Raw genomic sequence first — 48,848 nt, forward strand, 5'->3', positions numbered from 1 at the left:
CGCAGGGCTGCGGCGACCCGGGTCGAGGGCGTACGGTCGCTGCCGGAGGCCGCCCAGGAGGCGGCGCGGCACGCGGGGACCGAGGTCAGCGGCGCCCAGGTCCGGGGCCACGAGCGCGGTCCCGCCGGTCGGTGGGCGCACCTGCGCCGGCGGGCCTTCTTCGGTGTCGGCGCCGTGCCCCAGCCCGGTCCGGCCACGGAGTCACCCACAGTGGAGGGACTGGCATGAGCGAGCGAAGCGTCGACGGCGGGACGGTGTCGCCGTGAGCGGGCACTTCCTCCCCACCGGCCTCGCCGGCCGGCTGGGCCGGGCCGCGGTCCTGTCCGTGGCGGCCGGGGCGGTGGGTGGTGCGGCCCTGTTGGCCGGGCAGGCCTTCGCCGCGCGGAACCGGCGGTACGCGCAGCCGGAGCTCGGCCTGGCCCTGCGGGCCACGGTCGGGCGGGCCGGCGCCCCGCCGCTGCGGCTCGTGCTCCTCGGCGACTCGTCCGCGCTCGGCGTCGGCGTCGACCGGCTCGAGGACACGATCGGCGGTCAACTGGCCCACCTGCTCACCGAGGGGCCGGCCGGCCGACTGGTCCACCTGTCCAGCGTGGGTGTCGCAGGCTCCCGCTCGACCGACCTGGCCACCCAGGTCGCCCGTGCCCTGCTGGGCGAGCGGCCCGACGTGGCGGTGATCCTCATCGGCGCGAACGACGCCACCACCCTGCGCCGGCCGGCCGACGCCGCCGCGTACCTCGGTGCGGCCGTGCACCGCCTCCGGGAGGCCCGCGTGGAGGTCGTGGTCGGTACCTGCCCCGACCTCGGTGCGGTCCGCGCGATCGCGCCGCCGCTGCGGCACCTGGTCGGCTGGTCCGGGCGGCGTGTCGCCGGGGCCCAGACCATCGCGGTGCTCGACGCCGGCGGCACGGTGGTGGACCTGGCGACCGAGACCGGGCCGGTCTTCCGGGCCGACGCCGGCACCCTCTGCCACGACGGCTTCCACCCGTCCGCCGACGGGTACCGGGTGTGGGCCCACGCCCTGCTCCCCGCGGTCGCGGCCGCCGCCGCGGTGGCCACCCGCCACTGACCTCCGGCCACCGAGCCCCGCCCGGTCACGCAGCAGCTTCGGGGAAAGTGCTGGCTCCGGCCGGCTTGAGGCAGCACCTTCCCCGAAGGTGCTGCCCCTGGCGGGGCGCGCGGCGGAGGGTGACATTTCCCGCCGCCGGCGCGGCTTCCGCGCCTTGTTACCGGCGGGTTAACGTTGGTTCATGCCGACTGAGTCGTCCCGCGACGCCGTCATCGTCGCCACCGCCCGCTCCCCCATCGGCCGGGCGCACAAGGGGTCCCTGCGCGACGTCCGCCCGGACGACCTCGCCGCGACCATCGTGCGGGCCGCCCTCGACAAGATCCCCCAGCTCGACCCGACCGAGATCGACGACCTCTACCTGGGTTGCGGTCTGCCCGGCGGTGAGCAGGGCTTCAACATGGCCCGCGTGGTCGCCACCCTGATGGGGCTGGACGGCCTGCCCGGCGCCACCCTGACCCGGTACTGCGCGTCGTCGCTCCAGACGACCCGGATGGCGATGCACGCGATCCGGGCTGGCGAGGGCGACGTCTTCATCTCCGCCGGCGTCGAGACCGTCTCCCGGTACGCCCGCGGCAACTCCGACGGCCTCCCGCCGGAGGCCCAGGCGCTGGTCGGCGGCGGCTGGGAGAACCCGCGCTTCGCCGCCGCCCAGGAGCGCTCGAAGCGCCGGGCGCAGGGCGGCGCCGACGTGTGGACCGACCCGCGCGAGTCCGGCGAGCTGCCGGACATCTACCTGGCCATGGGGCAGACCGCCGAGAACCTGGCCCAGGTGCACGACGTGACCCGCGCCGACATGGACGAGTTCGGCGTACGCAGCCAGAACCGGGCCGAGAAGGCGATCGCCGACGGCTTCTGGGCGCGGGAGATCACCCCGGTCACCACCCCGGACGGCACCGTGGTCAGCACCGACGACGGTCCTCGCCCCGGCGTCACCCTGGAGGCCGTGTCCGGCCTGAAGCCGGTCTTCCGGCCGGACGGGCGGATCACCGCCGGCAACTGCTGCCCGCTGAACGACGGCGCCGCCGCGGTCGTGGTGATGAGCGCCCAGCGGGCGAGGGACCTCGGGATCACCCCGCTGGCCCGGATCGTCTCCACCGGCGTGACCGCCCTCTCGCCGGAGATCATGGGCCTCGGCCCCGTCGAGGCGTCCAAGCAGGCTTTGCAGCGCGCCGGCATGACGATCGACGACGTGGACCTGGTGGAGATCAACGAGGCGTTCGCCGCGCAGGTGATCCCGTCGTACCGGCAACTGGGCATCCCGGAGGAGAAGTTGAACGTGATGGGCGGTGCCATCGCCGTCGGTCACCCGTTCGGCATGACCGGTGCCCGGATCACCGGCACGCTGCTCAACGCGCTGGAGTGGCACGACAAGACCATCGGCCTGGAGACCATGTGCGTCGGGGGCGGCCAGGGCATGGCCATGGTCCTCGAGCGCCTGAGCTGACCGCCCCGCGCCCGGCCCGCCAGCCCGCTCAGGTTGGCGGGCCGACGCGGGCGGGCCGGCGCGGCGCCGGGACCCGGCCGGGAGTTCAGAGCGCGGCGCGGGTCGCCGTCACCTCGTCGACGGCCCGGGCGAGCGTCTCCGCCGGCGGTTGGGCGGCGACGAGGTCCGCGGTTACGACCCGGAGCTGGTCCGGCAGGACGAGGTCGGTGTCGAGGCGCGGCACGGTACGCCGGGGCTGCCCTTCAGCGTCCGCGGCGAGGTTTGCGAGTTCCTGCACCAGCCGGTGCACCAGATCCGCCCGGGACACGTTCCCACCGGCCGCCACGGCGGACCATCGCGGCCGCTGCCAGTGCCCGACCTGCCGCACGAGCAGGTCCACCACCCGCACCAGTTCCGCGCCATCTCCCACGCCGCGGGAGTCTACGCCGTCCCCCTCCCGCGATCGTGCAGTTAAGGCCCTCGATTCGCCCCATTCGTGGTGCTGTGCCGGGGCAGGAAGTGCAGGATCGCGGAGAAGCGGGGGTGTATGCGACGGCGCCCGGCCCCGAGGAGCGGGGCCGGGCGCCGTCGCACGGGCGGAACGACGGGTCAGTCGTCGCCCTGGAAGTAACTGAGCAGGCGCAGCAGCTCGATGTAGAGCCAGATCAGGCTCACCAGGATGCCGAACGCGGCGACCCAGGAGTAGCGCCGCGGCAGGCCCAACCGGACGCCGTCCTCGACCTCCTTGAAGCTCAGCACGAAGCTGAGCGCGGCCACCACCACGATCACCAGGCTGAAGCCGATGGCGAGCGGGCTGCCGTCACGCAGGCCGGTGTTGATGCCGAACAGCGCCAGGACGAAGTTGATGAGGATGACGGCGAACAGGCCCGCCATCACCGCGATCATGCCCTTGACGAACGCCGGCGTCGCCCGGATGACCCTGGCCTTGTAGAGCATGGCCATCAGGAAGAAGACGCCGAAGGTGCCCACCACGGCCTGGAGCACGATGCCGTCGTAGAGCGACTCGAAGAACTTGCTCACCGCGCCGACGAGGACACCCTCGACGACGGCGTACGTGACGACCAGCGCCGGGTTCGCCATCCGGGAGAACGAGATGACCAGGCCGAGCACCAGGCCGACCATCGCGGCGCCGATCCACGCGGCGCCGAGCAGCTGGTCCGGGATCAGAGCCCACGCGGCGGCGGCGGTCACGCCGAGGATGCCGAGCAGGGTGACGGTCTTCACCACCACGTCGTCGAGCGACATGGTGTCGACGGCCGGCGGTGCGACCGGGTAGCCAGCCTGCGTCGGGTACTGCTGGGGGTAGCCGGGCTGTCCGTACGGCCCGGTCGGGGCGTACCCGGCGGCGCGCTCACGCTCGGCCGCCTGGCCGAGCCGGGCGAGCACCGGGTTCGAGGTCTTCACTGTCAGGCCTCCCTCAGGGGGTCGTTGCACGTCAACGTGCAGCCTCAAGGATAGACGTCCCGACCACTCCGTGGAGATCGCAGAGCTGAGCGGTAGCTGGGAGTGTCAGCCGGGGCCGGCTCCGACAGCGATCAGATGAGGCCGGCCCGCGCCCACAGCGCCCGACCGGGGCCGGCAACCAGGCCCAGATCCGCCAGGTTCTCGTACGCCCGGCTGGCCGACCACCGCAGGGTGGCCCGCCAGTGCGGGTTCGCGCGGGCGGCGGCGCGGCCGACCGCCGGCCGGATGCCCACTGCCGCGTACGCGTCGGGGTGGACCAGCCGGGAGGCGATCGAGTAGGCGGCACGACCGATCAGCAGCCGGGCGTACGCGATGGCCACCGGCCCGGCGGCGGCGACCTGGCGGGGCAGTTCCTCGCGGGCGAACCGGACGTGCCGCGCCTCCTCGACGACGTGGATGCGGGACACCATCCGGATCAGCGGCTGCAACGACTCGTCGGCCATGATCTCGCGCTGGAACGTGTCGAGGATCTCCTCCGCGATGAGGATGGCGGCGTACATCTGCGGGCCCCTGGCGGTGCTCTTCAGGAAGCGCCCGAGGGCATGGTCGACGCGGCCCGCCCGGTAGACGGGGCAGCCGAGCGCCTCGATCAGCCGGCCGAACATGATCGAGTGCCGGCACTCGTCGGCGACCTCGGTCAGCGCGTACTGGGCGTGCCGGCTGGTCGGGTCGGCGTCGTAGTACTGCCGGATCAGCAGCTGCATGAGGATCGTCTCGAACCACACACCGGCACTGGCGGCGCTGGCCACCTCGTGCCGGGTCAGCTCGACGCGCTGCTCCTCGCTCAGCCCCGCCCACAGCGGCGTCCCGTAGAGGCTGCTGCGCTTCGGCGGGAGCCAGTAGGCACCGGGGACGTGCGGCGCGGTCCAGTCGATCTCGACGGTGGGGTCGTAGCTCGTGCGCAGCGAGGAGGTGAGCAGCCGCTCGGCCGTGGCCTCGCGTTCGCGTCCGAACGATGTCGCTGCCATGACCCCTCCATATTGACGTGACGACGGGTAACTGTTACGAGTAGTAGCATGCAATCGCCTGTCACGGATGTCAATGGATCCGGCGCCTCCGCAGACCCTCCCAGGCCGCCGGCCAACCGGCGCCGCGACCGCTGGGCCAGCCACCGTGAGCAGCGGCGGCGGGAGTTCGTCGGGGCGGCCGTGCAGGCGTTGCTGCGGTACGGGCCCGAGGTGGACATGGACCAGGTGGCCGCGACGGCCGGGGTCAGCAAGCCCGTCCTCTACCGCTACTTCGCCGACAAGTCCGAGCTGTGGCTCGCGGTCGGCGAACTGGTCGCCGCCCGCGTGGTCGACACCGTCGCGCCGGCCATCAACCGCGTCCGGGAGGAACGCGACCTGGTCCGGGCGACCATCGACGCGTACCTCGGGATCATCGAGGCGGAACCGACCCTCTACCGTTTCCTGACCAGCCAGGCCGGCCACCCCGGCCTCCAGCAGGTGCTCGCCAGCACCACCCGGCAGGTGGCCGCCGGGCTGGCCCGGGTCATCGGCGACCGGCTCCGGGCGCTGGGTCTGGACGCCGGCCCGGCCGAGCCCTGGGCGTACGGGCTGGTGGGTTTCGTGCAGGCGGTCGGCGACTGGTGGACCGAGCACGGCCAGCCCATCCGGCGGGAGGCCCTCACCGACTACCTCACCACGCTGCTGTGGAGCGGGATCGAAGGGGTACGCCGCAGCGCCGACCTGCCACGCGAACTCACCCGGGCACACGAGCGGATCGTCCCGTGAGCTACCACGGACCGGCCCACGTCGCCGGCACCGCCGTACGGGTGCACCTGACCGGCCGGTGGGAACCGGTCGACGGCCGCTACCACTGGGGCGGACGGATCGAGCCCGCCGAACCGGTGGCCGGCCTGCTCCGGTCCGGCCGGCGGGACGTGGAGGTGCACATCGCCGGCCGGATGAGCCCGGCCCGGCTGGCGGAGGTCGATCCGTGGGGCGGCGTCCGGGTCACCGGCGTCGGCCCACCGCCCTGGCCGCCCGAGGAAGCGCCGCACCCGGAAACCACCGCCGCCCCGCCAGCCGCCGACGGCCCGCCAGCGGCCGTCCCGCCGGCCGAACCCGCACCGCGGAGGACAGATGGAGATTGACATCGCCGTCATCGGCGCCGGCTTCGGTGGCCTCGGTGCGGCCATCCGACTGCAGCAGGCCGGTTTCACCGACTACCTCGTCTTCGACCGCGGCGACGACGTCGGCGGCACCTGGCGGGACAACAGCTACCCCGGATGCGCCTGTGACGTCCCGTCGCACCTCTACTCCTTCTCCTTCGCGCCCAACCCCGGCTGGTCGCACACCTTCTCCGGGCAGGCGGAGATCTGGGACTACCTGCGCGGCTGCGTCGACCGCTTCGGCATCCGGCCACGGCTGCGGCTACGGCACGAGGTGGCGACCGCCACCTGGGACGACAAGCGCCAGCGGTGGCGGCTACGCACCTCCGGCGGCGAGTACAGCGCCCGCGTGCTGATCTGCGCGGCCGGGCCACTGAGCGAACCCGCCGAGCCGGACATTCCCGGGTTCGACGCCTTCACCGGCACGGTCTTCCACTCCGCCCGATGGCGGCACGACCACGACCTGACCGGACGACGGGTCGCCGTGATCGGCACCGGCGCGTCCGCGGTGCAGTTCGTGCCCCGGATCCAGCCGGTCGTGCGCCGGCTGACGCTGTTCCAGCGCACCCCCGCCTGGGTCATGCCGCGGCGCTCGCGTCCCGTCAGCCGGCTGGAGCAGGCGGCGTACCGGGCCGTTCCCGGCACCCAGCGGGTCACCCGGGCCGGGCTGTACCTGCTCCGCGAGGCGATGGCGGTCGGTTTCCTGCATCCGGCGGTCAACCGCGCCGCCGCGCGGGTGTCGCTGCGTACGCTGCGCCGCCAGGTGACCGACCCGCGGCTGCGGGAGAAGCTCACCCCGCGCTACGCGATGGGCTGCAAGCGGGTGCTGATCTCCAACGACTACTGGCCGGCGCTGACCCGCCCCAACGTCGACGTGGTCACCGCGCCGGTCGAGCGGATCGCTCCGGACGGCGTGGTCACCGCCGGCGGGACGCACCACCCGGTGGACACGATCATTCTCGGCACCGGCTTCCACGTCACCGACCCGCCCGTCGTGTCGCGCATCCGGGGCCGGGACGGCCGCAACCTGCGCGCGGCGTGGACCCCGAGCATGCGCGCGTACCGGGGCACCATGGTGTCCGGCTTCCCGAACCTGTTCTTCCTGCTCGGCCCGAACACCGGCCTCGGACACACCTCGGTCGTGCTGATGATCGAGGCGCAGCTGCGCCTGGTGCTCGCCACGCTGCGGCACCTCCGCGACACGGGCGCCGGGACCGCCGAGCCGACCGCCGAGGCCCAGCGGAGCTGGACGGAACACGTCGACCGGAAGCTGACCGGCACGGTGTGGCAGACCGGCTGCGCCAGCTGGTACCTCGACGCGACCGGCCGCAACACCACCATCTGGCCGGGCTACGCCACCGGGTTCCGGCTGCGGCTCCGCCGCTTCCGCCCGGCCGACCTACGGCTGGCGCCGGCCGTGAGCCGGCCCGGCGAGCCGGAACGGGAGCGCGCCGATGCGGTATGACCTGACTCCGGGCCCGGTCGGGCGCTCGTTCGGCCGCAGTTCGATGGGAGGATGACCGTGCAGATCCACGTCCGTCGTGGTGGCAGCGGCGAGCCGCTCGTGCTCATCCACGGCATCGGCCACCGCCACCAGGCCTGGGACCCGGTGTTCGACCGGCTCACCGCCAAGCATGAGGTGATCGCGCTGGACCTGCCGGGCTTCGGCGAGTCCCCGGTGCCCGACACCGGCCTGCCCGCCGACATGACCGCGACCGTGGCGGCGCTGCTGCCGGTCCTCACCGGATGGGGCCTGGAGCGCCCGCACGTGGCCGGCTACAGCCTCGGCGGGGCGATCGCCCTGGAACTCGCCGCGGCCGGGGCGGTCGCCTCGGCCACCGCCTTCTCCCCGGCCGGGTTCTTCACCCCCGCCGAGCGCCGCCGGGCCCTGGCCATCCTCCGGATGCTGCGGGCCAACTCGTACCTGCCCACCCCGCTCATGCGGGTCGCGCTGCGCTCGGCGTACCTACGGGCGCTCTGCTTCGCCCCGCTGGTCGCCCGCCCCGCCCTGCTCGACTTCGAGCGGGCGTTCGGCGACGCGCTCGCCCTGCGGAAGGCGGTCGGCTTCACCGCCGTCGCCCGTGCCTCCCGCGCCTACCGCTTCGACTGCGCCCGACTGACCGACCCGAGCGTGCCGGTGACGGTCGGCTGGGGGGCGCGCGACCGGATCTTCGGGGTCCACCAGGCCGAACGCGTCCGGGCCGGGCTGCCCTCGGCCCGGGTGGTGACCCTTCCCGGCTGCGGACACGTACCGATGAGCGACGAACCCGACCTGGTCGCGGGACTCATCCTGGAGACGACCGGTGCCGCCCGGGAGACGCGGGAGACGAGCGAACGATGAGTGCCCGGGGCGGGGGTCGAACCCGCACGCCTTGCGGCAGCCGCTTTTAAGGCGGCCGTGTCTGCCGTTCCACCACCCGGGCGGGTGACACCACGCGCGCCGAGACGCCCGGATGCAATGTCACCGTAGCGGGTCGTGCGCGACCCGGCGTACCCCGATGCCCCGCCCCCACTAGGGTCGGAACCGTGAGCAGCGCAGCCCCCACGGCCTCCGACGCCGCCGCCCAGGTTGTCCGCGCCGCCCCCCGGCTCTCGCTCCGGCACTGGCCCGCCCTGCTGGCCCGGCGCCGCGTGGACCTGGCCGTCCTGCTCTCGTTCCTGCTGCTGGCCGGCTGGCTCACGAAGGGACTCTGGCCCGATCCGGCGGTCCGGGTGTTGTCGCTCAACCCCGAGGACCAGGCCCTGTACGAATGGTTCCTGGCCGTCGACGCGCGCGCCCTGCTCGGCGACTTCGGGCTGCTCACCGACCGGTTGAACGCGCCGGACGGCGTGAACCTGATGACCAACACCACGGTGATCGCCCTCGGCGTGCTGCTCTCCCCGGTCACCCTCCTGTTCGGCGCACCGGTCACGTTCGCCCTGCTGGCCGGCGTGAATCTGGCCGGTACGGCGTTCGCCTGGTACCTGCTCTACACGCGTACGCTCGGCGCCCGCCGCGCCGCCGCCGTAACGGGTGCCGGGCTCTGCGGGTTCGGCCCGGGCATGGTGTCGCAGACCAACAGCCACCTGCACATGACGGCCCAGTGGCTGGTCCCGGTGATCGTCTGGCTGGTCGTCCGGCTGCTGCGGGCCGCCGACCCGGTCGCGCACGCCGGCCGCGGGACGCCGCGGCGTACCGCCGGCCCGGACCGCCGGAGGATCGCGACGTCCGCGGTGGCCCTCGCGGCGGTGGTCAGCGTCCAGGTGTTCGTCGGCGAGGAGGTGCTGTTCCTCGCCGCGCTGACCCTGCTGGTGATGGCGGTCACGTACGCGGTGACGGACCGGGACCTGGCCCGGCGGGCACTGCCCAGCTTCGCCGGCGGCATGCTGATCGCCACCGGGCTCGCCGTGCTCGTCCTGGGCTGGCCGCTGTGGTTCCAGTTCGCCGGGCCGCAGGGCGTGGCGGACGGGATGTTCAGCCCCCACTACTTCTCCGCCGACCTGCGCAGTTGGTGGGCGGTGTCACCGCTGTCGCTGCTCGGCACCGACGGCGCGGCGCGGCTGACCACCGGGCCGGCCGAGTACAACACGTTCCTCGGCTGGCCGCTGCTGCTTGTCACCGCCGCGTGCGCGCTCTGGTTGGGCCGGCGGCCACTGGTCGTGGCGTGCGTCGTCGGCATCCTGGTGACCGGTGCGCTGTCGCTCGGCCCCCAGGTGGTCGTCGGCGGCGAGCGCACCGCCCTGCCCGGGCCGTACGCCCTGCTCGCCGGCCTGCCGGTGGTGGACGGCGCGTTGCCGATGCGTTTCGCGCTCGCCGCGCTCCCGCTCATCGCCACCGTGCTGGTGCTGGCGCTCGACCGCGCACTGCGCGGCGTCGGCCGGTCCCGGCGGTGGGTGCCGGCGGCGGTCGGGGTGGCGTTGCTGCCGCTGTTCCCCCTGCCGTTGCCGACCGCCGTGCGGCCGCCGGTGCCGGAGTTCATCACGGCCGGTCACTGGCGCCAGTGCGTCCCGCCCGGCGGGGTACTGGTCCCGGTGCCGCTCGCCACACCGCCGGAACCGTGGCCGATGCGCTGGGCCACCGCCGCGGACGCCGAGTTCGGCATGCCGGAGGGGTTCTTCATCGGGCCGTACGGCCGTAACGGGAAGGCGGCGATGGGCACCAGCCGGCGGCCCACCGCAAGGCTGCTGGACGGCGTGTGGAAGCGGGGGCTGCAGCCGGCCGTCGGGGAGGACCAGCGCCGGCAGGCCGCCGAGGACGCGGACTTCTGGGACGCCTCGTGCGTGGTGCTGACGGTCGACACCCGCCACGCGGACAGCCTGCGCGGCACGCTGGAGCAGCTGTACGGCCCGTCGACCCGGGTCGCCGACGCCTGGATCTGGCGGGTCTGAGTGACCCGGGGTGTTAAGAGGGGCCCCTTCCTCTACCGGAGGCGTTAAGAAGGGGCCCTTCCTTGCAGGCTCAGCGGGCGCCGGCGCCGACCGGCTGGGACGCCTCGGCGAACTCCTCGCGCGGGTCGTGCAGCTGACCCAGGGCGACCACCTCGCGCTTGAGGAAGAACGCCAGCGTCCAGTCGGCCACGACCCGGACCTTACGGTTGAACGACGGGATCCGGCTCATGTGGTACGTCCGGTGCATGAACCAGGCCGGCCAGCCCTTCATCTTGACGCCGTACACCTGGGCGACGCCCTTGTGCAGGCCCAGGCTGGCAACGCTGCCGGCGTGCTTGTGCTTGTAGTTCACCGGCTGCCGGCCACGGACGACGTTGACGATGTTGTCGGCCATCCGGGCCGCCTGGCGCACCGCGTGCTGGGCGCTCGGCGAGCAGTAGTTGCCCGGCTCCTTCGTCAGGTCCGGCACCGCCGCGCAGTCACCGGCGCTCCACGCGCCGTCCACGACGCGGTCGCCGTCGACGACCTGCAGGGTGGGCAGGCAGGTGATCCGCCGCCGCTCGTCGCGGGGGAAGTCGGTGGCGTCAAGCATCGGCGACGGCTTCACGCCGGCCGTCCAGACGATCGTGTCCGCGGGGAAGCTGTCCCCGTCGGAGAGCTTCACCATCCCGTCGACACAGGACTCCAGGCGGGTGTCCAGCCGGATGTCCATGTTCCGCTTGAGCAGCTGCTGCACCGTGTAGGCGCCCATGTCGCGGTCGACCTCGGGCAGCACCCGCTGGGTGGCCTCGACGAGCACCCAGCGCATGTCGTCGGCCTTCAGCTCCGGGTAGTACCGCAGCGCGTCGCGGGCCATGTCCTCCATCTCGGCGAGCGCCTCGATGCCGGCGTAACCACCACCGACGAAGACGAACGTCAGGGCCCTGCGGCGCACCTCCGGGTCCGGCGTGGCAGCCGCCACGTCGAGCCGGTCCAGCACGTGGTTGCGCAGGTAGATGGCCTCACCGATGGTCTTGAAGCCGATGCCGTGCTCGTGCAGGCCGGGGATCGGCAGCGTCCGGGAGACGGAACCCGGGGCCACCACCACGTGGTCGTACCGGATCTCCCGGGTGGGGCCGATGATCGGCTGCACCTCCGCCGTCTTCCGGGCGTGGTCGATCCGGGTGACCGCGCCGACCAGGACCTTGCACTTGCGCAACTCCCGCCGCAGCGGCACCACGGAGTGCCGGGGCGAGATGTTGCCGGCCGCCGCCTCCGGAAGGAACGGCTGGTAGGTCATGTGTGGCTGGGGGTCGACCACGATGATCTCGGCCTCACGCCTGCTGAGCTTCTTCGACAAGCGCAGCGCGGCGTACAGGCCGACGTGTCCGGCACCCACGACAAGGATCCGCTTCGGATTCACGCCATCTATCTTTCCCCGCGCGGCTGCGGTAATCCCGCGCGCGGCCCCCGGTTGTGACGGAGCACAACCGGTGTGACCTGCCTAACCCTTCGCCGCCGGGCCGTCGCCGAGCCCGTCGACCGGCCCCTTCCCAGCGATCACCGGCGGCGCAGCAGCCACCCCAGCAACGCGGTCACCGCGACGGCGACGGCCAGGCCGGCCAGCGTCGCGACCTGGAAGCCACGGCCCTCGCCGGCCCCGGCCAGCTCGACCAGGAGGACGCCCAGCACGGCGGTGGCGAGCAGCACCGTGACCGCCCGGAGCAGCCAGCGCACGACCAGGTCCGGGTCGACGACCGCGTCGTACGGCAGCACCGCCGCGAGCGCGCACAGGGTGTGGGTGAGGTAGACCGCCGACGCCACGGCGAGCAGCCGCCAGAGCGCGACCGGCCGGCCGTAGCCGTCGATGGCCAGCAGCCAGCCCCCCACGGTGACCAGGACGGCGAAGGTCGGCCAGACCCGCCGCGGACCCACCGCCGGCAGCAATGCGACAAGCGGCACCACAAGCGGTTGCTCCCGGAGGACCTCCGCGGGGTACGCGAGCAGCAGCCCGACCAGGGTGCTGAGGAAGATGGCGGCGCGCACCAGCAGCGGCGTCAGACTGACCCGGGCGGCCGCCCGGGTCGCCACGCGGACCCGCTCGACGACCTCGTTCATAGCCGGCCGCCCTCGGCCACCGCCGTCACCACCCGGCTCACCTGGACCCCGCTCTCGGCGCGGTGGCGAGCCGGGCCACGTCCCGCAGCACCTCGTCGAGGCTGCCCGCGCCGGCCCAACGCACCACCGGCACGCCGTGCTCCCGCAACTGACCCATCATCGTGTCCCGGTCCAGCCGCCACAGCCGGTACGCCAACCCCGCCCAGCCCCGGTCCTCCGGCGGCGCCAGATCGGCGGGCAGCGTGTCGACGGCGACCACGAAACGGCCCGACCGGGCCAGCCGGGCGAGCATCTGCGCCGACCGCTCGTCCAGCAGCGGCGTGAGCACCACCACCAGCGCGTCCGCGGAGAGCACCTGCGGACCGAAGACCTGGTCGTACGGCTCGTGCGGGGAGGGCTGGGCGCGCACGTCGAGCAGCCACTCCAGGACCGTCAGGTACTGGCGGCGGCCGGTGGCGGGGCGCAGCCGGCGGGCACCCGGGCCGTACTCCAGCATCGAGACCCGGTCGCCCCGGTGCAGGTAGTGCTCGGCGATCGCCGCGGCGGCCCGCACCGTGGTGTCCAGCACCGTGGCCGCACCGCCGACGCCGCCCGAGCGGCCCGCCTCGGCGAGCACGTCGAGCAGCACCACCACCTCGGCGTCACGGTCGGAGAGGGTGGCCGCGACGTGCAGTTGCCGGGCCCGCAGCGAGACCCGCCAGTCGATCCGGCGCAGCCGGTCACCGGGGGCGAAGACGCGTACGCCGGCCAGTTCGCCACCCTCACCCGGCCGTCGTGAGTGGTGCGCACCGACCAGGCCCGCCGCGCGCGGCATCGCCTCCACCGCGTCGAACGGCTCGGTCACCGGGTAGACCCGCACGCGGACCGGTTCGGTGACCACCGCGCGCGAGACCAGCAGCCCGTGCGCGGCGCACGCCCGGACGCCCGCCGGACCGAGCGGGTGCCGTCCCCACCGCGCCGCCCGGCCCGCCAGTTCCAGGTCGACCGCGGCGTCGGCCGGGACGGCGGTCACGAAGGGACGGTCGGCGACCGCCCGGGGGCTGCCCGGCTCACCGGAGGTCGACGCGCCGGCGATCGTCGCCCGCTCGATCCGCAGCCAGGGCGACACCCGGCTGCGCACCACGGCCACGTCGTAGCCGACCGGGCCCGGGTTGCCGACGGTCACCTGTCCGGTCAGTTCGCCGCCCTCCACCAGGTGCCCCTCGTCGGCGGCGATCCAGACCTGCGGTGGCGCGGCGGGCCGGCGGCGTAGGGCGTACGCGGTGCCGATCGCGAACGGGGCGGCCAGCACGATCAGGTCGACCCGGCCCAGCAGCACGCCGGCGATCAGCAGTAGGCCGGTGAGGAGCACCGCCCGGCCGAGCGCCCGGGTCGGTGCCCAGCCGCCGGTCTGCTCCGGCTCCGCCGGCGGCGGCACGGTGGGCGGGGACATCAGAGTGCGGGCCGGCCGGCGGCGTAGCTGGGCAGGGCGCCGCTCGCCGGCGCCGGGGTCGCCTCCAGCACCTCGCCGACGACGAACGACGGGTCGACCCGGCGTAGCCACATCTCCGGGCGGAGCGTGATCCGGTGCGCCAGGGCGGGCGCAGCCACCTCCTTGACGTCCTCCGGCACCACGTAGTCCCGGCCGGCCATCACCGCCCGTACCCGGGCCAGCAGCAGCAACGCCAGCGAACCGCGCGGCGAGGCCCCGACCAGCACCGACGGGTGCTCCCGGGTGGCCGCGGTCAACGCGACGATGTAGCGGCCGATCGAGTCCTCCACGACCACGTCCTCGAGCGCGGCCTGCATGGCGCGCAGGGTCGCGGCGTCGACTACCGGCTTGATCTCGGCCTCCTCGCGGCGGCGGGACATCCGCCGGCGCAGCACCTCCCACTCCTCGCCGTGGTCCGGGTAGCCGAAGGAGACCCGGAGCAGGAAGCGGTCCAGCTGGGCCTCGGGCAGCGGGTACGTCCCCTCGTACTCGACGGGGTTCGCGGTGGCGAGCACGTGGAACGGCTCGTCGAGCCGGTACGTCACGCCCTCGACCGAGACCTGCTTCTCCTGCATCGCCTCGAGCAGCGCCGACTGGGTCTTCGGCGGAGTGCGGTTGATCTCGTCGGCGAGGAGCAGGTTGGTGAAGACCGGCCCGGCGCGGAACGCGAAGTCCCCGCTGCGCTGGTCGTACAGGAACGAGCCGGTCACGTCGGCCGGCAGCAGGTCGGGGGTGAACTGGAGGCGGCGGAAGTCCAACCCGAGGGCCTGCGCGAAGGACCGGGCGGTCAGCGTCTTGCCCAGCCCGGGCAGATCCTCCAGGAGCACGTGGCCGCCGGCCAGGATGCCGGCGAGAACCAGCTCCAACGCCTCCCGCTTGCCGACGACGACCGTACCGACCGCGTCCAGCACCGACCGCGCGAGGTGGCCGACCTCCGTGGCGGGCAGGCTCCGGTCCACGTCCTTCATCACAGTTTCTCCAGTTCGGCGACGATCGCCGCGAGCTCGCGCGGCGACGGGGGGCGGCGGGGCGGGCTCTCCAGGAAGGTCGACAGCCGGTCACCGAGCAGCGTCCGGGCCCGGGCGGGGTCCGAGCCGCGGGTCACGCCGTGACGCAGGCGCAGCCGCTCGTCGGCCAGTTCACCGAGCCGGGGCAGGATCACCTGGTTGAAGCGCTCGGGCCGGGTGGCCGACCAGTCCAGCGGCGTCTCCCAGCTGTTGATGGCGGCGCGGAGGGCGTCCATGGCGGCCCAGTTCCAGGTGCCGTCGTCCGCGCTGAGGCGGACCGGAGTCGGCGTACCGGCCGGCGGCGGGTTGCGCGCCGGGAACGCCAGCGCGGTGACGATCCGGCGCACCGCGAACAGCGCGACCACCCCGGCCACCAGGACCAGGAGCGAGACCTGCAGACCGACCGCGCGAAGGCCGGCGACCAGCACGACCACCACGGCGGCGACGCCGGCCAGGGTCCGCAGCGCCGACCGGAACCGCCCGCCTCCGGCCGGTCCCTCGGGCCTTGGCCGCTCCTCCTCGAAGGTGAGCAGGTCGTCGATGCTGGTGCTGCTCACCTCGACCCCTCCTCGGGTCGGGTCGGCCACCCGGGGGCGGTCATGCCGGCACCTCGCCGGCGGTCAGGGCGGTGAGTTCGCCGCGCAGCCGGCCCAGCGCTGCCCGGGCCTGGTCGCGGGTGCGTTCGTCGACCGGGCGGGTGGCGTACCGTGCCTCCCGGTAGACGTGCGCGAAAACGGCAAGCACGTCGGCGCTGGCGATCGCGGGAACCCCGGCCGCCGGGTCGCCGCGCAGCAGGCGGGTCACCAGGTCGGTGGGGGTGTCGCCGGCCAAGCGGCGCACACCGGCGCCGTCGGCGGCCTCCTCCAGGCGGACCCAGCAGGCGATCACCGCCGTACGCGGGTCGGTGTCGGCGTCGTCGAGGTCGACCAGGCCGGCGTCGAGTGCGGCCACGACCTCCCGGGCCGTGCCCTCCGCCGTACGCCGGGCCGGTTGCTTCGGCAGCGCCCGGGTGGTCCGGCGCAGCACACCCCGTACGAGTGTCCACAGCAGCAGGCCGACGACGACGAGCGCGGCCAGCCCGAGCAGCACCCCGAGGCCGGTCACGAACCACTCGGGGATCTGCATGCTGTTCACCTCGCCGGCGTCGCGGGGCTCGACCGGGATCGACGGCACCGGCTCGACCGTCGGGTACTCCGGGACGAGCGGCACGCTCTCGGCGGCGGGCGGGACCCGGCTCGCGCCGATCGACGAACGCGTCGCGGCGACCGTGGCGGCGGCCAGCAGCAACACGACCGCACCGACGGGCCACCACCGGCGGAGCACACCGAGGTCCTCCGGGAGGTACGGCGTGGACCGGCGCGTCCCGTCCGTCATCGCCACCGCCCCGCAGTCTCTACTCCACCCCGGCCAGTTGCTTCGCCCGGCCGAACACCTCGTCAAGCATTCCTGGTGTCAGCCGTCCGGTGAAGGTGTTCTGCTGGCTGACGTGGTAGCAGCCGAGCACTTCCGGTACGGCCGTTCCGGACCAGTGTGCCCCATGCGTGAACACCGGTCGCGGGCTGGGCGGGCGCACCCCGTACACCTGGCGCAGCGCCGGCCACCACGCGGACCAGGCGAAGGCACCCAGCGTGACCACGACGCGCAGGGCCGGCCGGATCAGCGCCACCTCGCGGTGCAGCCACGGGGCGCAGGTGTCCCGCTCGGCCGGGGTGGGTTTGTTGTCCGGCGGCGCGCAGCGCACCGCCGCGAAGATCCGGGTGTCGCGGAGCGCGAGACCGTCGTCGGCGGCGACGCTTGTCGGCTGATTCGCCAGTCCGGCCCGGTGCAGGGCGGCGAACAGCACGTCGCCGGAGCGGTCACCGGTGAAGATGCGGCCGGTGCGGTTCCCGCCGTGTGCGGCGGGCGCGAGGCCCAGGATGGCGATCCGGGCCGCCGGGTCGCCGAAGCCGGGCACCGGGCGACCCCAGTACTCCTGGTCGCGGAAGGCCGCCCGGCGGGTCCGGGCCACCTCCTCGCGCCAGTCGACGAGCCGGGGACAGGCGAAACAGTCGCTCACCGCAGCGTCGAGGTCGGCCAGGCCGGTCGCCCGCGCGGCGCGCGCGGCGACCTCCCCTGCGGTACGCGACTCAGCCAAGCTTGGCCCGGAAGAGTTCGAGGGTGCGGGCCCAGGCGGTGGCGGCGGCGCGCTGGTCGAAGTTCTCCGGCCGGTCCTCGTTGAAGAAGGCGTGCGCGGTGCCCGGGTAGTCGTACGTCTGGCAGGTGCCGCCGGCCGCCTCGATGGCCCGGCGCACGGCCTGCACGCCCTCGTCGGCCGATGTGCCGTCGGCCTCGGAGCAGTGGATGACGGCGTCCTTGCCCGCGTAGTCCGTCCACTCGGGACGCATGCCGTCCCAGGGCAGCCGCGGGTAGAACGCGGAGGTGGCCACGATCCGCTCGGTGCGGGTGGCGGACCAGAGCGCGAGGCTGGCGCCGGCGCAGAAGCCCGCGCAGCCGATCTTGCCGGTGACCTCCAGCCGGCCCGCGAGGTAGTCGGCCGCGCCGGCGATGTCCGCCGCGGCCTCGTCCATCTGCGAGCTGTTCAGCATCTGCCGTGGCTCGTCCGGCTTGCTGGCCGGCCCGCCGTGCCGGAAGTCCGGGGCGAGGGCGACGAAGCCCGCCTCGGCGAACCGGTCGACGACCGCCCGTACGTGGGGCACGAGGCCCCACCAGTCCTGGATGACGATGACCGCCGGGCTGGCCGCACCGCCGGACGGTATCGCGAGATAACCCTCACCCGTACCACCGTTGCTCCGGTACGTAACCATCTCGCCCATCGGCCGTCCTCCTAGCGGTCAGTCATCGTTGGCTGGTCGCCCAGTGGTCCTACGTGCCGGTAGCCTGCCACGCCGCGACGGCCCCGGGAAGACGCCGGGGAAGTGGCATTCACCTCCTGTTCGCCCCTCGGCAACCCGGACACGGCGACGGCGGCGCGGGAGGCACCCGCACCGCCGTCGGCGTCGTCCGGTGGGCCGCTCAGCCCTTCTTGGTGAGGCAGAGCAGGTAGCCCGTCTTGCCCGGCTCGATGCTGGAGAACACCCAACCTTCCTGACCCTCCGTGAAGAACTGGTCGCACGCCGCGCCCTCGCGGGCCTGCGCCTCGGTCTGGCCGTCGACCCGTCCGACCACCTCGTACGCGGCGTCGGTGGACGTGCACTCGACGACCTTCGCGCCGTCCACCTTTTTCGCCTCGGTGCCGGTCACCTTGGGCAGCTCGGCGATGCAGTCACCGGCCTTGGCCTCCGCGGTCTCGTCCTGGTTGAGGAGGGACCCGACGCCGAACTTGAGGCCGACGATCACCAGGCCCACGACGATCGCGCCGACGATGCCGAGCACCTTCTTGCCGCCGGACTTCTTGGCCGGCTCCGGGGCCGGCGGCGGTGCCGGGACGCCGGGCTGAGCCTGCGGGGCGTCCGGGGCGGGGGGCGGTGCGACCTGCTCTGACACGGGGATTCCTTCCGAGGGTTGAACGTGCGGTCGACACCGTAAGCGACCCCGGGCCCCGCCCGCCGCCCCGCCAACCTCATCCGTTCAGCCATTTTCCAGCAAGGTGTAAGGAAGGGCCCCTTCTTAACGCCTCGTGTAGAGGAGGGGCCCCTTCTTAACACTCAGCCGGTGGGCTCGGCGCTCGGCGTCGCGGCGGGCGACGGAGAGGCCGCGCCGGACGGAGTGACCGCCGGGGACGCCGTCGGCGCCTCGGACGGGCGGGGGTCTCCGGACGGGACGGGAAGCGGCGGCAGCACCGGCCGGGAACCCGCTGACGTTGGCCGGGGCCCGAACGGCGCCGCCTCGGGGCAGTACGGGTACGCGCGCAGCAACGGGTTCCCCGTGCCGTGCGGGTCACGCAGGTCGGGGCAGTCCGGGTAGCCGAGCCGGATCGGGTCGCCGTTCTGGTCGAACAGGCGGGCGTTCTCGACGAGCCGCCCTTCACTGTCGTAGACGAAGACGTCGCGGATGTGCTCGTAGCGCCCGTCGACGGCGGTCTGGTCGTACCAGTAGTCGGTGTAGCCGAGCCGGTCCTCGGCGTTGGCGAGCGCCGACAGGGCGAACACCACGAGCACGACGTTGCCGGCCACCAACCCGCGCCGTGGCCAGGTGCGCAGGCGGTCGCCCCGCCGGCCGAGCGCGACCGAGGCGACGACCAGCGCCGCCAGGACCATCAGACCGGCCTGTACGTTGCCGTCGACCCGGGGCAGCAGCCCGAACGAGCCGCCGGTGCTGACCACCGTCAGCAGCATCGCCGCGAGGTAGGCGCGCAGCACCCACCAGCCCGGGGCGAACAGACGGAGGAACTCGCGCACCGTCGCGTACCCGAGGGGCGGGCCGAGCTGCTTGTCGAGGGCGCGCAGCTGCGCGCGGGCGCGGCCGGTGAAGTCGGTCAGCCGCCCGCCCAGCCGGCGCCGGCCCGCGCCGACACCGGCGGCGGCACGCAGCTCGACGGCGTACGCCTCGGGTGCGCCGAGCCGTTCGACAAGCGATCCCCCGGCCTCGGCGGCCACCACGGCCAGGTGTTCCGGCAGGTCCTCGGTCAGCTCGTCGCGGACCGCCGGCGGCAGGTCGGCCAGCGCGGACCGGACCCGGGCGACGTAGTCGTTGATCTCCTGCTCAGAGACGGTCATGCCGCCCTCCCCCGATCGTCGAGCAGTGCGTCCATGGTGGTGGCGAACGAACGCCAGAGCTTGCCGGACCGGGCGAGCTGGTCGCGGCCGGCGGCGTTGAGCGAGTAGTACTTGCGGTGCGGCCCGGATTCGCTGGGGACCACGTAGGTGGTGAGGAAGCCGGCGGCGAAGAGGCGGCGCAGCGTGCCGTAGACCGAGGCGTCGCCGACCTCCTCCAGCCCGGCGTCGCGCAGCCGGCGCAGGATGTCGTAGCCGTAGCCGTCCTCGTCCCGGAGCACCGCGAGGACGGCCAGATCCAGCACGCCCTTGAGCAGTTGCGTGGTGTCCACGCATTGCACACTAGTGCGTATTGCGAAGTAGCGTCAACGGGACCCGCCGCCGGGCGGCGCGGGACGTGCAGCGCGGCCGGGTCACCGCACGAAACGTGATGCAGGGCATCGCGGGGGCGTTCGCCAGGTCGGGGACAGGTGCACGTGCGGCGCCCCCGACCGGGCCTGGTGGGGCAGCGGCCCGCCGTCAGCCGCTACTGCAGGCTCCAGGCGATGCCGTCGAGGATGTCGTGCTCGGAGGCGACCACCGAGTCCATGCCGGCGCGCTCCATGATCACCCGGAGCACCAGGGCGCCCGCGCCGATCACGTCGGCCCGGCCCGGGTGCATGACCGGGATCGCGAGGCGCTCGTCGCGGCTCTTCGCCAGCAGGTCGGCGGTCACGTCGGCCACCGCGGTGTACGGCACCCGGGCGTGGTGGATGCGCTGCGGGTCGTACTCCTGAAGGCCCTGAGCGATGGCGACCACGGTGGTGACCGACCCGGCGAGCCCGACCAGCGTGGCGGCCTCCCGGCCGGGCACCGTGTCCAGCGCCCGGTCCACCGCGACCGCGATGTCGGCCTGCGCCGCCGCGATCTCGTCCAGGCCCGGCGGGTCGCCGTGCAGGTGCCGCTCGGTCATCCGGACGCAGCCGATGTCCATCGAGATGGCGGCGTCGACGCCGCCGGCGCGGGTGCCGACCACGAACTCGGTCGAGCCGCCGCCGATGTCGATCACCAGGTACGGCTCGCGCGCGTCGGTGGGTAGCCCGCGTACCGCGCCGGTGAAGGAGAGCCGGGCCTCCTCGTCGCCGGTCACCACCTCGGGGGCGACGCCGAGCGTCCGCTCCACCATGGCGCGGAAGTCGGCGGCGTTCTCCGCGTCCCGGGACGCCGAGGTGGCGCACATCCGGATCCGCTCGGCGCCCAGCTTCTCGATCTCGGCGGCGTAGTCGGCCAGCGCCACGCGCGTCCGCTCGATCGCCTCCGGGGCCAGCCGACCGGTGCGGTCGACGCCCTGGCCGAGCCGGACGATCTCCATCCGGCGGCTCAAATCACGCAGGGGAGCGGCGGGGCCGGCGGCCGGGTCGGGCAGGTCGGCGACCAGCAGGCGGATCGAGTTGGTCCCGCAGTCGATGGCGGCCACGCGCGTCGTCACGCCCGCAACCCTACGGCAGGGCGGCACCCCGTGATCAGATGATGGCGTGCCGGTCCCGGAAGGCCGGAAGGACCGGCACGCCATCAGACGATCAAGGCACGCCCCGCTCAGAGGCGCAGCAGCATCCGGGTGTTGCCGAGGGTGTTTGGCTTCACCCGCTCCAGGTCGAGGAACTCCGCGACACCCTCGTCGTACGAGCGCAGCAACTGCTCGTAGACCGGCTGCGGCACCGGCGCCCCGTCGATCTCGGCGAACCCGAACGAGCCGAAGAACCGGGTCTCGAAGGTGAGCACGAAGATCCGCGCCACGCCCAACTCCCGGGCCGCGTCGATCAGCTCGCCGACGATCCGGTGCCCGATCTTGCGGCCGCGGTACGCCGGGTCGACCGCCACCGTACGGATCTCGGCCAGGTCCTCCCACATCACGTGCAGGGCCCCGCACCCGACCACGCCGCCGTCCGGCGCCACCGCCACGCGGAACTCCTGCACGTCCTCGTACAGGGTCACCGTCGCCTTGCTGAGCAGCCGTCGGTCGTCGGTGTACGTGTCGACAAGCCGCCGGATCCCCCGAATGTCGGTGGTCCGGGCCCGCCGCACCACGATCTCGTCGGCCGCGGGCGGCCCCGCAGGAGCGGTCATCTCACTCGTCCGCCGGCACGTCCACGCACGGCCCGCCGGTCCACCACGGCTCAATCAGCCCCAGCGTCTCGTCGCCGAGCGGGTTCACGCCCGGGCCGGCGCCGAGCGCGTGCCCGAGGTGCACGTGCAGGCACTTCACCCGGCCGGGCATCCCGCCGGCCGAGATACCGGCGATCTCCGGCACGTGACCGATCGCCTCCCGCCGCTCCAGGTAGTCCTCGTGCGCGGCCCGGTAGTGCGCCGCCAGCTCCGGATCCGCCGCGAGCCGGTCGGCCATCTCCTTCATCAGCCCGGCCGACTCCAGCCGGCTGCACGCGGCCGTCGCGCGGGGGCAGGTCAGGTAGAACAGCGTCGGGAAGGGCGTGCCGTCGGCCAGCCGCGGCGTCGTCTCCACCACGTCCGGCAGGCCGCAGGGGCAGCGGTGGGCCACCGCCCGGGTGCCGCGGGGCGGGCGGCCGAGCTGCGCGGCCACCGCAGCCAGGTCGGCCGCCGTGGCCGGTTCCCGCTGCGGCAGGGGTACGGAGGCAGCGGCCGGCTCCGGCGGCGGTACGACTGTCACGGTGCCCTTTCCTCGGTCGGTGCGGTGGTGCTCACGCGTCGGGCCGGTCCCCGTTGGCCGCCTCGACGCTCGACCACAGCGTGTTGTACCAGGGGTCGGGCGGTACCGGCTGAGCCGGACCGGCGGACTGGCCCGCGTCCCGGGCGGCGCCCTCCGGGTCGCGCAGCACCACAAGGATCTTCTCGTCGGGGCGGACCATGAAGAACCGCTCCCGCGCCTTCGCCTCGATGTACTTGGGGTCCTGCCACTTGGCGGCCCGCTCGGACAGCTCCTCGATCTGCTCCCGCTGCGCCGCCTGGGCGGCCTCCATCCGGGCGATGTCGGCCTGCTGGTCCAGGTAGACCCGGACCGGATAGGTGTAGCCGAGGGCGAGCGCGATGAGCACCGCGAACAGCACGGTCGCCCGCCCCGTGAAGCGTCGGGGGTGGGGTGCGGAGAGCCGCTTCACCGCGCCACCGGCAGCCGTCCGCCGGGCGGCCGGCCGGTTCGTCGCGCGTACCCCCTCGGTGGCCCGGGCCGGCGCGCGACCGGCGGTCGCCCGCGGCTCGGCGCGGACACCGCTCTCGCGGACCGGTCGGGCACCGCGGGCCCCGCCCGGCCGGCCGGTCTGACCGGGCCGGCGGGCGGGACGCTGGCCACCCGGCGTGCGACGCTGCTGCATCCTCACACCCCTCCCCCGAGGCTTCGCGTCCCTCAGGCCGAACGGTAGCGCGGGAAGGCGCCCGCTCCGGCGTACCGCGCCGCGTCGGCCAGCTCCTCCTCGATCCGCAGCAGCTGGTTGTACTTGGCGACGCGGTCCGAGCGGGCCGGAGCGCCGGTCTTGATCTGGCCGCAGCCGGTGGCGACGGCCAGGTCGGCGATGGTGGTGTCCTCGGTCTCGCCGGAGCGGTGGCTCATCATGCACTTGAAGCCGGCCCGGTGGGCCAGGTCCACCGCGTCCAGGGTCTCGGTGAGCGACCCGATCTGGTTGACCTTGACGAGTACGGCGTTGGCGGCGTTCTCGGCGATGCCCCGGGCGATGCGCTGCGGGTTCGTGACGAACAGGTCGTCGCCCACGATCTGGATCCGGTCACCGATGGACGCGGTAAGCGTCTGCCAGCCGGACCAGTCGTCCTCCGCCAGCGGGTCCTCGATCGAGACGATCGGGTACGCGTCGGCGAGCTTGGTGTAGTAGGCGCTCATCTCCTCCGCGGTCTTGGTGGCGCCCTCGAACGTGTAGGTGCCGTTCTCGAAGAACTCCGTCGCCGCCACGTCGAGCGCGAAGACGATGTCCGTGCCGAGCCGGTAGCCGGCGTTCTCGACCGCCTCGGCGATCAGGTCCAGCGCGGCGGCGTTGGTCGGCAGGTTCGGCGCGAAGCCGCCCTCGTCGCCGAGACCGGTCGAGAGGTCCTTCTTCTTCAGCACCGACTTCAGCGCGTGGTAGACCTCGGCACCGGAGCGCAGCGCGTCCCGGAACGTCGGCGCGCCGATCGGCGCGATCATGAACTCCTGGATGTCGACGTTGGAGTCCGCGTGGGCCCCGCCGTTGAGGATGTTCATCATCGGGACCGGCAGCAGGTGCGCGTTCGGCCCGCCGAGGTAGCGGAACAGGCTCAGCTCGGCGCTGCCGGCGGCCGCCTTCGCCACCGCCAGCGAGACGCCCAGGATCGCGTTGGCGCCCAGCTCGCTCTTGTTGTCCGTACCGTCGATGTCGAGCATCCGCTGGTCGATCAGCCGCTGCTCGCTGGCCTCGTACCCGATCAGCTCGTCGACGATCTTGTCCTCGATGTTCGAGACCGCCTTCTCGACACCCTTGCCCAGGTAGCGGTCCTTGTCACCGTCGCGCAGCTCGATCGCCTCGAAGGCGCCGGTGGAGGCGCCGGAGGGCACCGCGGCACGGGCGATCGTGCCGTCGTCGAGCCCGACCTCGACCTCGACCGTCGGGTTGCCCCGCGAGTCCAGAATCTCCCGGGCGACGATTCCCTCGATGGTTGCCACTGAGTCGCTCCTCATGTGTGTGTGCCGGTCCGGTATGGGCCGCGACGGTGCGGCTGAGGCAGGTGTTGCAACGCAGCGTATCGGGCGACGCCGTGGCGCACCGCGTCGCCCGGTGTACCGGGCGGCCGGCCACGCCGTCACGCGGCGTGTCCGGGACCCGCCTCCGGGACGGACATTCCCGTATTCTCGTACGTCAACCGGCAACGGGTTTGCGCGCGGTTGACCCGATCGGCAAGGCTGGGCGCCATGCCCGCCGCCTCGACCCGTCTCCGCCTGCTCGCCGCACTGGTCATCGCGTCGCTCACCGTCACCGGCTGTCAGACCCTCGACGACGCCGGCCGGGCCATCGGCCACTCCGACCTGGTGAACGATCTCGCGAACCGGCTGGACCAGGCACTGACCCTGACGTACTCGGCCGACTACCAGCTCGCCGCCGGACAGACCGCCAGCATCGCGCAGGCGCAGGAGCCGGCCCGTTCGGCGTACACCTGGCCAGGGGGCAGACTGACCGTCACCGAGGAGGCGACGACCCGGTGCGGGACCTCCGGCGGGCGGACGGTCTGCACCCTGGAGCCGCCGCCGGCCACCACGGCCAAACCGTCGGTCGCCATGTTCGCCGAGGCCAAGCGGCAGGGCCTGGTCACCCCGCCGGTGGTCGTCGGATTGCTGACCGCGGCCGCCCTCGACCCGGACGCGCTGATCACCAGCAGTGACACCACCCTCGCCGGGCGGCACGCCAGCTGCGTCGAGGTACGCGGATCGGCCAACGACTTCAGCGCCTGCGTGACCACCGAGGGGGCACTGGGCAGCTTCACCGGCCAGGTGGACGGCGCGCCGGTCGACCTGGCCCTGACCCGGTACCGGGAGACCGTCGACAGCACCGCGTTCGACCTGCCGCCGGGTGCCGGGGTGGTCGACCGCCGGCCCGCGGGTTCGTGACCGGCCGGGCGGACGAGCAGCCGGCCGCCGGCTCGTCGGGTGACCGCCCGGGTGCCGGCGCGTTCGTACCCGGCGCGGCGGTCGCCACCCCGGACGCCGGTGACCTTGCACTTCCGGTTGCCGGGCGTCGGCTGCTCACCGGCCCGGACGGCACCTTCCCGCGGGTCGCCGACCTGCCCGCCGGCACCGGGTGGGTCCCGCTGGGCACCCTCGACGGCCGGCCGGTCTGGACGGCCGAGCTGCCGGGCGAGGACGGCGTGGCCGGCCGGTGGCGGGGCTGGCGGTCGATCGCCGCCGAACTGCCCGAGCCGTACGCCGCGCTCGCCGGTCGGGCGTTGGCCCTGATCACCTGGCGGCGCACCCACCGGTGGTGCGGGGCCTGCCGCGAGGAGCTGGCCGACGTACCCGGCGAGACGGCCCGGCGCTGCCCCGGGTGCGAGCTGTACGTGCCGATGCAGCTGTCCGCGGCGGTCCTGACCGCGGTGACCCGGCCCGGCCCGGACGGCCGCCCGGACGAGCTGCTGCTGGTGCGCCACGCGTACGGGCCGGCGGGGTTGTGGGCGCTGGTCGCCGGGTTCGTGGAGGCCGGCGAGACGCTGGAGGAGGCGGTCCGCCGGGAGGTCGGCGAGGAGGTCGGGCTGGCCGTGGACCGGGTGGCGTACTTCGGCAGCCAGCCGTGGGCGATGTCCGGGCCGGGGACGCTGCTGGCCGGTTTCACCGCCCGCGCCGCGGACCCGCTGGCCGAGCCGGTCGTCGACGGGCGGGAGCTGGCCGAGGCGCGCTGGTTCCCGCTCGACGGGCTGCCCGCGGAGCTGCCGCCGGCGTACTCCATCTCCCGGTGGCTCATCGACGCGGCAGCGAACGGCGGGCGGCGCTGACCGGCCCCGCGCGGGCCAGCGCGGTGTTAACAGGGGGCCCTTGCTCTACCGCAGGCGTTAAGAAGGGGCCCTTCCTTACACCCCGAGCAGGGTGCGCAGGTGGCGCGGGGGTGGGCAGTCGTGCGCGAGCATCGCGTCGTGCCAGTCGCGGACGGACACGCCGTCCGGCCGGGCCGCGGCGATACCGGCCACCTCGCTGTACCCGACGAAGTACGTGGACAGCTGGGTCGAGGTGAGCAGCGCCCGCCGCCACTTGCCGGCCGCCTCGCCCTCCTCCTGGAAACCGCGCCCGGTCATCAGCGCCATCGCGTCCGCCTCGGTCATCCCCTCGCAGTGCACGAGCTGGTCGAGCAGCGCGTTGATGGTCATCCGCAGCTGCATCTTGAGCTGCTGGAGGCGCACCGGCACGCCGCCGAAACCGTGGTCGGCCATCACCTCCTCGGCGTACACCGCCCAGCCCTCCACGAACGGGCCGGAGCGGGACAGCGCCCGGACCCGGGTGGCACCGGTGTGCCGGCGGGCGTGCGCGAGCTGGAGAAAGTGGCCGGGCATCGCCTCGTGCACGGTGAGGTTGCGAACCATGTGGTCGTTGTACTCGCGGTAGAACGATTCAATTCGCCGCGCCGGCCAGTCCGCCGGCGTCGGGGCGATGCAGTAGAAGGTGGGCACGTCGGCCGTCTCCAGCGGCCCGGGCGAGTCGCAGTACGCGACCGCGACACCGCGCGCGAACTCCGGCATCACCTGGATGACGCACGGGTCGTCGACCAGGCTCACCAGGTCGTGGGCGCGCACGAAGTCGCTCGCCTCGTCCAGGGTTACCGACGCGAGCTCGACGATTGTGTGGTCGTCCGGGTGCTCGGCGGCGAGCAGGTCCAGCGCCCGGCGTACCGTCTCGTCGTCGGCCGGGCCGCCGACCAGCTCCACGGCCGCCGCGCGGATCTGCTCGGTCACCCGGTCCAGGTTCGTCCAGGCCCGGCGCTGGATCTCGGCGGCGCTCAACTCGGTGTCGAGCGTGTGCCAGAGCCGCGCCTCCCACAGCCGGCGCCCCAGGCGCGGGTCCCGCCCGGGCCCGCCGTCGCCGGCCAGGCCGGCACGGAGCCACGCCACGAACTCCTCGATCGCGGCGATCGCGCCCGCGGCCGCCGGTGCGACCCGGTCGTGCAGGCCGGGCGCCTGGTCGAGCAGGGCCGGCACCTCGTCGCGGATCAACGCCGCGGTGCCGGTGAACTGGCCGACCGCCGTCTCGGCGTGGATCCGCGGCATGTCGCGCAGGGTGGCCCGGGCGGTGGCGAGCGCGTCGGGTACGGCCTCCAGCCGGCCGGCCAGGTGGGTGAGCCGAACGTCGGCGGGAGCGTACGGGCGGGCCACGAGCGCGTGCAGCAACGCGCCGGGGTTGTGCCGCAACGGGTCCCACTCGTGGGCGCGGATCTCGTCCGCCTCGAACAGCTCCCGGTCGACCAGGGCGGTCAGCAGCGCGTGGTCCACCCGGTCGTCGACGTCGAGCCCGTCGGCGTCCACCTCGGACAGTGCGTCCGCGGCGTCCCGCAGCATGGCCCGGTCGGCTGCCAGCGCGTCGGCGGAGTGGTCCGGCAGCCGGTCGTCGTACCGGTGGTCCCCCGCGTTGGTGGCGACTCCCGGCCGCGCCGCCAGCAGCGCCTCGACGATCCGCTCCGCAAGCCCCGTGAACTCCTGCATGGGAGAACCCTACCGGCCCCGCACACCCGACCAACTCCCGTTGATCATGAAGTTGTAGCCGAAGGCAGCAGCGTGTCGCCGCTACAACTTCATGATCAACCCTGGGTGGGTGGGGTGGTGCGTTCCGTGGTGCGGACGGCGTCGGCGTAGGCCAGGGTGGCGCGGCGAAGGGCGGACTCCGGGTCGAGGTTTGCCGCACGGGCGGCGGCGACCGTGGTCAGGAGGCTGGCGCCGAGGCGTGCCTCCGGGTCCACCTGGGACTCCGCCAGTGGGGGCGGGACGGCAAGGCCGACGCGGGCGGCACGGTCGAGGACCTTCGCGGCCAGGGCGAGGGCGGGCTGGCTCATCGCGATCCCGTCCAGCACCGACTCGCGGGCCTTCTCGGCCCGCTTGATTCGCTCCCAGTTCTCCTCGATCTCCTCGAGCGTGCCGGCCCGTCCCTCAGCGAAGACGTGCGGATTGCGCCGGACCATCTTGTCGACCAGGCCGCCCGCCACGTCGTCGACGGTCCACCGCTCACCCTCGGGCAGCTCCTCGGCGAGCCGGGCGTGCAGCACCACCTGGAGCAGCACGTCGCCGAGTTCCTCGCGGAGCGCGTCGGTGTCCCCGGCGCTTATCGCGTCGTACGCCTCGTAGCACTCCTCCAGCAGGAAGCCGGCGAGACTCTGATGGGTCTGCGCCCGCTTCCACGGATCACCGCCCGGCGATACCAGCCGATCCAGCACCGCCACCGCGTCGAGCAGCCGCGCCCCGGGCGGGTCCCAGGAGCCGTACATCAGCTCCAGCTCGGCGAGCCCCGGCTCGCGGGCCAGACGCAGGCCAAGCTCCCGGGCGAGGGACTCGTCACCGGACGGACCGGCGAGCCAGACCGCCGTTCCGTGCGTGGCGACCGTGTCCAGCAACGCCACGGTCGCCCCGCCGTCGACCACGGTGACCTCGGCGCCCGCGGCGCGGACCGCCGTCGCCAGCTCGCTCTCCGCCCCGGCCAGCACCGGGTGCCGGCGTACGACGTCCCAGGCGGCCGCCGTGAGCAGGCCCGCCGGCAGCCGCGGCGAGGTGACCAGCAGGACGATCCGCGCCGACATGCTCAGGAGGCGACCGGCTCGTCCGCCTCGGTCGGCTCGACCGTCGGGAGCGGCTCCGGGGTGGAGATGTCGGTGACCGCGTCCGAGCCCGGCTCACCCAAAGGCACACTCACCGCCGGGGCGTTGCCGGAGAAGCTGAGCACCGGGAACTCCAGCGGGCGGTACCGGGGATTGACCGTGACGTCATACGTCTCGACCGCCTCCGCCAGCGTCTTGCGGGTGGCCAGTGCGGTCCGCAGCTGCGGGCCGTCGAGCTGACCGGCCGCCGCGTCGTCGGGCACGTCGGGCGGGATCACGCCCGCCTCGCGGCCGGCGGCGATCACGTCCGCCAGCTCCTGCTCGGTGGGTGCGGCCGGCTCGCCGGCGGGCAGGCCGGACAGGCAGGTGTAGAGAGCGGCGAGCTTCGCCACGTACTCCGACTCCGCAGCGAGGCCGAGCTGGCGGGCAACCTGAGCCGGCTCCGCCTGACCCTGCGGCCGGTAGCCCTTCTCGGCGGACACCCGCTGGCACACCTCGCTCAGCACGAGCGCGCTCACCACCTGGTTCCGGCCGGGCACCTGCGGCGGCGGCGCGCCCAGGTCGGGGCTGGCCGTCGGAGCCGCGGTCGCCCGCAGCTCGTCGAGGACACCGGTCACGGCATCCTCGGTGATCCGCTGGTCGCCGACGTACGCGGCGACACCGGGCTCGGTACGGCAACCGGCGAGGGCGACGAGGCCGACCGCCACGGTGGCGACGGCGACAAGACGGCGAGCACGCATGACGGCAACTCTCTCACGCCCGCCACCGGCGGTGTGACTCCCCCCACGGCTCATCGCGGGGTCCCCGCCAGGGCCGCCGGCTCCCCCAGGACGTCGGAGAGGAGCTGGCCGCACCACTCCAGCAGCGCCAGGTCGCGCAGCGGCTCGCCGCCGACCCGCCGGGTGCTCGGCCGCGGCACGCTGACCTGGTCGAGCGCGGACTTGTAGACCGCGTCCGGGTGGTAGCGCTTGAGCCGCAACTGCTTCGAGTCGGGCAGCGGAAGCGGGCCGAAGCGGATGTGCCTGCCCTGCATGCTCACATCGGTGAGCCCGTAGCGGCGGGCGAGCAGCCGGAACCGCGCCACCGCCACCAGGTTCTGCACCGGGGCCGGCGGCTCCCCGTACCGGTCGGTCATCTCGGCAACCACCTCACGCAGCCGCTCCTCGTCGCGGGCCTCGGCCAGCTTGCGGTACATCTCCAGGCGCAGCCGCTCCACGCCGACGTAGTCGTGCGGCAGGTGCGCATCCACCGGAAGGTCGACCTTGACCTCGACCTCCTCCTCCGGACGTTCGCCCTTGAACGCCTGGACCGCCTCGCCGACCATCCGCACGTACAGGTCGAAGCCGACGCCCTCGATGTGCCCGGACTGCTCGCCGCCGAGCAGGTTGCCCGCCCCGCGGATCTCCAGGTCCTTCATCGCCACGTACATGCCGGCGCCCAGCTCGGTGTGCTGCGCGATGGTCGCCAGCCGCTCGTGGGCGTGCTCGGTGAGCGGCTTGTCCGGCGGGTAGAGGAAGTACGCGTACGCCCGTTCCCGACCCCGGCCCACCCGGCCGCGGATCTGGTGCAGCTGGGCCAGGCCGAGCAGGTCGGCCCGCTCGACGATCAGGGTGTTGGCGTTCGGGATGTCGATGCCGGACTCCACGATCGTCGTGCAGACCAGGACGTCGAACTCCTTCTCCCAGAAGCCGACCATGACCTTCTCCAGGGCCTCCTCGCCCATCTGCCCGTGCGCGACCGCGACCCGGGCCTCGGGCACCAGCTCGCGCAGCTTCCGGGCCGCCCGCTCAATCGACTCGACCCGGTTGTGCAGGTAGAAGACCTGGCCGTCGCGGAGCAGCTCGCGGTGGATGGCGGCGGCCACCTGCCGCTCGTCGTGCGCCCCGACGGCGGTGAGCACCGGATGCCGCTCCTCCGGCGGGGTGGCGATCGTGGACATCTCCCGGATGCCGGTGATCGCCATCTCCAGCGTCCGGGGGATCGGGGTGGCCGACATGCTCAGCACGTCGACCGAGGCCCGCATCGACTTGAGGTGCTCCTTGTGCTCGACGCCGAACCGCTGCTCCTCGTCGACGATGACCAGGCCGAGCGACTTGAACCGGGTGGCCGACTGGAGCAGCCGGTGGGTGCCGATGACGATGTCGGCGGTACCGTCCGCCGCCATGGCCAGGGTCTGCTCGGCCTCCTTCGGCGTCTGGAACCGGGACAACTGGCGGATCGTCACCGGGAACTGACCCATCCGCTCGGCGAACGTGTTGTAGTGCTGCTGCACCAGCAGGGTGGTGGGCACCAGCACCGCCACCTGCTTGCCGTCCTGCACCGCCTTGAACGCCGCGCGGACCGCGATCTCGGTCTTGCCGTAGCCGACGTCGCCACAGATCAGCCGGTCCATCGGGACGGTCTGCTCCATGTCCCGCTTGACCTCTTCGATCGCGGCGAGCTGGTCCGGCGTCTCCTGCCAGGGGAACGCGTCCTCCAGTTCCCGCTGCCACGGGGTGTCCGGCCCGAAGTTGTGCCCCTTGGACGCCTTGCGCGCCGCGTACAGCTGAATGAGCTGCGCGGCGATCTCCCGGACCGCCTTGCGGGCGCGGGCCTTCGACTTCTGCCAGTCCGAACCGCCCATCTTGTGCAGCGTCGGCTGCTCACCGCCGACGTACCGGGAGAGCTGGTCGAGCTGGTCGGTGGGGACGAAGAGCCGGTCGCCGGGCTGGCCGCGCTTGCTCGGGGCGTACTCGATGACCAGGTATTCCCGGCTCGCGCCGTTGACGGTGCGCTGCACCAGCTCCACGTACCGGCCGATGCCGTGCTGCTCGTGCACCACATGGTCGCCGGCCCGCAGCTCCAGCGGATCGATCGTGTTGCGCCGCCGGCTCGGCATCTTGCGCATGTCCCGGGTCGAGGCGCCCCGGCCGCCGGTGACGTCGGAGCCGGTGAGCAGCACGAACCGCGCCGCCTCGTCGACGAATCCGCTGGTCAGGGATCCGCAGGTGACCAGCACCCCGCCGGGGGCGGGCGCCGCCGGCAACTCCTCGACCAGGCTGGCGCCCAGCCCGGCGTCCCGCAGCACCTCGACCGCCCGCTGGGCGGGCCCGTGCCCCTCGAAGACCAACGCGATCGACCAGCCCTCGCCGGCCCAGCGCTTCAGGTCGTCGACCACCCGCGCGGTCTCGCCGTGGTAGAGCGGGGCGGGTTGGGCGGCCAGGGTCACCGCGATCGCGTCGTCCGGTGTGACGTCGATCTCGGCCGGCTCGTCCTCCCACGGCTGTCGTTCAGCGGCGGCAGGCTCGGCCAGGCCGAACGGCGAAACCGTCCACCAGGGCTGGCCCAGGGTGCGGGCGGCCGCCCGGACGTCCGCGAGGGTCCGGAAGGCGGCGGCGCCGAGGTCGACCGGGGCCGCGCCGCCGACCGCGGCCGCGGCCCAGCTGGCCTGGAGAAACTCCTCCGAGGTACGGACCAGGTCATGGGCCCGGGTCCGGATCCGCTCCGGGTCGCAGAGCAGGACGTGGGTGCCGGCCGGCATCGTGTCGATCAGCAGCTCCATCGAGCCCGTGCCGATCAGGGCCGGGGCGAGCGACTCCATGCCCTCGACCGGGATGCCCTCGGCCAACTTGTCGAGGATCTCGGCCAGCTCCGGGTGCTCCTCGGCGAGGACTGCGGCGCGCTTGCGGACCGACGGGGTGAGCAGCAGCTCCCGGCAGGGTGCGGCCCACAGCAGCGGCACCTGCTCGATGGTGCGCTGGTCGGCGACGGCGAAGGTGCGGATCTCCTCCACCTCGTCGCCCCAGAACTCGACCCGGGACGGATGCTCGTCGGTGGGCGGGAACACGTCGAGGATGCCGCCGCGCACGGCGAACTCGCCGCGCTTGGTGACCAGGTCGACCCGGGCGTACGCCATGTCGGTGAGCCGGCGCGCCACGTCCTCGAGGTCGGCCTCGTCGCCGGCGGCCAGCCGCACCGGCTCCAGGTCGCCGAGGCCCTTGAGCTGCGGCTGCAGCAGGGACCGGACCGGCGCGACGACCACCCGCAGCGGGCCGGTGCGGCCGTGCGCGTCGGCCGAGTCCGGGTGGGCCAGCCGGCGCAGCACGGCCAGCCGGCGGCCCACCGTGTCCGACCGGGGCGAGAGCCGCTCGTGCGGGAGGGTCTCCCAGGACGGGAAGACCGCGACCTGCTCGGCCGGCAGGAGGCAGCCCAGCGCGGCGGCGAGGTCGTCGGCCTCGCGGCTGGTGGCCGTGACCGCGAGCACCGGGCGGCCGGCGCCGCCCACGGGCTCGTCGGCGGCGACGGCGGCTACCGCGAACGGGCGCAGCGCCGGCGGCGCGGTCAGGTCGAGCCCGTCCACCTGGGCGGCTCCGGTTCGCGCCAGGTCACGGGCCCGGGCGAGGGCCGGGTCGGCGAGGGCGGCGGCGAAGAGTCCGGTGAGCATCTGATCCACTTCTGTGACGGCACGACGATCACCCCTCGTCCGGGCTGGACGGGGGGTTGTATCACTCGACACTATCTCTCCGGGGTGACGATCGACGTCCACGTGGCCGGGATCGCCCTCAGGCCCGGCGACGACGACCTGGGGAGGACGGATGCCGGAGGGAACCGGGAGCGATCCGCGCCGGCGCACCACACCGGCGCGGTGGCGGGTGCTGGGTCACCCGCCCGGGATCCTGATTTACCAGGTGCGGTGCATCGTCGAGCACCACGGCTGGACCGATCCCGCGCAGGAACGGACGCACAAGGTGATGCTCGGCCGGTCGGGCGTCTACCGGCGCCGGGTCAACGGCCGGACGGCGTTGTCCGACGCCACCTCGGTGCTGCTCACCCGGCCCGGCGACGAGATGGCGGTGGCGCATCCGCTCGGCTGCGGCGACTCGTACACCTGCCTGGAGGTCGACCCCGAGGTGCTGGCCGAGCGGCCTGGTGCCGCCCGCTGGCTGCACCAGGCCGGCTGGGAGGGCTCGTCCGACGCGTCGCTGGACCTGGCACACCGGCTGCTGGTCGCGGACCTCCGGCGCGGGCTGGACGCGTTCGAGATGTCCGAGCGGCTGCACCGCTTCCTCGACCGGCTGCTCGACCACACCGACCCCGACGGTGGCCGGCCGTGGGCGGACCTCGACCGGGCGGTCGGTCGGCGGGCGGCCACCCTGGCGGCGCACCGCCAGTTGGTCGACCGGGCGCGCGAGGTCCTCGCCACGGCGGACTTCGCACTCACCCTCGACGACGTGGCCCGGGCGGTCGGCGCGTCACCGCACCACCTGAGCCGGGTGTTCCAGCGCGTCACCGGGAGCAGCCTCACCGCGTACCGCAACCGGTTACGGGTCCGGGCGGTGCTCGACACCCTCGCCGAGCCGGACGGGCTGCCGCTGCGGCTGGTGGCGTCGGAGTACGGCTTCGCCGACCAGGCCCACCTCACCCGGGTGGTCCGCGACCACGTCGGCCACCCGCCCGCCCGCCTGCGCGCCCTCCTCGCTGTGTAAGGAAGGGCCCCTTATTAACGCCTCCGGTAGAGGAAGGGCCCCTTGTTAACACCCGCCCACGCCGGCGCGCCCGGTGGCGCGCTGCCCGGCGGACCGACCAACCGAGCAAGGATCTTCAAGACCCGGCCTGCCGGAACGCCGGAGGATGGATCCCGTCGACCCGGGGGTGGGCGGGCCTGTTCGGGGAGGCCCGCAGCCCCGCCGGGCAAGTCGCCGGCGGCGACCCGACGCCGGTCCCGGAGGTGTCGCACCCCCCTGCGGCATCTCCGGCCGTCGGCGTACGGATCTTGACCGGTCCCGAGGACCGTGATCGGCTTGCCGGTATGAGCGGACAATGGCGCGCCCAGTTCGACGCGGCTGTCGACTTCGCCAACGGCGGCGGCCTCCGCGCCGAGGGCTTCCGGCTCGACATCCCGGGCCGGGAGATCGACGACGCGGACCTGGCGGCACTCTTCGTGCGGCACCTGGGGCTGCTGATGGTCGCCGAGGTACGGATCACCAACAAGACCGTCCTCGAGGAACCGCACAAGGGCGGGCGTGGCGTGCCCGGAACCGCCGGCGGGACGGCCCGCCGCCTCGTCGAGTTGAGTCACCCGATCACCGACGGGATGGTCACCCTGCCCGGCTGGCCGGCACCGCGGGTCACCGACTGGCTGACCCGCGAGGCGTCCCGCGCGAACTACGCGCCGGGCACCGAGTTCCACGTCGGCCGCATCGACATGATCGCCAACACCGGCACGTACGTGGACACCCCCGCGCATCGCTACCCCGACGGCCCCGACCTCACCGGCGTACCACTGGACCGGCTGGCCGACCTTCCGGGCGTCGTCGTTCGCGTCCCGGCCGGGACCCGCGCGGTGGACCGGCTCATGCTGGCGCCGTACGACGTGGCCGGCCGGGCGGTGTTGCTACACACCGGCTGGTCGGCGCACTTCGGCGCCGAGCGGTACGGCGCACCGGAGGCGCCGTACCTCACCGGCGACGGCGCCTCCGCCCTGGTCGAGGCCGGGGCCGCCCTGGTCGGCATCGACTCGATCAACATCGACGACATGAGCCCGGCCTCCGGCGGGAAGCGGCCGGCGCACAGCGCACTGCTGGCCGCCGGTATCCCGATCGTTGAGCACTTGACCAGCCTCGACGCCCTGCCGCCGGAGGGGTTCCGGTTCACCGCCGCACCGCCGCGGGTGGCCGGCATGGGCACCTTCCCGGTCCGCGCCTTCGCCGTCGTCGAGGGCTGACGGATCCGCCCGGACGCGAGCGCGACTTCCCGCGAGTCGGGGTAAGCGAATCGAGTCAGGCGAGTACCAGCCCGGCGCCAAACTGCCCTCAGGCACTGAGCTGTGTGCCGAGTTCGGAGTATCACGCCAGGTGGTTCGCTCGGCGATCGACTGGCTCAAGGCGCGAGGACTGGTTGAAGGAGCGCCCGGAACTGGGTGTTCGTCCGGGAGCCGGGCGGTCAGTAGCGCACGCTGATGCGGCGCTGCGCCGCGTCGACCCGGACGTCGCCGCCGTACGGGAGGATCAGCTGCGGATCCGTGTGCCCGATGTCCAGGTCGAACACGACGACCGCGTCCGGGTTGTACATCGACAACGCCCGGGTCACCGCCGCCCGCTGTTCCGCCGCGTACGCGGCCTTCTCGGCCGGATCGAGCCGCCGGTCGAACTCCCAGGCCTTCGCCCGGCCGACAAGCACCGCCGGGAACGTGCCGAGCAGCCCTCGCTCGCCCAGGTTGCGCAGGATCCGGAAGACCTCGGTGTCCGACGGCAGTTCCTCGCTGGTCTCCAGCACGAGGACCGACCCGGCCAGGTCGGCGACGGGCGCGACGCGGTCGGCGGCGAGCAGCCAGTGCAGGATCTCCAGGTTGCCGCCCCACAGCCGGCCCTCGACCACCCGCTCCGGGCCGGCCCAGGTCCAGCCCGAGCCGGGGAACATCACCGGCTCGTACGCCAGTGACGCCGGGTCGTTCCAGTCGTTCGGCTGGTCGCCCCACTCGGTGGCCGGGACCAGTTCGTACCACCCGTTGGTGAACAGCGCCGCGCGCAGCGAGTCGAACGTCAACGGGTGCGGCGCACCTGACCGGCCGAGGTGCACCAGCACCGACCCGCCGTGGTAGCTGACGATCCCCAGCCGGTGCAGGTGGTTGAGCACGTTTGTGTTGTCCGAGTAGCCGAAGTACGGCTTCGGGTTCGCCCGCAGCACCGCGTCGTCGAGGTGCGGGGTGACCGTGATCAGGTCTTCCCCGCCGACGGTGGCGAGCACCGCGGTCACCGTCGGGTCGGCGAAGGCGTCGGTCAGGTCCCGGGCCCGGTCCCGCGGGTCGGCGCCCATCACCCGGGTGGTCGGGTACTCGACCGGCTCCAGGCCGAACTCCTCGCGCAGGCGGCGCAGACCCAGCTCGTACACGTGCGGGAAGAGACCCGGCAGCCCGGCGGAGGGCGACACGACCGCGACGCGATCGCCGGGTCGTGGCTTGGGCGGATAGCGCAACGTCGGCATGATCCGGACGCTACCGAGCGGGGCCAGCGGTTTTCGAAACGGCATGAAACGCCCGAAGCCTTCCCTAGGCTGGCGGCGTGGAGGAGCAGTGGGACCGGGCCGTCCGCGACTGGGCGCGCGGTGGCGACGCCCGCGGCGTGGTCGGGGTGACCATTGCCACCCCCCCCGCCGCCACCGGGCCGCCAGGCCGCCGCACCCGTCGGGAGCAGCGACGATGCGTGAGTTGTTAAGAAGGGGCCCCGCTACTACCGAAGGCGTTAACAAGGGGCCCCTCCTTACATGCGGGTCCGCGCGGATACGATCCAGGGAGTCGGACAGCGCTGTCCTTCGTACTCACGTAAGGAGCGCACAGTGACCGACCAACACGATCACGACGGCCCCGACGCCGCACTGCGCGCCGACATCCGCCGCCTCGGCACCCTGCTCGGCCAGACCCTCGCCCGCCAGGAGGGCCGGCCCCTGCTCGACCTCGTCGAGGACATCCGCGCGCAGGTCCGCACCGACGCGCCGGCCGCGGCGCAGCGGCTCGCCGGGCTGGACGTCACCACCGGCACCAAGCTGGCCCGCGCCTTCTCGACGTACTTCCACCTGGCCAACATCACCGAGCAGGTGCACCGCGCCCGCGACCTGCGCCGCCGCCGCGCCATCCAGGGTGGCTGGCTGGACCAGGCCGCCAAAATGATCGCCGAACGGGGCGTGCCCGCCGAGGAGATCGCGGCGGCCGCCCGCCGGCTCGCGGTCCGCCCGGTCTTCACCGCCCACCCCACCGAGGCGGCCCGCCGCTCGATCCTGTCGAAGCTCCGCGCGATCGCCGACGAGCTGGACGCCGAGACGGCCAACGCGATCCTGTACGGCGCCAGCGACGAGGGCCCGGCCAACCGCCGCCTGGCCGAGCTGCTCGACCTGATGTGGCAGACCGACGAGCTGCGGCTGGACCGGCCCGATCCGACCGACGAGGCGCGCAACGCCATCTACTACCTGCGTGACCTGTACGCCGAGGCGGCGCCGCAGGTCCTCGACGACCTCGCCGACACGCTGCGTACGCTCGGCGTGGAGACGTCACCCACCGCCCGGCCGCTGACCTTCGGCACCTGGATCGGCGGTGACCGGGACGGCAACCCGTTCGTCACGCCCACGGTGACCCGCGAGGTGCTGATCATCCAGCACGAACACGGCATCGCGGCCACCGAGAAGGCGATGGACCAGCTCATCAACGAGGTGTCCGTCTCCCGGCGGCTGCGTGGCGTCTCGCTGGACCTCTCCGCCAGTCTCGCCGCCGACCTGGACGCCCTTCCCGAGGTGGCGCCCCGGTTCCGCCGGGTCAACGCCGAGGAGCCGTACCGGCTCAAGGCCCGCTGCGTGAAGGCGAAGCTCGCCAACACCCGGCAACGGCTGCGGCAGGGCACCGCGCACGTGCCGGGCCGGGACTACCGCGGCTCCGGCGAGCTGATCGCCGACCTCGAGCTGCTGCGCGCCTCGCTGGCCCGCAACTCCGGCCAGCTCACCGCCGTGGGCCGGCTCGCCTCGACCATCCGTACGGTCTCCGCCTTCGGCCTGCACCTCGCCACCATGGACGTACGCGAGCACGCCGAGAAGCACCACGAGGTGCTCGCCCAGCTCTACGAGGCGGTTGGCGAGGTGGCGGACTACCCGTCGCTGAGCCGGCTGGAGCGCACCAAGCTGCTCGCCGACGAGCTGACCGGCCGCCGGCCGCTGTCCACTCTCGACACTCCGCTCACCGAGTCGGCCCGCAAGACGTTCGACGTCTTCACCACCATCCGCGAGGCACAGGACCGGTTCGGCGCCGAGGTGATCGAGTCGTACATCATCTCGATGACCCTGGGCGTCGACGACGTCCTCGCGGCGGTCGTGCTGGCCCGCGAGGCCGGCCTGGTCGACGTGCACAGCGGCCGGGCCCGGATCGGCCTCGTGCCGCTGCTGGAGACGCCCGCCGAGCTGAACGCCGGCGGCGACCTGCTGGACGAGCTGCTGTCGCTGCCGGCGTACCGGGCGCTTGTCGCGGCCCGCGGTGACGTGCAGGAGGTGATGCTGGGCTACTCCGACTCCAACAAGGAGGCCGGCATCACCACCAGCCAGTGGTCCATCCACCGGGCGCAGCGCGCGCTGCGCGACGTGGCCGCACGGCACGGGGTGCACCTGCGGCTCTTCCACGGCCGGGGCGGCACCGTCGGCCGCGGCGGCGGGCCGACGCACGACGCGATCCTGGCCCAGCCGTACGGGACGCTGGACGGCGCGATCAAGGTGACCGAGCAGGGCGAGGTGATCTCCGACAAGTACACGCTGCCGGCGCTGGCCCGGGAGAACCTGGAGCTCACCACCGCCGCGGTGCTGCAGGCCACGCTGCTGCACACGGCGCCCCGCCAGCCCGCCGAGATGCTGGAGCGCTGGGACGCGACGATGGACGTGGTCAGCGCGGCGGCGTACCGGTCGTACCGGTCACTCGTGGAGGACCCGGACCTGGCGGCGTACTTCTGGGCGTCCACCCCCACCGAGCTGCTGGGCGCGCTGAACATCGGCTCCCGGCCGGCGAAGCGGCCGAACACCGGCGCCGGGCTCGCCGGGCTGCGGGCCATCCCGTGGGTGTTCGGCTGGACCCAGACCCGGCAGATCGTGCCCGGCTGGTTCGGGGTGGGCTCCGGCCTTGCGGCCGCCCGCGAGGCCGGCCACGCGGACGTGCTCGCCGAGATGCACCGCAGCTGGCACTTCTTCCGGACGTTCCTGTCGAACGTCGAGATGATGCTCACCAAGACCGACCTGACGATCGCCCGCCGGTACGTGGAGACGCTGGTGCCGAAGAAGCTGCACCCGATCTTCCACCAGATCGAGCAGGAGTACGAGCTGACCAAGCGCGAGGTCCTCGCCGTGACCGCGTCGCCGGACCTGCTGGAGAACTCCCCGGTGCTGCAGCGCACGCTCGCCGTGCGGGACACCTACCTGGAGCCGCTGCACCACCTCCAGGTGGCGCTGTTGCGGCAGTACCGGGAGTCCGGTGCGGCGGGCCGGGCGGTGGCGACCGCACCCGGTGGCCGGCGCGCGCCGAGCGACGGCACGGCGCTGGAACGCGCCCTGCTCACCACGGTCAACGGCATCGCCGCCGGCATGCGCAACACCGGCTGAGGTGTAAGGAAGGGCCCCCTTATTAACGCCTGAGGTAGAGGAAGGGTCCCTTGTTAACAGTCAGCTGTTAATAAGGGACCCTTCCTTCCGCGGGCGGCGTCACCAGTCGCCACCGCCGAAGTCACCGCCGCCGAAGTCGCCGCCACCGAAGTCGCCGCCCTCGCCGCCCTCGCCGCCGGCGTCGCCCTCGCCGTAGCCGGCGCCGTCCTGGAAGCCCTCCTCGTAGTCGGCGCCGTACCCCGGGTCGCCCCACATCGGGGAGAAGAGCGCGTCGGCGATCAGCAGACCACCGACCACACCGGCGCCCGTACCCAACGCCGTCTTCCACCACGGCGTCGAATACCACCCAGCGGGCACCGCCCGGCCCTGGAACCGCCCTCCCGGGTAGTAGTAGGGCGTGTCCCGGCCGGGCTGCGGGCCGGCCTTGAAGGTCTGCCCCTGCACGTCCACCTCGCGCTCCCGGGTGAGCTGCCCGGCACCCCGTGCCGCCGCGAGCGGCGGCAGCTCGGGCCCCGGGTCGATCCCCAGCGCGGTCCGAGCCGCCCGGATGTACGCCAGTCCCTCCAGTGCCGTCTCCCGGGCGAGCGCGTACTGGTGCGGCGTCCGCGCCTGCTCCAGCTGCGACCCGGCCGCGTTGTACCGCTCTCCCGCGTCGGCAAGCGCCTGCCGTACCGCCGGGTCGTCACCGCCGAGGTTCATCAGCTGCCCGCCCAGACGCTCGTACCAGCGCCGGGCCTCCGCGCGCGTGTCGGCCAGCTCGTCGCTCCGGCGGGCGCCGGCCTGGGCGCGGACGACCGCGAACGCGATCACCGCGCCGAGGGCCACCACGCCGAGGCACAGCAGAAGTTCCATGACGCGTACGTACCCACGCCCGCCGCGTCGTACCCGTTTGGCAAGCTCTGCGCATGGACTTTCCGACGCTGGCCGTGGTGGTCGTCTGCCTCGCCGCGGGCGGCGCGGTGGGGTGGTATGCGGCAACGGCCCGGTCGGCCACCCGGGTCGCCCGGTTGGAGGCCACCCTGACGGCCACCCGGGAGGGCGAGGGCCGGTTGGAGCAGTCCATGCGCGCGCTCAGCTACGAGGCCACCGCGCAGTCCCAGGAGGCCGTGGCCCGCGCGGTGGCACCGCTGCACGACACCCTCCGACGGTACGAGCAGCGCGTCGCGGAGCTGGAGCGCGACCGGGTCGACGCGTACGCGGAGCTGCGCGAGCAGGTGCGCGCGATGAGCACCGTCTCCGGTGAGCTGCGCACCGAGACGAAGCAGCTCGTCGCGGCGCTGCGGGCGCCCCAGGTCCGGGGCCGCTGGGGTGAGCACCAGCTGCGCCGCATCGTCGAGGCGGCCGGCATGCTGGAGCACTGCGACTTCGCCGAGCAGGTGACCGCCGCTACCGATCATCAGGGGGTCCGTCCCGACCTGGTGGTCCGGCTGCACGGGGGCCGCTCGGTGGTGGTGGACGCCAAGGCGCCGTTCGAGGCGTACCTGACCGCGATGGAGGCCCGCGACGAGCGCGGGCGGGACGCGCACCTCGACGCCCACGCGAAGCACCTGCGTGCCCACGTCGACGCACTGGCCGCCAAGACGTACTGGGCCGCGTTCGACCAGGCGCCCGAGTTCGTGGTGCTGTTCGTGCCGGCCGATCCGTTCCTCGACGTGGCGTTGCAGCGCGATCCGACGCTGCTGGAGCACGCCTTCGCCCGCAACGTGGTGCTCGCGACCCCGGCCACCCTGGTCGCGCTGCTGCGTACCGTGGCGTACTCGTGGCGCCAGGAGGCGTTGGCGCGCAACGCGGTGGCGGTGCACACGCTCGCCCGGGAGCTGTACGGCCGGCTGTCCACTCTGGGCGACCACGTCGGGAAGCTGGGCTCGGCGCTCGGTGGGGCGGTCACCGCGTACAACCGGGCGGTCGGTTCGCTGGAGGCACGGGTGCTGGTCAGCGCGCGCAAGCTCGCCGAGCTCGGCGTCTCCGGCGAAGAGCTGGCCGCGCCCGCGCAGCTCGAGGTGGCACCCCGCCAGCCGCAGGCACCGGAGTTGCTGGAGCCGGGTTCCTGAGAGGACGTTCACGGTCCGTCCCCACCCGGCGCAGGATGTGACAATGCGTGTCCGCGCATGTCACGAGATGGTCACAACGAACTGCCCGGTAGTGACACCGGACATCGATACCGCGAAGGATGCGGTCACGCGTGCCCTGCATCTGAGGGCCCTGTTCTCTGGAGGAAAGAGAACGTGAGCAAACCCCGAAACCTGAGCCGGCGTACCTCCGCCGCGCTCTTCGCGTCGGTCATGGCCGCCAGTGCCGTGACCGTCGCGGGCGGCGCCGCCACCGCGAGCGCCGCACCAGCCGCACCCGGCACCGCGCCGGCCACCCCCATCGAGGCGCTGGGTTCGCACGACGCCAAGCTGCTCGCCGAGGCGGAGGCGAAGAAGGCCCCCACCGTCACCCTCATCGTCTCGACCGGCAAGGGCGGGACCAAGGACGTCGCCGACGACCTGAAGGGTCTCGGCGCGGCCGTCACCGAGCGGTACGACACCATCGGCTACGTCCTGGCGAAGGTCCCCACCGACAAGGTGGTGAAGGCCGCCACGCTGCCCGGCGTCTCCGCGGTCGACCTGGACGAGACGATCCAGCGGCCCGACCCGCGGCCGGAGCGCGCCGCCGACGGCCGGAAGGCCGCCAAGCAGGGCACGACGCTGAGCGGTCCGGGCGCCGACACCCGCGCCGACAACCCGTACATGCCGACCAACGAGACCGGCGCCGTCAAGTTCGTCGACCAGCACCCGGAGTGGGACGGTCGCGGCGTCACGATCGGCATCATGGACTCCGGTGTGGACCTGGACCACCCGGCGCTCCAGCAGACCACCACCGGCGAGCGCAAGATCGTCGACTGGGTCACCGCGACGGACCCGTTCGAGGACGCCACCTGGCGCCCGATGATCACCGAGGTGACCGGCCCGACGTTCAGCGCCGCCGGCCTGACCTGGACCGCGCCGGCCGGTACCTACCGGTTCAACCGGTTCAGCGAGTCCATCACCAACAACAGCGACCCGGCCGGTGACGTCAACCGCGACGGTGACAAGACCGACGCCTTCGGCATCCTCTTCGACCCGGCGACCAACAACATCTGGGTCGACACCGACAACGACAACGACTTCACCGACGAGGCCGTGATGCGGCCGTACCGGGAGAAGTTCGACGTCGGCTACTTCGGTACCGACAACCCGGCGACCGCGATCAAGGAGCGGATGTCGTTCGTCGTCCAGTACCGCAAGGGCGTGGACACCACCCCGGTCGGCGGCCCCGGCCTGGTCGACTACGTCAACATCGGCATCGTCGAGAGCGCGCACGGCAGCCACGTCGCCGGCATCACCGCCGCCAACGACATGCTGGGCAACGACGCGTTCGACGGCGCGGCGCCCGGCGCGAAGCTCGTCTCCGCCCGTGCCTGCTCGTGGGGCGGCGGCTGCACCTACGCGGCCCTCACCACCGGCATGGCCGACCTGGTGATCAACCGCGGTGTCGACGTCGTCAACATGTCGATCGGCGGCCTGCCGGCGCTGAACGACGGCAACAACGCCCGCGCCGAGCTGTACAACAACCTGATCACCACGTACGGCGTGCAGATGTTCATCTCCGCCGGCAACTCCGGTCCGGGTGTGAACACCATCGGCGACCCGTCGGCCTCGACCAACGTGGTCAGCGTCGCCGCCAGCGTCAGCAGGGACACCTGGCTGGCCAACTACGGCTCGGTGGTGAAGAAGAAGAACGCCTTGTTCAACTTCTCCTCGCGCGGCCCGCGTGAGGACGGCGGCGCCAAGCCGAACATCGCGGCTCCGGGGTCGGCCATCTCCACCATCCCGGTCTGGCAGGCCGGCAGCCCGGTCCCCGAGGCCGGGTACGCCCTCCCGCCGGGCTACGGGATGTTCAACGGCACGTCGATGGCCTCCCCCCAGGCCGCCGGTGCCGCCGCGCTGCTGCTGTCGGCCGCCAAGGCGAACGACCTGGGTGTCACGCCGGCGGCGCTGCGCCGGGCGATCTTCAGCTCGGCCAAGCCCATCGCGGGTGTCCCGACCTACGGCCAGGGCTACGGCATGTTCAACGTGCCGGGCGCCTGGAAGCTGCTGCGCAAGGGCGTGTCGACCCGTTCGTACGTCTCGGACGCCCCGGTCTGCACCGTGCTCGCCGGTCAGCTCGCCACCCCGAACCGCGGCACCGGCGTCTACAACCGCTGCGGCTCGGCCGACGGCGGCCACAAGGTCGGCCAGTCGAAGACCTACCAGGTCAAGCTGACCCGCACCAGCGGGCCGGCCGGCAACATCAAGCACAACGTCGGCCTGCGGGGCAACGACGGCACGTTCTCCGCGCCGAAGACCGTCGCCCTGCCGCTCAACCAGACCGTCACCCTCACGGTCTTCGCCAAGCCGAAGAGCGCGGGTGCGCACAGCACGATCATGACGATCGACGACCCGGCGACCAACACGATCGACTTCGAGGTCTCCGCCGTGGTGGTGGCCTCGAACGACGTCAAGAAGCCGGCCTTCTCCTACTCCGCCGAGGGTTCGGTGCACCGGAACAGCACCACGTCGTACTTCGTGACGGTGCCGCCGGGCGCCGGTGCGCTGCAGGTGAACCTCTCCGGCATCGCCACCGGCTCGCAGACCCGGTTCATCGCCTTCAACCCGTACGGCGTGCCGGTGGAGAGCACGTCGAGCCTGGCGTGCTTCACCAACTTCACCAGCGCGGTCGTCTGCAACGCCTTCGAGCGGGACTACCAGAACCCGATCCCCGGTGTCTGGGAGATCGAGGTGGAGTCGCGGCGCACCTCGCCGGCGTTGAACAACCCGTACCAGATCCAGGCGCGGGTTCAGGGCGTCGCGGTCGAGCCGGCCGTGGTCGAACTGCCGGCGGTCGACGCCGGTACGGCCACCCCGGTCACCTGGTCGCTGAAGAACACCTTCGGCCCGGTGTCGGTGACCGGCCAGGGCGGCCCGCTGTCCAGCGTGAACGCCGAGCGGCCCACGATCGTGGAGCTGGCTCAGCAGGAGTTCACCGTCGAGGTGCCGGCCGGGGCGACCAGCTTCACCGCCCGGATCGGCAACCCGGCGAACGCCAGCGCCGACCTCGACCTGTACGTCTACCGGGGCACCACCCTGGTCGGGCAGCAGGCCGACGGTGACTCGGAGGAGGCCGTGACGATCGCGAACCCGGTGGCCGGCACCTACCGGATCGTCGTCGACGCGTACGCCGTCGACGGTGCCGGTGGCAGCACCGAGTACGACTACCGGGACTCGTTCTCCGCCCCGGCGCTCGGCACCCTGTCGGCGCCGTCGACCCCGCTCACCCTGGCGCACGGCGCCACCGGCTCGCTCACGGGCACGGTGACCGCCCAGTCCACCCCGGCCGCCGGCCGGGAGCTCTACGGTGAGCTGGCCGTGGTGACGTCGGAGGGCGCGGTCGTCGGCCGCGGCGCCGTCGCCATCGGCGCGGTGAACTGACCCACCAGTAGCACGGCAGGAGCCCGTCCCCGGTCCCGGGGGCGGGCTCCCGTCGTATGGCGTGGTCCCTGGCGAGGCGCCGGCGGGCCACCATCGCGCCAGCCCCCGGCGGGCGACTGTGCCACCAGCCCCCGGCCGTTGACGTGGTGTCAGCCCGGCGGGCAACTCCGGGCGCAGCCCCGGCGGGCGACGGTGGTGTCAGCCCCGGCGGGCCGCCGTCTCGACCATGAAGGGGGTGCCCTGCTGGCAGGTGGTCATCAAGTCGGGCTGGATCTTGCCGGTCACGATCACCGACGCGCCGGCGGTCAGCACGTCGCGCGGGCCGCCGATCAGCAGGTACCCGTCGAGCAGCAGGCAACCGGGCTCGACGCCCGACTCGACCGTCCCGGTCAGCGTGGCGGCGCCCTCCGGCGGTGGCTTGGTCGGCCCGCCCGGCGACTTGGGGGGCCGGGTCGGCACCGGGACCGTCGACGGCGGCGGTTGGGCCGGTGTCGTCGGTACCGGGCCGGTGACCGTCGGATCGGGTGGAGTCGTCACCGGCGTCGCTCCCGTCGGGGTTGGAGTGCCGTCACCTGTGCCCTGGCCGCCGCAGGCGCCGAGCGCCAGGCTGACGGCCAGCGCCGGAACGGCGAGCCGAAAGATCCTCATACCGCTTTGACGCAGCGGAGGCATCGACCGTTCCCCCCGGGTCAGCCCCGGGCCGCGGCGGCGGCCTTCAGATCCCGCTTGAGCTCCTGCGGCAGCGAGAAGGTCAGCCGCTCGTTGGCGGTCACCACCTCCTCGACGTCGGTGAAACCGCGGGCCGCGAGGTGGGTGAGCACCTCCTGCACCAGCTCGTCGGGGACACTGGCACCCGAGGTCAGGCCGACCGTACGCGCGCCATCGAGCCAGGCGTCGTCGATCTCGTTGGCGAAGTCGACGAGGTGACCGGCCCGCGCGCCCGCGTCGAGGGCCACCTCGACCAGGCGGACCGAGTTCGACGAGTTCCGCGAGCCGACGACGAGCATCACATCGCAGTCCGGCGCGATCTCCTTGACCACGTGCTGCCGGTTGCTCGTGGCGTAGCAGATGTCGTCGCTCGGCGGGGACTGGAGCATCGGCAGCCGCTTCTTCAGCCGGGCCACCGTCTCCAGCGTCTCGTCCACCGACAGCGTGGTCTGGGACAGCCACACGACCTTGTTCGGGTCGCGCACGGTGACCCGGTCGGCGCCGTCCGGGCCGTCGACGAGCTGGATGTGCTCGGGAGCCTCCCCGGAGGTGCCGATGACCTCCTCGTGGCCCTCGTGGCCGATCAGCAGGATGTCGTAGTCCTCGGCGGCGAACCGCTTGGCCTCCTGGTGCACCTTCGTGACCAGCGGGCACGTCGCGTCGATCGCCTTCAGCGAACGCGCCTTCGCCTGCTCGTACACCTCGGGGGCGACGCCGTGCGCGGAGAAGATCACGGTGGCGCCCTCGGGCACCTCCTCGTTCTCCTCCACGAAGATCGCGCCCTTGGCCTCCAGCGTCCGCACGACGTGCTTGTTGTGCACGATCTGCTTGCGGACGTAGATCGGCGCGCCGTAGAGCTTGAGCGCCTCCTCGACGGTCTGCACCGCCCGGTCGACGCCCGCGCAGTAACCGCGGGGCTTCGCCAGGAGCACGCGCTTGCCGGTCCGGGTCGCTTCAGCCTCAGTCACCCGCCCATCGTACGTGCCGGCTCGCCGACCGGCAGCGGCCGCGACCGCCCTGCGTCGGGGGCGGGCCTTAGGGTGGGCGGGTGAGTTCGGGAGGGGACGTGCCGCGGAGCACGTCCGAGGAGCCGTGGCCGGTCCGGGTGGTCAGCCAGAAGGTCGGCGCGTGGATCGCGCGGCTGGGCTGGGTGTGGGTGGACGGGCAGGTGGCGCAGATCAGCCGCCGGCCCGGGGCGAGCACCGTCTTCCTCACCCTGCGCGACCCGTCCGCCGACCTGAGTCTCACCGTCACCACCAACCGCGACGTGCTGGACTCCGGCGCGCCGGAGCTGCGCGAGGGCGCCCGGGTGGTGCTGCACGCCAAGCCGGAGTTCTACGCCGCCCGGGGCACGCTGAGCCTGCGCGCGGACGAGATCCGGCAGGTGGGGCTCGGTGAGCTCCTGGCCCGGCTGGAGAAGCTCAAGAAGCTGCTGGCCGCCGAAGGGCTCTTCGACCGGGCACGCAAGCGGCGCCCGCCGTTCCTGCCGAACCGGATCGGGCTCATCACCGGCCGGGCCAGCGCGGCCGAACGCGACGTGCTCACCAACGCGCGCCGGCGCTGGCCGGCGGTGGCGTTCCGGACGGTCAACGTGGCCGTGCAGGGGCCGTCGGCGGTGCCGCAGATCGTCGACGCGCTGAAGGTGCTCGACGCCGACCCGAGCATCGACGTGATCGTCATCACCCGGGGTGGCGGCAGCATCGAGGACCTGCTGCCGTTCTCCGACGAGGCGCTGTGCCGGGCGGTGTTCGCCTGCCGCACGCCGGTGGTCAGCGCGATCGGCCACGAGACCGACGCGCCGCTGCTCGACTACGTCGCCGACGTCCGCGCCTCCACGCCCACCGACGCGGCGAAGCGGGTCGTCCCGGACCTCGCCGAGGAGGTACGCCTCATCGGGCAGGCCCGGTCCCGTCTGGAGCGCGCGGTACGCAACCTGGTCGACCGCGAGTCCCACCGGCTCGACCTGCTGCGGTCCCGGCCGGTGCTGGCCCGGCCCCAGGTGATGGTCGAGCAGCGGATGACCGACGTGACCGGGCTGCGCCAGCGGGCCGGTCGCTGTCTCGACCACCGGCTGGCCGCCGCCGACGACGACCTGCGGCACACGCTGGCCCGCCTGCGGGCCCTCTCCCCCGCCGCCACCCTCGACCGGGGGTACGCGATCGTGCAGCGCGCCGACGGCCACGTCGTCCGCGCGGCGTCGGAGGTCGGCAAGGGCGACCCGCTGCGGGTACGCCTCGCCGACGGCGAGCTGGCCGCGACCGTCGACGGCTGACGCCTTGTCGGCTTGATCGCGCTCGTACCTTCCTTTCACGCCGCCGCCGCATGATCACGCCCGGACGCACAAGTCAACACCGTTGCGTTTAGCGCCGTGACCGGGAGGCAAGCCCTTTTTCGAAGATTGTGATGTCGGCGTGGAAGCTGTAGGTCTGTGTGGTTGCGGGATGGTGGGCGGCGTTCGGGCTGTATTTGCTGGTCGGGTTTTTGCGGGAGCGGGCTTTGAGGCGGGGGCGGCGGCGTGCGGGTAGTAGGTCGGCCAGGACGGCGTGGCCTATCGTGCCGAGCAGGTCGGTGGGGTTGTGCGGTAGGACTGCGGTGGCGGTGGTGATCGT

General features: G+C 73.3%; 44 protein-coding genes, 1 tRNA gene and 1 pseudogene (1 of these 46 only partly in view). 17 read left to right on the plus strand and 29 right to left on the minus strand.

What is annotated here, in order from left to right; translation table 11 throughout:
• From ABTW87_RS14825 to ABTW87_RS14835, 3 genes and pseudogenes are all read left to right on the plus strand, one after another.
• Window positions 1-266: pseudogene (locus ABTW87_RS14825) on the plus strand (SGNH/GDSL hydrolase family protein) (it extends 825 nt beyond the left edge of the window).
• Window positions 263-1,066 carry an SGNH/GDSL hydrolase family protein gene (locus ABTW87_RS14830; RefSeq protein ID WP_350651346.1) on the plus strand — a complete coding sequence of 268 codons (804 nt, stop codon included), beginning with the start codon at window positions 263-265 and terminating at the stop codon, window positions 1,064-1,066. Before ABTW87_RS14825 ends, ABTW87_RS14830 begins: the two are co-directional and overlap by 4 nt.
• Before the next feature lie 181 nt (window positions 1,067-1,247).
• Window positions 1,248-2,510 (plus strand): acetyl-CoA C-acetyltransferase, encoded by a 1,263-nt coding sequence (locus ABTW87_RS14835; RefSeq protein WP_350651347.1) that lies wholly within the window; start codon window positions 1,248-1,250, stop codon window positions 2,508-2,510.
• Window positions 2,511-2,595: 85 nt separating this feature from the next.
• Here the strand turns inward: ABTW87_RS14835 and ABTW87_RS14840 are convergent, their stop codons facing one another.
• The 3 genes from ABTW87_RS14840 to ABTW87_RS14850 all read right to left on the minus strand — a co-directional run bounded on the left by ABTW87_RS14840 (window position 2,596) and on the right by ABTW87_RS14850 (window position 4,942).
• Window positions 2,596-2,919 (minus strand): hypothetical protein, encoded by a 324-nt coding sequence (locus tag ABTW87_RS14840; protein ID WP_350651348.1) that lies wholly within the window; start codon window positions 2,917-2,919, stop codon window positions 2,596-2,598.
• A gap of 179 nt (window positions 2,920-3,098) precedes the next feature.
• Window positions 3,099-3,914, minus strand: coding sequence for a Bax inhibitor-1/YccA family protein (locus tag ABTW87_RS14845; RefSeq protein ID WP_350651349.1), 816 nt, complete (start codon window positions 3,912-3,914; stop codon window positions 3,099-3,101).
• Window positions 3,915-4,045: 131 nt separating this feature from the next.
• A complete protein-coding gene (locus ABTW87_RS14850) occupies window positions 4,046-4,942 on the minus strand; it encodes an AurF N-oxygenase family protein (protein ID WP_350651350.1) in 897 nt (298 codons plus the stop codon).
• A 48-nt stretch (window positions 4,943-4,990) separates the two neighbouring features.
• Between ABTW87_RS14850 and ABTW87_RS14855 the strand changes: the two genes are divergently transcribed.
• From ABTW87_RS14855 to ABTW87_RS14870, 4 genes are read left to right on the plus strand one after another with little or no spacing between them, the layout of a single operon-like run.
• On the plus strand, window positions 4,991-5,707 hold the full coding sequence (locus tag ABTW87_RS14855) for a TetR family transcriptional regulator (RefSeq protein ID WP_350651351.1): 717 nt from the start codon (window positions 4,991-4,993) through the stop codon (window positions 5,705-5,707).
• On the plus strand, window positions 5,704-6,069 hold the full coding sequence (locus ABTW87_RS14860) for a DUF4873 domain-containing protein (RefSeq protein ID WP_350651352.1): 366 nt from the start codon (window positions 5,704-5,706) through the stop codon (window positions 6,067-6,069). Before ABTW87_RS14855 ends, ABTW87_RS14860 begins: the two co-directional genes overlap by 4 nt.
• Entirely contained in the window at window positions 6,059-7,552 is a 1,494-nt protein-coding gene (locus ABTW87_RS14865) for a flavin-containing monooxygenase (protein ID WP_350651353.1), read from the plus strand. The genes ABTW87_RS14860 and ABTW87_RS14865 overlap by 11 nt, the downstream gene beginning before the upstream one ends.
• Before the next feature lie 51 nt (window positions 7,553-7,603).
• Window positions 7,604-8,428 (plus strand): alpha/beta fold hydrolase, encoded by an 825-nt coding sequence (locus ABTW87_RS14870; RefSeq protein ID WP_350651354.1) that lies wholly within the window; start codon window positions 7,604-7,606, stop codon window positions 8,426-8,428.
• A gap of 1 nt (window position 8,429) precedes the next feature.
• On the opposite strand, the gene ABTW87_RS14875 is transcribed toward ABTW87_RS14870, so the two are convergent.
• A tRNA-Leu gene (locus tag ABTW87_RS14875) sits at window positions 8,430-8,510 on the minus strand.
• A 103-nt stretch (window positions 8,511-8,613) separates the two neighbouring features.
• Between ABTW87_RS14875 and ABTW87_RS14880 the strand changes: the two genes are divergently transcribed.
• Window positions 8,614-10,455, plus strand: coding sequence for a hypothetical protein (locus ABTW87_RS14880; protein ID WP_350651355.1), 1,842 nt, complete (start codon window positions 8,614-8,616; stop codon window positions 10,453-10,455).
• A 70-nt stretch (window positions 10,456-10,525) separates the two neighbouring features.
• On the opposite strand, the gene ABTW87_RS14885 is transcribed toward ABTW87_RS14880, so the two are convergent.
• The 16 genes from ABTW87_RS14885 to eno form a co-directional block, all read right to left on the minus strand.
• Window positions 10,526-11,857 carry an NAD(P)/FAD-dependent oxidoreductase gene (locus ABTW87_RS14885; RefSeq protein WP_350651356.1) on the minus strand — a complete coding sequence of 444 codons (1,332 nt, stop codon included), beginning with the start codon at window positions 11,855-11,857 and terminating at the stop codon, window positions 10,526-10,528.
• 137 nt (window positions 11,858-11,994) lie between these two features.
• Window positions 11,995-12,552 (minus strand): hypothetical protein, encoded by a 558-nt coding sequence (locus tag ABTW87_RS14890; RefSeq protein WP_350651357.1) that lies wholly within the window; start codon window positions 12,550-12,552, stop codon window positions 11,995-11,997.
• A 37-nt stretch (window positions 12,553-12,589) separates the two neighbouring features.
• On the minus strand, window positions 12,590-13,984 hold the full coding sequence (locus tag ABTW87_RS14895; RefSeq protein WP_350651358.1) for a DUF58 domain-containing protein: 1,395 nt from the start codon (window positions 13,982-13,984) through the stop codon (window positions 12,590-12,592).
• The gene (locus ABTW87_RS14900) at window positions 13,984-14,991 is read right to left on the minus strand and encodes an AAA family ATPase (RefSeq protein WP_350651359.1); all 1,008 of its coding nucleotides are present in this window, start codon (window positions 14,989-14,991) and stop codon (window positions 13,984-13,986) included. The genes ABTW87_RS14895 and ABTW87_RS14900 overlap by 1 nt, the downstream gene beginning before the upstream one ends.
• Window positions 14,991-15,587, minus strand: a complete 597-nt coding sequence (locus ABTW87_RS14905; protein WP_350651360.1) for a hypothetical protein — start codon at window positions 15,585-15,587, stop codon at window positions 14,991-14,993. Before ABTW87_RS14905 ends, ABTW87_RS14900 begins: the two co-directional genes overlap by 1 nt.
• Before the next feature lie 40 nt (window positions 15,588-15,627).
• The gene (locus tag ABTW87_RS14910) at window positions 15,628-16,404 is read right to left on the minus strand and encodes a DUF4129 domain-containing protein (protein WP_350651361.1); all 777 of its coding nucleotides are present in this window, start codon (window positions 16,402-16,404) and stop codon (window positions 15,628-15,630) included.
• Between the two features lie 19 nt (window positions 16,405-16,423).
• Window positions 16,424-17,164, minus strand: a complete 741-nt coding sequence (locus ABTW87_RS14915; RefSeq protein ID WP_350651362.1) for a uracil-DNA glycosylase — start codon at window positions 17,162-17,164, stop codon at window positions 16,424-16,426.
• Window positions 17,157-17,843, minus strand: a complete 687-nt coding sequence (locus tag ABTW87_RS14920; protein ID WP_350651363.1) for a dienelactone hydrolase family protein — start codon at window positions 17,841-17,843, stop codon at window positions 17,157-17,159. The genes ABTW87_RS14915 and ABTW87_RS14920 overlap by 8 nt, the downstream gene beginning before the upstream one ends.
• Window positions 17,844-18,042: 199 nt before the next feature.
• Window positions 18,043-18,513: an LppU/SCO3897 family protein gene (locus tag ABTW87_RS14925; protein WP_350651364.1), complete on the minus strand. Its 471-nt coding sequence runs from the start codon at window positions 18,511-18,513 to the stop codon at window positions 18,043-18,045.
• Window positions 18,514-18,674: 161 nt separating this feature from the next.
• Complete coding sequence (locus tag ABTW87_RS14930) at window positions 18,675-19,685, minus strand: HAAS signaling domain-containing protein (protein WP_350651365.1); 1,011 nt, start codon at window positions 19,683-19,685, stop codon at window positions 18,675-18,677.
• Entirely contained in the window at window positions 19,682-20,014 is a 333-nt protein-coding gene (locus ABTW87_RS14935; protein WP_350651366.1) for a PadR family transcriptional regulator, read from the minus strand. The genes ABTW87_RS14930 and ABTW87_RS14935 overlap by 4 nt, the downstream gene beginning before the upstream one ends.
• 194 nt (window positions 20,015-20,208) lie before the next feature.
• On the minus strand, window positions 20,209-21,138 hold the full coding sequence (locus ABTW87_RS14940) for a Ppx/GppA phosphatase family protein (RefSeq protein ID WP_350651389.1): 930 nt from the start codon (window positions 21,136-21,138) through the stop codon (window positions 20,209-20,211).
• A gap of 119 nt (window positions 21,139-21,257) precedes the next feature.
• On the minus strand, window positions 21,258-21,788 hold the full coding sequence (locus ABTW87_RS14945) for an amino-acid N-acetyltransferase (protein WP_350651367.1): 531 nt from the start codon (window positions 21,786-21,788) through the stop codon (window positions 21,258-21,260).
• Between the two features lies 1 nt (window position 21,789).
• Window positions 21,790-22,347 carry a DUF501 domain-containing protein gene (locus ABTW87_RS14950; protein ID WP_350651368.1) on the minus strand — a complete coding sequence of 186 codons (558 nt, stop codon included), beginning with the start codon at window positions 22,345-22,347 and terminating at the stop codon, window positions 21,790-21,792.
• Between the two features lie 31 nt (window positions 22,348-22,378).
• A complete protein-coding gene (locus ABTW87_RS14955) occupies window positions 22,379-23,008 on the minus strand; it encodes an FtsB family cell division protein (protein ID WP_350651369.1) in 630 nt (209 codons plus the stop codon).
• 32 nt (window positions 23,009-23,040) lie between these two features.
• Window positions 23,041-24,324: a phosphopyruvate hydratase gene (gene eno, locus ABTW87_RS14960; protein ID WP_350651370.1), complete on the minus strand. Its 1,284-nt coding sequence runs from the start codon at window positions 24,322-24,324 to the stop codon at window positions 23,041-23,043.
• 246 nt (window positions 24,325-24,570) lie between these two features.
• Between eno and ABTW87_RS14965 the strand changes: the two genes are divergently transcribed.
• Window positions 24,571-25,263 (plus strand): hypothetical protein, encoded by a 693-nt coding sequence (locus ABTW87_RS14965; RefSeq protein ID WP_350651371.1) that lies wholly within the window; start codon window positions 24,571-24,573, stop codon window positions 25,261-25,263.
• Window positions 25,260-26,141 carry an NAD(+) diphosphatase gene (gene nudC / locus ABTW87_RS14970; protein ID WP_350651372.1) on the plus strand — a complete coding sequence of 294 codons (882 nt, stop codon included), beginning with the start codon at window positions 25,260-25,262 and terminating at the stop codon, window positions 26,139-26,141. The genes ABTW87_RS14965 and nudC overlap by 4 nt, the downstream gene beginning before the upstream one ends.
• Window positions 26,142-26,216: 75 nt before the next feature.
• Here the strand turns inward: nudC and ABTW87_RS14975 are convergent, their stop codons facing one another.
• The 4 genes from ABTW87_RS14975 to mfd form a co-directional block, all read right to left on the minus strand.
• Window positions 26,217-27,836, minus strand: coding sequence for a DUF885 domain-containing protein (locus ABTW87_RS14975; protein WP_350651373.1), 1,620 nt, complete (start codon window positions 27,834-27,836; stop codon window positions 26,217-26,219).
• Between the two features lie 95 nt (window positions 27,837-27,931).
• Window positions 27,932-28,921, minus strand: coding sequence for a nucleoside triphosphate pyrophosphohydrolase (locus tag ABTW87_RS14980; RefSeq protein ID WP_350651374.1), 990 nt, complete (start codon window positions 28,919-28,921; stop codon window positions 27,932-27,934).
• Window positions 28,922-28,923: 2 nt separating this feature from the next.
• A complete protein-coding gene (locus ABTW87_RS14985; RefSeq protein ID WP_350651375.1) occupies window positions 28,924-29,679 on the minus strand; it encodes a hypothetical protein in 756 nt (251 codons plus the stop codon).
• 50 nt (window positions 29,680-29,729) lie between these two features.
• Window positions 29,730-33,362, minus strand: a complete 3,633-nt coding sequence (gene mfd / locus ABTW87_RS14990) for a transcription-repair coupling factor (RefSeq protein ID WP_350651376.1) — start codon at window positions 33,360-33,362, stop codon at window positions 29,730-29,732.
• A gap of 151 nt (window positions 33,363-33,513) precedes the next feature.
• Here mfd and ABTW87_RS14995 point away from each other — a divergent pair, with 151 nt between their 5' ends.
• The 3 genes from ABTW87_RS14995 (at window position 33,514) to ABTW87_RS15005 (ending at window position 35,877) form a co-directional block, all read left to right on the plus strand.
• Window positions 33,514-34,404 carry a helix-turn-helix domain-containing protein gene (locus tag ABTW87_RS14995; protein WP_350651377.1) on the plus strand — a complete coding sequence of 297 codons (891 nt, stop codon included), beginning with the start codon at window positions 33,514-33,516 and terminating at the stop codon, window positions 34,402-34,404.
• A gap of 323 nt (window positions 34,405-34,727) precedes the next feature.
• Entirely contained in the window at window positions 34,728-35,642 is a 915-nt protein-coding gene (locus tag ABTW87_RS15000) for a cyclase family protein (RefSeq protein WP_350651378.1), read from the plus strand.
• Between the two features lie 49 nt (window positions 35,643-35,691).
• Window positions 35,692-35,877 carry a winged helix-turn-helix domain-containing protein gene (locus ABTW87_RS15005; RefSeq protein ID WP_350651390.1) on the plus strand — a complete coding sequence of 62 codons (186 nt, stop codon included), beginning with the start codon at window positions 35,692-35,694 and terminating at the stop codon, window positions 35,875-35,877.
• Here ABTW87_RS15005 and ABTW87_RS15010 read toward each other — a convergent pair.
• The gene (locus tag ABTW87_RS15010; RefSeq protein WP_350651379.1) at window positions 35,861-36,901 is read right to left on the minus strand and encodes a S66 family peptidase; all 1,041 of its coding nucleotides are present in this window, start codon (window positions 36,899-36,901) and stop codon (window positions 35,861-35,863) included. The genes ABTW87_RS15005 and ABTW87_RS15010 overlap by 17 nt on opposite strands.
• A 351-nt stretch (window positions 36,902-37,252) precedes the next feature.
• Here ABTW87_RS15010 and ppc point away from each other — a divergent pair, with 351 nt between their 5' ends.
• Window positions 37,253-40,039 carry a phosphoenolpyruvate carboxylase gene (gene ppc / locus ABTW87_RS15015; protein WP_350651380.1) on the plus strand — a complete coding sequence of 929 codons (2,787 nt, stop codon included), beginning with the start codon at window positions 37,253-37,255 and terminating at the stop codon, window positions 40,037-40,039.
• Window positions 40,040-40,138: 99 nt separating this feature from the next.
• Here the strand turns inward: ppc and ABTW87_RS15020 are convergent, their stop codons facing one another.
• Window positions 40,139-40,891 (minus strand): hypothetical protein, encoded by a 753-nt coding sequence (locus tag ABTW87_RS15020; protein ID WP_350651381.1) that lies wholly within the window; start codon window positions 40,889-40,891, stop codon window positions 40,139-40,141.
• Window positions 40,892-40,944: 53 nt separating this feature from the next.
• Here ABTW87_RS15020 and ABTW87_RS15025 point away from each other — a divergent pair, with 53 nt between their 5' ends.
• Complete coding sequence (locus ABTW87_RS15025) at window positions 40,945-42,090, plus strand: DNA recombination protein RmuC (protein WP_350651382.1); 1,146 nt, start codon at window positions 40,945-40,947, stop codon at window positions 42,088-42,090.
• Between the two features lie 174 nt (window positions 42,091-42,264).
• The gene (locus ABTW87_RS15030; RefSeq protein ID WP_350651383.1) at window positions 42,265-45,531 is read left to right on the plus strand and encodes a S8 family serine peptidase; all 3,267 of its coding nucleotides are present in this window, start codon (window positions 42,265-42,267) and stop codon (window positions 45,529-45,531) included.
• Between the two features lie 198 nt (window positions 45,532-45,729).
• Here ABTW87_RS15030 and ABTW87_RS15035 read toward each other — a convergent pair whose 3' ends face one another.
• Window positions 45,730-46,179 (minus strand): hypothetical protein, encoded by a 450-nt coding sequence (locus tag ABTW87_RS15035; RefSeq protein ID WP_350651384.1) that lies wholly within the window; start codon window positions 46,177-46,179, stop codon window positions 45,730-45,732.
• Between the two features lie 41 nt (window positions 46,180-46,220).
• Entirely contained in the window at window positions 46,221-47,207 is a 987-nt protein-coding gene (locus tag ABTW87_RS15040; RefSeq protein ID WP_350651385.1) for a 4-hydroxy-3-methylbut-2-enyl diphosphate reductase, read from the minus strand.
• An 80-nt stretch (window positions 47,208-47,287) separates the two neighbouring features.
• On the opposite strand from ABTW87_RS15040, the gene xseA reads away from it, so the two are divergent.
• The gene (gene xseA, locus ABTW87_RS15045; protein WP_350651386.1) at window positions 47,288-48,511 is read left to right on the plus strand and encodes an exodeoxyribonuclease VII large subunit; all 1,224 of its coding nucleotides are present in this window, start codon (window positions 47,288-47,290) and stop codon (window positions 48,509-48,511) included.
• 88 nt (window positions 48,512-48,599) lie between these two features.
• Here xseA and ABTW87_RS15050 read toward each other — a convergent pair.
• Window positions 48,600-48,848: hypothetical protein (locus ABTW87_RS15050; RefSeq protein WP_502891582.1), on the minus strand; the 249-nt coding region annotated here is incomplete at its 5' end.

It is taken from the genome of Micromonospora sp. NPDC126480 (assembly GCF_040302465.1).
In the GTDB taxonomy this organism is placed as follows: Bacteria; Actinomycetota; Actinomycetes; order Mycobacteriales; family Micromonosporaceae; genus Micromonospora.

What these genes read in the sequence shown, in the direction of transcription:
- ABTW87_RS14835 (WP_350651347.1), top strand. Translation starts at nt 1,248, where the DNA reads ATGCCGACTGAGTCGTCCCGCGACGCCGTCATCGTCGCCACCGCCCGC.
- ABTW87_RS14850 (WP_350651350.1), bottom strand. Translation starts at nt 4,942, where the DNA reads ATGGCAGCGACATCGTTCGGACGCGAACGCGAGGCCACGGCCGAGCGG.
- ABTW87_RS14855 (WP_350651351.1), top strand. Translation starts at nt 4,991, where the DNA reads ATGCAATCGCCTGTCACGGATGTCAATGGATCCGGCGCCTCCGCAGAC.
- ABTW87_RS14865 (WP_350651353.1), top strand. Translation starts at nt 6,059, where the DNA reads ATGGAGATTGACATCGCCGTCATCGGCGCCGGCTTCGGTGGCCTCGGT.
- ABTW87_RS14870 (WP_350651354.1), top strand. Translation starts at nt 7,604, where the DNA reads ATGACCGTGCAGATCCACGTCCGTCGTGGTGGCAGCGGCGAGCCGCTC.
- ABTW87_RS14890 (WP_350651357.1), bottom strand. Translation starts at nt 12,552, where the DNA reads ATGAACGAGGTCGTCGAGCGGGTCCGCGTGGCGACCCGGGCGGCCGCC.
- ABTW87_RS14895 (WP_350651358.1), bottom strand. Translation starts at nt 13,984, where the DNA reads ATGTCCCCGCCCACCGTGCCGCCGCCGGCGGAGCCGGAGCAGACCGGC.
- ABTW87_RS14900 (WP_350651359.1), bottom strand. Translation starts at nt 14,991, where the DNA reads ATGAAGGACGTGGACCGGAGCCTGCCCGCCACGGAGGTCGGCCACCTC.
- ABTW87_RS14910 (WP_350651361.1), bottom strand. Translation starts at nt 16,404, where the DNA reads ATGACGGACGGGACGCGCCGGTCCACGCCGTACCTCCCGGAGGACCTC.
- ABTW87_RS14920 (WP_350651363.1), bottom strand. Translation starts at nt 17,843, where the DNA reads ATGGGCGAGATGGTTACGTACCGGAGCAACGGTGGTACGGGTGAGGGT.
- ABTW87_RS14930 (WP_350651365.1), bottom strand. Translation starts at nt 19,685, where the DNA reads ATGACCGTCTCTGAGCAGGAGATCAACGACTACGTCGCCCGGGTCCGG.
- ABTW87_RS14945 (WP_350651367.1), bottom strand. Translation starts at nt 21,788, where the DNA reads ATGACCGCTCCTGCGGGGCCGCCCGCGGCCGACGAGATCGTGGTGCGG.
- ABTW87_RS14955 (WP_350651369.1), bottom strand. Translation starts at nt 23,008, where the DNA reads ATGCAGCAGCGTCGCACGCCGGGTGGCCAGCGTCCCGCCCGCCGGCCC.
- ABTW87_RS14965 (WP_350651371.1), top strand. Translation starts at nt 24,571, where the DNA reads ATGCCCGCCGCCTCGACCCGTCTCCGCCTGCTCGCCGCACTGGTCATC.
- ABTW87_RS14975 (WP_350651373.1), bottom strand. Translation starts at nt 27,836, where the DNA reads ATGCAGGAGTTCACGGGGCTTGCGGAGCGGATCGTCGAGGCGCTGCTG.
- ABTW87_RS14980 (WP_350651374.1), bottom strand. Translation starts at nt 28,921, where the DNA reads ATGTCGGCGCGGATCGTCCTGCTGGTCACCTCGCCGCGGCTGCCGGCG.
- ABTW87_RS14985 (WP_350651375.1), bottom strand. Translation starts at nt 29,679, where the DNA reads ATGCGTGCTCGCCGTCTTGTCGCCGTCGCCACCGTGGCGGTCGGCCTC.
- mfd (WP_350651376.1), bottom strand. Translation starts at nt 33,362, where the DNA reads ATGCTCACCGGACTCTTCGCCGCCGCCCTCGCCGACCCGGCCCTCGCC.
- ABTW87_RS14995 (WP_350651377.1), top strand. Translation starts at nt 33,514, where the DNA reads ATGCCGGAGGGAACCGGGAGCGATCCGCGCCGGCGCACCACACCGGCG.
- ABTW87_RS15000 (WP_350651378.1), top strand. Translation starts at nt 34,728, where the DNA reads ATGAGCGGACAATGGCGCGCCCAGTTCGACGCGGCTGTCGACTTCGCC.
- ABTW87_RS15010 (WP_350651379.1), bottom strand. Translation starts at nt 36,901, where the DNA reads ATGCCGACGTTGCGCTATCCGCCCAAGCCACGACCCGGCGATCGCGTC.
- ABTW87_RS15020 (WP_350651381.1), bottom strand. Translation starts at nt 40,891, where the DNA reads ATGGAACTTCTGCTGTGCCTCGGCGTGGTGGCCCTCGGCGCGGTGATC.
- ABTW87_RS15025 (WP_350651382.1), top strand. Translation starts at nt 40,945, where the DNA reads ATGGACTTTCCGACGCTGGCCGTGGTGGTCGTCTGCCTCGCCGCGGGC.
- ABTW87_RS15035 (WP_350651384.1), bottom strand. Translation starts at nt 46,179, where the DNA reads ATGAGGATCTTTCGGCTCGCCGTTCCGGCGCTGGCCGTCAGCCTGGCG.